We start from the raw sequence: 55,216 nt of genomic DNA, 5'->3' as shown, positions 1-55,216 counted from the left end.
TGGGGGGGGCGGCCCGGCCGTTCGGGGTTGACGGGGTCCGGGGGTCAGACCCAGGAGTCGAAGTTGCGGCCCTCGGCCTCGACCGTGGTGGACGGGCCGCGGTCCGGGAGGATGCGGGTGTCCGGCGGCAGGGAGAGCAGGTTCTCGCCGATGGAGGCGAGCTGGGTGGTGTAGTCGATGTAGGTGTTGCCGACCATGCCGGGCTCGCCCTTGCGGAGGGTGTCACCGCTGAACACGGCCCCGAGCTCGCTCACGTAGAAGCCGACGGTGCCGTTGGTGGTGCCGGGCAGGGCCAGGACGTCGATGTGCAGGTCGCCGATGTCCAGGGCGCCCTCGCCCTCGACGTCGATCTCCGGGCGGTGCTCCGCTCCGTGGATGCGGCGCCAGGCACGCATCTCGCGGGGGTGCAGCGCGATGTCGGCCTCGGTCTCCTCCGCGATGGCCAGGGCCGACTCGATGTGGGGGCTGTAGCCGTTGGTGCAGGCCACCAGGTAGACCTCGCGGTCGCCGACGGCCTTCATGATCGCCTCGGCGTCGTGGGCGGGGTCGATGATCACGACGCCGTCCTTGTCGGCCTCGATGATCCAGGTGTTGCTGATGATCTCGTACTTCTCGCCGTCGAACTCGAAGGTCCCGGCGGTGCGGACGCGGATGACTCCGTCCGAGTCGGGGCCGGTGACACCGACCTCCTCCACCTCGTCGTCCTCGTCGACGGACGCGGTGGCGACCTTGGTGTCGTCCTCGGCCTTGGTGTCGGACTCGATGTCGTCCTCGGCCTCGGTGTCGGCCTCATCGTCGGACTCGGCCCTGGGCTCGTCCTTGGCGTCCTTGGCGTCCTCGTCGGACTCGTCGGCCTCGGTGGAGTCGGCGTCGGACCCGTCAGCCTTGGCCTCGGTGTCCTCGGTGTCCTCGGCGTCAGCCTCGTTCCCGGACCCGGTGTCCTCGGTCTTGTCCTTGGTCTCCTTGGTGTCGACCGCGTCGTCCTCGGTCTCCTCGGTGACGTCCTCCGCGACCTCCGCAGCGGAATCGGTGGCCTCCTGGCCGTCCTGCTTCTTCGGCTTCCGCTTCCAGAACACGGCTCCAGACCTCTCATCCAGGGGTAAGTGCTAAATCGCTGCGACCATTCTCGCGTCCCCGCGCAGTGGTCCGTACCGTACCGAACGTCCGGCTCCGGCGGCAGGTCACCCCACGATCAGCGGTACACCGGTCGCGGGGGCTGTGAGCTCCTCGAAGGCCTCCGGAGCCGTGGTGCGACAACCCAGCCGGTGCCCGGTGAGGGCGCCGTGGTCGTCGCTGGAACCGGTCACCACCACGCCCAGGTCTGCGGCCACACCCCGCCAGAACTTGCGCTGCGGCCGGTTGTGCGAGGGGTGGTCGGCCTCGATCCCGCCCAGGCCGGCAGCGGCCATGCGCTCGGCCAGCTCCACGGGGACGGCGCCGTTGGTGGCGCCCTCGGCCCGCCCCGGGTGCGCCAGCGAGCAGACCCCGCCCGCCTCCCGGACCAGTTCGACAGCGCGAACCGGGTCGATCGCGTACCGGGAGGCGTAGGCCGGGCCACCCGATCCGATCCACTTGTCGAAGGCGTCCTGCACGTCCCGGGCAGCGCCCGCCTCCACCACCGCCCTGGCCAGGTGCGGGCGGCCGATGGTGTTGGCGTCGGCGTACTGCGCCTCGCCCGCCCCGGCGATCTCCAGGACCCGCTCCCAGGTCACGTCCACACCGTGTTCCTGGAGCTTGCGCACCATCTCCTCGGCGCGCGAGGCCCGGTCCGAGCGCACACGGCGCAGCTCGGCGGCCAGCCCCGAGGAGCCGGGGTCGAACAGGTAGGAGACCAGGTGGACGCTGGAGCCCTCATAGGCGCAGGACAGCTCCATGCCCGGGACCAGGGTGAACCCGGAGGGCAGATGCGCCGCCGCCTCCTCGATCCCGCCGACCGTGTCGTGGTCGGTCAGGGCCAGTACGTCGAGTCCGGCGGCGACCGCGTACGCGATGACCTCGGCTGGGGCGTCGGTCCCGTCGGAGACCGAGCTGTGGGAGTGCAGGTCGATACGTGTCACCGGGCGATTGTACGTAAGCGGGGGCGTTCCCGCTCGGTGCGGGACGGAGGGCGGGCTCAGTCCTGCTCGCCCTCGACCACCAGGATGCGGCTGAGGAAGGGGCTGGGCGCCCCGAACGGCGGTTCCTGGGCGACACCGCCGTCTCGAAGGTCGCGCAGGTCCCGAAGGGAGCTGACCTCGCACATCAGCAGGCCGGTGTCGGCGGACGCGAAGACCAGCCACAGCCAGTGGGAGAGAGCCTCACCGGCGTAGGCGGCGCGCTCGCGCCCCACATCGAGGTTCCACAGCGCCACCTCGTGCCCGTCGAAACGCACCTTGGCGTCGGGCGGACCGGAGTCGAACCCGTGGCCGGGGTCCGGGCCCTCCAGGCCCGCGATGCGGGCGCCGAGGCCGATCCCCGGGTCCTCCGCGACGATGACGGCCTCACCGACGCCGCCGAGGGGGTTGGGACCGGACAGGGCCACGGCCACCGCCAGGGCACCGCTGCGCTCGTCACCCACCTCCGCGAACCCGGTGACCACCCAGCCGGTCGGCAGCGGCCACGGAATCCACACGGGGACCCCTGCCTGTGAGAGGAGGGAGTCGAGTGCGGCGGGCCCCGGTGCCCGCACTCCCTGGAGGGGTGCCACCGCCCCATGGGCGTCACACCTCCACGCGCTGGTCCACAACCCCGGGGGTTGCACGGCGCGTCCGCAACGTGGACACGAGGGCTGGGCTTTCATGTTCTACGTGTTTACCCGAGTGGTGTCCTGTGAAAACGCAGAGCGGGCGGGGCGCGATCGCAACCCGCCCGCTCCGGGCGACGGCGGACCCGAAGGGCCGCCGTTCACCGCCTACTGCTGCTGACGCTTCCGGTTCGCCGTGATCCGGCCGCGCTCCTTCTGGTCGAGGATGACCTTGCGGATGCGGACGTTCTCCGGCGTCACCTCGACGCACTCGTCCTCGCGGCAGAACTCCAGGGCCTGCTCCAGGGAGAGCCTGCGCGGCGGCACCAGGCGGACGAGCTCGTCGCCGGTCGCCGAGCGCATGTTGGTGAGCTTCTTCTCCTTGGTGATGTTGACGTCCATGTCGTCGGAGCGCGAGTTCTCGCCGACGATCATGCCCTCGTACACCTCGGTGGTGGGCTCGACGAACAGCGTGCCGCGCTCCTGGAGGTTGAACATCGCGAACGCGACGGCCACACCGGCGCGGTCGGCGACCAGGGAGCCGTTCGGACGGGAGCGGATGTCACCGAACCAGGGCTCGAACTTCTCGAAGACGTGGTTGGCGATACCGGTGCCGCGCGTCTCGGTGAGGAACTCGGTGCGGAAGCCGATGAGGCCGCGGGACGGGACCAGCCAGTCCATGCGGACCCAGCCGGTGCCGTGGTTGACCATGTTCTCCATGCGGCCCTTGCGGACGCTCAGGAGCTGGGTGATGGCGCCCATGTACTCCTCGGGCGCGTCCACTGTGAGGCGCTCGACCGGCTCGTGCACCTTGCCGTCGATGTTCTTGGTGACCACCTGCGGCTTGCCGACGGTCAGCTCGTAGCCCTCACGGCGCATCTGCTCGACCAGGATGGCCAGCGCCAGCTCGCCGCGGCCCTGCACCTCCCAGGTGTCGGGACGCTCGGTCGGGAGCACGCGCAGGGAGACGTTGCCGACGAGCTCCTTCTCCAGGCGGTCCTTGACCAGACGGGCCGTGACCTTGGCACCCTTGACCTTGCCGACCAGCGGCGAGTTGTTGGTACCGATGGTCATGGAGATGGCGGGCTCGTCCACCTTGATGAGCGGCAGCGCCACGGGGTTCTCGGGGTCGGCGAGGGTCTCGCCGATCATGATCTCCTCGATACCGGCGATGGCCGCGATGTCACCGGGGCCGGCCTTCTCGGCGGGCTTGCGCTCCAGACCCTCGGTCATGAGCAGCTCGGTGATCTTGACCTGTTGGGTGGTGCCGTCCGTGCGGATCCACGCGACCTGCTGACCCTTGCGGAGCTCTCCCTGCTGGACCCGGACCAGGGCCAGACGGCCGAGGAAGGGGGAGGCGTCCAGGTTGGTGACGTGGGCCTGGAGGGGCGCGTCCGGGACGTACTCGGGGGCCGGGATGGTGCCCAGGATGGTGGAGAACAGCGGGACGAGGTTGTCGTTGTCGGGCACGGTGCCGTTGGCGGGGCGCTCCAGGGAGGCCTTGCCGTCACGGGCGCACGTGTAGACGATCGGGAACTCGATCTGCGACTCGTCGGCGTCCAGGTCCATGAACAGCTCGTAGGTGTCGTCCACGACCTCGGCGATCCGGCTGTCGGGCCGGTCGACCTTGTTGATCACGAGGATGACGGGGAGCTTGGCCTGGAGGGCCTTGCGGAGCACGAAGCGGGTCTGCGGGAGCGGGCCCTCGCTGGCGTCGACGAGCAGAACGACGCCGTCCACCATGGACAGGCCGCGCTCGACCTCGCCACCGAAGTCGGCGTGACCGGGGGTGTCGATGATGTTGATGACCACGTCCTCGCCCTCGGGCGTGGTGTAGTGCACCGCCGTGTTCTTCGCGAGAATGGTGATGCCCTTCTCGCGCTCCAGGTCGTTGGAGTCCATCACACGGTCGTCGACATCCTGGTTCTCCCGGAAGACTCCGGACTGCCAGAGCATGGCGTCAACGAGGGTCGTCTTGCCGTGGTCGACGTGAGCCACGATGGCGACGTTGCGCAGGTCACTGCGGCGGGCGGAGCCCTCGACGGGCGTAGCGCTGGACATGCTTAAGTCTCGATCTCCTGTACTGGGTAGAGACCGCAGAGTGCCACGGCCCGTAGCCAGTTTATGCGGTCATAGCGGGCTGGTTGGGAAACGTACAGGTCACCCCGGTTAGTTTCGTCACCCCGAAGGGGGTTGCGCCGGGGGGTGTCCGACCGTGCGTCATCCCTGTCATGAAGGGCTTTCGTGCGTCTGGAGGAGCGGGGTGAGCTCCGCCAGGAAGGGGATGTCGGCGGGCATCCAGTCGAGGTCACGGAGCCCCTCGGCGGGCACCCAGCGCACCTCCCGGTGCTCCAGCGCCCGGGGCTCTCCGGTGAGGAGTTCGGCCCCCAGCAGGCGCAGGACGGCGGGGCGGGTGTGCCCGTCGGAGGGGGCTGGAAAGGGCACGTCGGCGCCGATCTGTTCCCCGGCCCGGACGGTGACGCCCAGTTCCTCCCGGCACTCACGGACCAGCGCCTGGGCGGGGGTCTCCCCCGGTTCGGTCTTGCCTCCGGGGAACTCCCACAGCCCGCGCAGGCGCTCGGGTTCGGCGCGCTGCGCGGCCAGGACGTGTCCGTCCCGGATGATGGCCGCGCCCACCACGATCAGTGTCTGTCGCACGAACAACCACCCTAGGCCCTCCCGGTGGAGGCGGCCGACACCCGGGTTGGCCGGGACCGGCCGTTACCGGGCCGGCCGCAGCGAGGCCCCGGCGGTCCCCGGCCCGAACCGGGAACCGGCGCTAGGACTCCGCCGAAGGGTCGTCGAGCAGGCCGGGGATCCGCGACAGCCTGCCGTCGCGGGTGCTGACGTAGACCGAGCCGTCGCCGTGGTCCAGCCCCACACCGCAGACCGCACCGAGTCCGTCGGCCACGGCTCGTTGGAGGCCCTTGCTCACACCGTCGGTCAGGACGACCTCGTGCAACCTGCCGCCCGCCGGATCGCAGACGTGGGCGTTGGCCGCGCCGTCCGACGCCACGCGGACGCTGTGCCCCAGACCGCTCGCCACCTTGAGCGGGGAGGCGTCCTCCACTGACAGGTCGACCTCGTACAGTTCGCCGCTGTCGAACTGCCCGACGTAGGCCCGGTCCCCGTGCAGCGCCACCCCCGCGGCCCTGGGCACGGTCCAGGAGCGCCGCTCCCGCGCGGAATCGCCGTCCAGCTCGTACTCGATCAGCTTCCCCGCTGCGAAGTCGCTCACGTAGGCCCTGTCGTCGCCCGGTGCCAGCGCGACGCCGTAGGCGTGGACACCCTGGACGACCGCGGTGGGTGTGGCGGAGGGGTCGGAGAGGCTCACCGCGAGCAGGCGCCGGTTGCCGTAGTCGGCCACGTAGGCCCGGTCTCCGGCCGGGTCCAGCGCCACGTCGTTGGTGTCTCCCAGGTTCTCCGCGACGCGTTCCGTCACACCGGTGTCGAGGTCGACCCTGTGGAGCCTGCCGCCGCTGCCGCGTTCGACGACGTACGCCCGGCGGTTGGCGGTGTCCAGGGCGAGGCCCTCGGCCCTGCCCAATCCGGTGGCGATCTCGTCGGGGGCCCTCTTCGGGATCTCGACGCCGTCGTCCTTGTGGAGGGGGTGGTGCCTCTCCTCGAAGACGAGGTTCTCAAGTTCGAAGACCTCGTGCTCTCCGGCCAGGGTGGAGACGAGCTCGGCCTCTCCCCTCTGCATGAAGGGCCTGCCGTCGTCGGTGAGGTCGAAGGCGTCCTGGTCCGTCCCGGTCTCGCCGAGCTTCCACGCGAGCACCCTGGAGTGCTTCGGGTTCCTGGCCTGGGGACCGTCCGGCCGCACCTCCCTGACCTCGACCGGCTCGGGGTAGTACAGGGCGACCCAGCCGCCGAAGGTGATGGGGAACTCGTAGTCGAACCTGCGCACCTGTCGCCGTTGCGTGGCGAGGACGTCCACCCTGCTGCCGACCTCACCGCTGAGGGTGGAGGAGGTCTTGAAGCCGGTGGTCAGCGAACCGCTCACCGAAGCGGTGATCCCCAGCATCAGCTGGGCCGACAGCTCCCCGGTGCCCGTCGCGGTGCCCGTGGCCGTGGTCGTGCTCGTCGTCTGCGACTGGGACTCCGTGTCGACGCCCTGGTTGTCCTTGCTGTTCTTCAGGGTGGTCTTCTGGGAGTTGTTCAGCGCCATGCTCTTCTGTAGCTGCTGTTGCAGGGAGGCGGTGGCCTTGGCCCCGAAGGTGAGTTGCACCTGGCCCTGGAGCGACCAGCTGATCGTGTTGGAGATCGAGAACTCGACCGTGTGCGACCAGGTCGTCGGGGTGGGGTCGGTCCGGTTGACGTACGTCTGCTTGGAGACCACGTCGGGCGGCGGCTGGGTGATGTCGCCCCGCTCCTCGACCAGGGGCACACCGACCGTCATGTAGGCGCGCCACCCGCGTTGGTGCGCCGCCTCCTCCCTTTCGGGAAAATCGCCGAAGCGACCCTTGTTCAGGGAGAAGCCGGTGGGGTACACGTACCGGTCCCTGCCGTCGGGGGTCTTCTTCTCCGCCTTCCTCCTGAGTTTCTCCCTGTCCCGTTCCAGGATGACGGGCGCCTTGGCGGCGATGTCGAGTTCCCTGAGGTTCCTCCCCGTCATCGGGTGGCGGATGAACCGTTCTCCGAGACGAGTCGTACTCACGTTGTTCCTGGTGGGGCCGCCCATGTCCTTCGTCCTCCTCGAATGGTCGAATGCGTCTTCCGGGCGTCCTTGGAAGTCGCCTGCCAACCGGCGTGAAAGGGACACCCGATCGGAGCGAACGTCCGGCCCGGATTCAGTCCGTGGTCGGCTTTCGGTCGAAACCCCTGACGTTCTCCGTCGACCGCTCGTTGTCCTTCCTCAGTTCCTCCCGGTCCTGGTCACTGATGCTCGGCTGGTCCTCCTCCTCGACTTCCACCGTCACCTTCCCGGACGCCTCGTCCCTGGTGGAGGAGGCCATGTCGGTCGTCGAACCGGGGTCCTCGCTGGCGGCCCGCTGCTCGGTGGCGGCGGCCCGGGTGTTCCCGAACAGGGGGGCGACGAAGCCGCCAAGGATCTTCAGCGCCTCAGGAGAGGTCTCGCGCACGAGTTTCGGATCCCGTTCGACCTCGGGGATCCCGTCGAAGAGTTCCGGATCGACGCCCTCCCATTCGGGGCGCGCGCCGGGGATCCTGCCGTGGACGTCCCTGGCCGACTCCTCGGCGGCACCGGCCTCCTTTCCCCCGTTGCCGAATATGTTCTTGAAGGTCATGGCGTCTCCCATCGCTGTTGTCGGTTGTCATGGCTTCGCGGGCACGACGCACAACCGCCCGGAATTCGGTGGTCGAAACGTGATCCACATCGGAGGAAGGGGCGTCCGGGAGCCGTCCTCGGAAAGGGCACTGGGGGGCCGGATTCCGAGGGCTCATCGCGTCAGGGGGGCCGGGCGGCTCCGCGTCCTTCCATACCCCCATGATGAACCATTTACCCGGATCGGTCATGCGGTTTCCGGACAGATTCACGTTCGTCTTGGAAGTCGCCTGGAAAGTCGCGAATAGGAAACTCGCGAAAAAGAGATCCCCATGTCGGAAATTGGGGGACGAAAAGTGCGCGAGTCAGTCGGAGGACACGGCGAGCGGTCTGCGCAGGCGGTGCGCGAGGGAGGTGTACCGGCGTCCCGAGGAGGCGTTGGCCACCGCGCGGGCCAGGGCGCGGCGGGAGCCCACCAGCACGACCAGCTTCCTGGCCCTGGTGATCCCGGTGTAGAGCAGGTTGCGTTGCAGCATCATCCACGCCGAGGTGGTGACGGGGATGACCACCGCCGGGTACTCGCTGCCCTGGGACCGGTGCACCGTGACGGCGTAGGCGTGGGCGAGTTCGTCCAGCTCGGCGAAGTCGTAGGCGATCTCCTCGTCCTCGTCCGTGCGCACGGTCAGCTCCTGGCCCACCTGGTCGATGCCGGTGACCACCCCCAGGGTCCCGTTGAACACCCCGTTCGCGCCCTTGTCGTAGTTGTTGCGCACCTGGGTGACCTTGTCCCCCACGCGGTAGACCCGGCCGCCCAGCCTGCGCTCGGGGACGTGGTCTCCGGGCGGTGTCAGCGCGGTCTGGAGCGCCGCGTTGAGGTTGACCGACCCGGCCGGGCCGCCCTTCATCGGGGTGAGGACCTGTACGTCCCTGCGGGGGTCGAGGGCGAAGCGTCGGGGGATGCGCCGCGCCACGACGTCCACGACCGTCTCGGCGGTCTCCTCGGCCTCGTCGCAGGCGAAGAGAAAGAAGTCGGACATGCCCTGGAACTCGGGGGGTTCCCCCTGGTTGATCCGGTGCGCGTTGGTGACCACACCGGACTGCTGGGCCTGGCGGAACACGTGGGTCAGGCGCACGTGCGGTACAGGGGAGCCCTCCTCCAACAGGTCCCGCAGAACCTGCCCGGCGCCCACGGACGGCAGCTGGTCCACGTCGCCGACGAACACCAGGTGGGCCCCGGGCGGGACCGCCTTGACCAGTTTGTTGGCCAGGACGAGGTCGAGCATGGAAGCCTCGTCCACCACGAGGAGGTCGCAGTCCAGGGGGTTGTCGCGGTCGTGCGCCGCCTCCCCGCCGGGGCGCAGTTCGAGGAGCCGGTGGACGGTGGAGGCCTCGTGGCCTGTGAGTTCGGTGAGGCGTTTGGCGGCCCGTCCGGTGGGCGCGGCCAGGATGATCCTCGCGTCCTTCACCGACGCCATGGTGACGATGGAGGCCACCGTGTAGGACTTGCCGCAGCCCGGCCCGCCGGTGAGGACGCAGACCCTGCTGGTCAACGTCTCGCGGACCGCGTCCCGCTGGGCCTCGGCGAGGGTGGACTCCGAACGCCTGTCGAGCCAGTCGAAGGCCCTGGGCCAGTCGACGTCGGTGAAGGCGGGCAGACGCTCCAGTGGAGTCTCCAGCAGGGAGCGCAGACCGGCGGCCAGGCCGATCTCGGCCCGGTGGAAGGGCAGGAGGTAGACCGCGCGGACCGGTTCGTCGTCGGGGCCGGGCACGGTCTCGCGGGCCACACCCTCGGCGGCGACCAGCTCGGCCAGGCACTCGATGACCAGCCCCGTCTCCACCTGGAGGATTTTCACCGCGGCGGAGATGAGCCGTTCCTCCGGCAGGAAGCAGTGCCCGTCGCCGCCGGACTCCGAGAGGGTGAACTGGATGCCCGCCATCACCCGCTGGGGGCTGTCGTGCGGGACGCCGACCGCCTGGGCGATGGTGTCGGCGGTCCTGAACCCGATCCCCCACACCTCCGAGGCCAGTCGGTAGGGCTCCTCCTGGACCACCCGGATGGAGTCGTCGCCGTACCTCTTGTAGACGCGCACGGCCAACGAGGTGCTGACCTGCACCCCCTGGAGGAAGACCATCACCTCCTTGATGGCCTTCTGTTCCTCCCAGGCGTCGGTGATGAGTCCGGTGCGCTTGGGCCCCAGTCCGGGGACCTCGATCAGGCGGGCGGGCTCCTCCTCGATGACGTCGAGGGCCTCGGTACCGAAGTGGTCAACGATCCGCTCGGCCATACGCGGCCCGATCCCCTTGATCAACCCGGAGCCGAGGTAGCGACGGATGCCCTGCACCGTGGCGGGCAGCACCGTGGTGAAGTCGTCCACGTGGAACTGGCGGCCGTACTGGGGGTGCGACCCCCAGCGGCCGTACATGCGCAGGGACTCGCCGGGCTGGGCGCCCGGCAGCGAGCCGACCACGGTGAGCAGGTCGTGGCCGCCACGGCCGGTGTCGACCTTGGCGACGGTGTAGCCGTTCTCCTCGTTGGCGAAGGTGACGCGCTCCAGGACGCCCTGGACCACCGCCCGCGAGTGCGTGGACATGGAACCACCCTCCTCTCAGCGGTCGTCCGTGCCGGGCAGCGGCGGGGCTTCGTCCCCCAGGACCGCCAGCACGCGGTCCCGGTCCGCACGGCGCAGCCCCGCAGCCACCTGGGTGTACGAGTGCACCAGCATCTCCACCAGTTCGTCGTCGGGGACGGAGCCGTCCAACCGCACGGAGTTCCAGTGCCGCTTGTTCATGTGCCAGCCGGGGGTGACGGCCGGGAACCGCCCGCGCAGGTCCAGGGCGAGTTCGGGGTCGCACTTGAGGTTGACCGTGACGGCCTCCTCGGCGGAACCCCCGGTGAGGAGGGCGAACATCCTCTGGTCGGCCACCTTGTAGACGAGCGGCCCCGGACCGAAGGGCTCACTCTCCCGGGCCTCGGGAAACCACAGCGCCGCGTCGATGAACTGTTCTGGTGTCATGCCCTCTCCCCCACGCCCGGTGTTCGACCGGTGTCCGGTTCGAGCCTGCCAGAGCGCACCGACCTTCGGGGCCCCTCCCCCAGCCTGTGGACAACTCTCCCGACGCCGCGGAGACGGGCCCGAGGAGGGGACTCACGGATATGATCCGCTCGAACCTCCCCCACTGCCGGTTGGAGTGCCCATGAAGGCGCGCGGTGTACGCAGGCTGGCCCCGCTCGAACCGGGGGACCCCGTGGAGGTCGCGGGGCACCGGGTACGCGGCCGGGTCGGCTCGGGGGGCATGGGCACCGTGTACGCCGCCGAGTCCCCGGGCGCCCACGGCTACCTGGCCGTCAAGGTGGCCCACCCGGGACTCGCGCGCGACCAGCGGATCCGGGAGCGCTTCACCCACGAGGCCCGTCTGCTCGCCAAGGTGGACAGCCCGTGCGTGGCGCGGTTCGTGCGCGCGGACGTGGAGGCCCTGCCGCCGTGGATGATCACCGAGTACGTCCCGGGGCCGACCCTGCGCCACCACGTGGAGCGGTTCGGACGGCTGCGCGGCGGCATGCTTCTCGGGCTGGCGGCGGGCGTGGCCGAGGCGCTGCGCGCCGTGCACGCGGCGGGGGTGGTGCACCGCGACCTCAAGCCCGGCAACGTGGTGCTGTCCGGCCGGGGGCCCAAGCTCCTGGACTTCGGTATCGCGCACGCCGCGGAGGACCCCGACCCCACCAAGTGGCGGCGGCTGCGCCGGATGCGCCGGGCCTACCGGACGCTCGGGCTGCCCTCCCCGGAGACCCTGGCGGACCAGCGCACCGCCCGGATGCTCGACCGTCGGGGCACCCCGGGGTGGATCAGCCCGGAGCAGTACCGGCGTCAGCCCACCACGCACGCGTCGGACGTGTTCCTGTGGGGCGCGACGGTGGCCTTCGCGTCCGTGGGGCACGACCCGTTCGGCACCGCGCCGCCCAGGGAGATGGCCCGGAGGGTGACCATGGAGGAGCCCGACCTGCGGTACCTGCCTGTGGGGCTGGAGAAGCTGGTGGTGGCGGCGCTCAGCAAGGACCCCGACGAGCGCCCGCGCTCCGGGGAGCTGCTGCGCGCGGTCCTGGACCTGGAGGGAACGGAGGGCGGGGTCCGGGCCCGGGCCGGCGTGGGAGACGGGGGTGTGCGCGGACTTCTGGAGCGCCACTGGACCCGGGTCGCGGTGCGATCGCCCCTGCCGCCCCGCGAGGGCCGGTTCTTCGGCCGCCCGCCCGGCTAGGGCACGCCCGGCAAGAGTGCGGGAAGCACGACGCCCCCTGCGGGGGTCGGCAGGGGGCGCGGAGCGAGCGGAGTGGGATCAGAGCAGGCCGAAGTAGGCCCGGCTCTCCTTGGACCACATGAAGGCCAGCATCGCGGCCGCGAAGCCCAGCGGGACGATCGCGAGGAGTTCGCCCCCGAGCAGGGACCACAGCAGGATGCCCGCGGCGGCCCCCTGGAACAGCAGAGTGCTCCAGAAGACGCCGACCGTGCGACGGCGGAGTCTGCTGGCGATGAGCAGGGACAGCGACCCGTAGATCCCCGTCACCACGGCCATGAGGCTCATCTGCGCGCGCATCATCTCGGCGTCGAAGGCCAGTGCCACACCCTGCTCGGCGGCGAGCGCCGCCTGCTCTTCCAGCGCCTCGTCCATCATCTCGGCGGGCGCGGACAGCCCCATGAGGAAGAGCAGCAGGAGCAGGAGTCCGCTTACACCGCCGACGAACATCAGCGTGCGGACGGTCACGACCCTGCGGGGCATGGGGGCGTCGGGACGCAGGGCCTCCAGGTGGGGCGCGTCGAAGTCGGGCATCCCCCGTTGCGAGGGCACCCCGCTCCGTCCCGAGTCGGGGTCGTACGGGTCCTGGCCAGAGGGAAACACGGACGTCCTCCGAGGGAATCGAGCCGACTGTCCCCTCCATGGTAGGGGCGCGGCGTCGTGGGAGCGCGAGTCCCGGGGGCCGCTCCGACGCGGGTTGGTCCGAAACCAACTACGGAACGCGACCGCAATACCCCCGACGTGACCCTGGGCTATCGTCTCAGTGCGCGAACCTGCACGCACACGGGAGGTTCTGCAAATCGTAACCCCCGGGCCCGTGCCCGAACACCCGTCCCCATCTAGGGTGAAAAAACTCCGCCCCCTCCGGCCCCCGGGGCGGAATCCCCGCACAGTCCCCCAAAGGAGTCACAGCAGACATGTCCAGACTCGTGCGCGCGACCGGCGCACTGATCCTGACGGGCGCGCTGATGGTGCCCCTGGCCCCGGCGGCCAGCGCGTACGCACCCACGGACACCCCTGACGGAGACGCGGCCTTCACCCTCACGCTCCTGCACGGCAACGACCCCGAGTCCGCCCTCCTGCACTCCTCCGCCGACCCCGACTTCGGCGGCGCCGCGCGCTACGCCAGCCTGCTCCACCAGCTGCGCGACAGCGAGAACGCGGGCACCGGCGCCGGCTCGGGCGAGTCCGCCAACCGCGGCGTGGTCGCCGTCAACTCCGGCGACCTGTACCTGCCCGGCCCGGAGTTCGCCGCCTCCCAGGAGGAGGGCGCACCCTTCTACGACGCGATCGCCACCTCCCACATGGGCTACGACGCGATCTCCATGGGCAACCACGAGTTCGACTTCGGTCCGGACGTGTACGCCGACTTCATCGGTGTCCTGCCCGAGAGCACCCCCGTGGTCGCCGCCAACGTGGACGTGTCCGGTGAGGCCTCGCTGGCCGCTCTGGAGGCCGAGGGACGGATCGCCCCCAGCACCGTCGCCGAGGTCGAGGGCGAGAAGGTCGGTATCGTCGGCGCGCTCTACCCGCCGTTGGCCACCATCACCAGCCCGCGCGACGTCGTGGTCGACGAGGTCGTCGGCCCGGTCCAGGCCGAGGTCGACCGCCTCTCCGCGGAGGGCGTCGACAAGATCATCCTCATCTCGCACCTCCAGAACATCACCTACGAGGAGCGGGTCGCCAAGGAACTGACGGGTGTGGACGCCATGGTGGCCGGTGGCGGCCACGAGGTGATGGCCAACCCCGACGACGCCCTGGTCCCCGGTGACGAGGTCACCGTCCACCCCGGCACCGGCGAGCCGCTGTCCTACCCGCTGCTGGCGGACAACGCGGACGGCGAGGAGGTGCCCATCGTCACGGCGGGCTCCGACTACAAGTACGTGGGCCGCTTGGTCCTCAACTTCGACGCCGCCGGGGACCTCCTCTCCGTGGGCGACCGCTCCGGCCCGGTCCGGGTCTCCGGAACCGGCGAGGACGCCGTGGAACCGCACCCCGAGGTGGAGGCGGAGGTGACCAAGCCGGTCACCGACTACGTCGCCGAGCTCGCGGAGACCGAGGTGGCCCGTAGCGAGGTCGCTCTGGACGGCACGCAGAACCCGGGTGTACGCACGCAGGAGACCAACCTCGGCAGCCTCATGGCCGACGCCCTGCTGGACACCGGTGAGCGCAACGCCGAGGAGTACGGCGTCCCCAAGCCGCAGATCGGCATCCAGAACGGCGGCGGCATCCGCAACGCCTCGGTGATCCCGGCCGGTCCGCTGACGGTGCTGGACACCTACTCGATCGCGCCGTTCGCCAACCAGGTGGCCGTGGTCCCCGAGATCCCCCGCGGTCAGATCAAGGAGCTGCTGGAGCGCGGCGTGGCCTCCGCGCCCTCCGCCGACGGCGGGTTCATGCAGGTCGCAGGAGTCAACTTCGCCTACGACCCCGAGCGCACCGCGCAGGTCGTGGACGAGGACGGCGAGGTGCTCACCCAGGGCGAGCGGGTGCGCAACGCGATCCTGCACGACGGCACGGTCATCGTCGAGGACGGCGAGGTCGTGGACGGCGCGGCCATCACGGTGGTCACCAACGACTTCTCGGCGGGCGGCGGCGACATGTACCCGTTCCGCGGGGCCGACTACACCGTGGTGGGCTCCACCTACCAGGGCGCGCTGGAGCGCTTCCTCAGCGGGACCCTCGACGGCGGGATCAGCGCCGAGGACTACCCCGAGGGCGGCGCAGGCCGCATCGTGGTCGGGGAGAAGGCCACGGTGCCCCCCGGCGGTGACGACGACGGTGACGACACCGATCCGCCCGCGTCGCCGAGTCCCAGCCCGAGCCCCAGCCCCAGTCCGAGCGAGAGCCCGACGAGCGGGCCCACCGACGGTCCGGGCGACCAGAAGCCCGGCGTCCCCGACGACAAGAAGGGCGGCACCCTTCCGGTGACCGGTGGGGCCCTGACCGGCCTGGTCATCGCCGCCCTGGTCGCCATCGGCGCCGGTGGCGCGGCCCTCTACCTGAGTCGTGGGCGCAGGTCGGCGGGCACCGGGGAGATCGAGGGCTGATCCCGACCGGACCCCGTCGTCGACGCGGGTCGGACAGCGAACGCGGGCCCGTCCGAGTGGAGACTCGGACGGGCCCGCGCGTCATGTGGGGCCGGTCCCAGGGGTGCGGGAGCAGTCAGCAGCGGGGCAGCCCCTCGATCGGCTTCCATGGCTCACTGTCGCGGAAGGCGGTGGCGCTGACGAAGACGTCGCGGTTGCCGGTGTCGTCGTCGGTCAGAGCCCACCAGGTGGAGTAGCCGTCCTCGCCGTCGGAGTGCGGTTCGCCCTCCACCTGGCAGAAGAAGTAGTGGCGCCCGGCCCAGAGCCAGCCGCCCGTGGGGTAGCGGCTCTCCTGGGACCAGTAGGTCCGGGCGTCGCGCCAGGTGGAGTAGTAGTGCCGGTGGGAGAACGCGGTGGCCTCGGGTTGATGGGCCGCCTCGTCCGAGGAGGGGGCCACCGGGGTCTCCACGCGTACGGCCTCCGCGACGGTGTGCCCGGCGGCCGGAGCCGCGAGCGCGGTCGGTAGGACGACGGCGAGGGCGAGGGTCAGCGCGGCCGGCGCCCCGAGGGGTGTCCCCGTCCCCCGCCACTCCCCCCATCCCCTTGGTCTGGTCGGGCCCTTCGGGCCACCCGGTCGGCTTCCGGCCTTGTCGTTGCGCCGCACCATCCACACTCCTCACGTGCCCCGGACCGGGATCGGGGTCCGAGATGGGTGACGGGCCCGGTGGGGTGCGGCCCCGGAGGACCGCCAACCACCACCAACACCACCATTGCCACCCCTATCATCACTCAGAGTGTTCAATTGGGCGCGTTACGACGCGGACTGGTGGCCAGCGGGTCAGCAACCGGTGAAGTTCCTGGCGTCGCTGGTCATGTCGTCACGCTCGGACTGGTCCATGCCGCTGCCCTCGAACCAGATGAACACGATGTGGCAGGCGTTCTGTGCGTCGACCACGTCGTTGTCGTCCTCCTCGATCTGGGCTCGCAGCCCCGCGATGACAATCGAGGCGGAGAAGATGTCCTCGAAGGCGATGATGCGGGCCAGGTTGGTGTCCATCGCGCCCGTGCAGGCGAAGGCCTCCTCGTCGTCACAGATCTCGTCGGTCTTGTCCACGCCCGCCTCGAGACCGTGGTCTCCGCTGAGCTCGGAGATGATGTCCTCGACGGTCGCCAAATCCTCGGGCTCCTGCGTGGGGACGGTGCTGGGCTCCTCGGTGGGCTCGGGGCTGGGGAAGGGGTCCTCGGTGGGGCTCGGGGACTCCTCGGGTGTGGGCGAGGGGGACGGTGAGGGAGCGGGTTCGGGCTCCCGCTCCGCCGCGATCCGACCGGTCACGACGCCGCCCAGGGCGAGTCCGCTGCCGAGGAAGGAGGCCCCGGCCAGGATCGCGATGACGGCGAGCACCGCGACGAGGCCGGTTCCGTACCGACCCCTGGGAGGCGGCGGCGTCGGGTGGGGCGGGCCCTGCGGAGGAAAGCCGAATTCGTTACCGCCCGGGGGCGGCGGATGGGGATTCACGTCCTGGCTCCTCTGCTGTCAGGTGGGTTCTGGCGGAGGGCACTCCTACACCCCGCGTTCCAGCTTCCCAGTTTCACCAAGAACGTGCAAAGAAAGGGCTGCTGATAGCCATTTGCACTATTTGACCGGTATGTGATTCGCGTATTTTCGGCCAACCTTGGGCCATCCGGCGCGCATAATAGGGAAATGCGCCACCCTGGACCTACGATCGGCTCCATGACCTGCGTTTTGCTGGCCGAAGACGATGTCTCGATCTCCGAGCCTCTCGCGCGCGCACTCCGACGCGAGGGCTACACGGTAGACGTGACCGTCAACGGCATTGAGACACTCGACCGCGCCCGTGCGGGAGACATCGACCTCATGGTCCTGGATCTCGGGCTCCCCGAAATGGATGGCCTCGAGGTGGCACGTCGGCTCCGCGCCGAGGGTCACGGAACGCCGATCCTGATCCTGACCGCCCGAGCGGACGAGGTCGACACAGTCGTCGGCCTCGACGCCGGTGCCGACGACTACGTGACCAAACCGTTCAGGCTCGCCGAACTCCTGGCCCGCGTCCGCGCCCTGCTGCGGCGTGGCGGGGCCGAGGTACCGGTGGTCCACGGTGTCCGAATCGACAACGACTCTCGGCGTGCCTGGCTGGGCGACCGCGAGCTCCAACTGACCACCAAGGAGTTCGACCTGCTGCGCGTCCTCGTACGCGACGCGGGCAAGGTGGTCACCCGAGAACAGATCATGCGGGAGGTGTGGGACACCAACTGGTGGGGGTCGACCAAGACCCTGGACATGCACATCTCCTGGTTGCGCCGCAAGCTCGGCGACGACGCCAACCAGCCTTCCTACATCACGACCGTCCGGGGCGTGGGTTTCCGGTTCGAACGAGACTGACACGACCTTGGGTTCGACGCGCTTGCCAGTCGACCGCCCAGGGGGTCGGACGGACGTGAGGTGACATGCGCAGGCGGATGGTTTTCTCCACCCTGGTGGTGACCGTCATCGCCGTCATGCTGCTCGGGCTGCCCCTGGGTGCGCTCACCTACAAACTGGTGCACGACGAGGCCAGTCGGCAGCTTGAGGGCGAGGCCGAACTGATCGGCGCCGAGAGCGACAACATGTTGCAGCTCCACGGCGAGCTGGACCTGGCGGAGTTCGACCGGGAACACCCGAACAGGTTCGTCCGCATCACGCCCGCGGGCGAACCGACCGCCGTGACGGCCGGCGATCCCGCGTTGAACCCCGAGGCCGTGGACTCACCGCGCCTGCTCAGGGCCACCGTCACCACCGGCCGCGACACCAGGGTCGAAGTGTGGAGCGACGGCGAGGACGTGCAGGAGAGCGTGGTCCGCGCCTGGCTGGGGATCGCCTCACTGTCCCTGCTGGCCATCGGGGTCGCCGTGGGCCTGTCCATGTTCCAGGCCCGCCGCCTCACCCTGCCCCTGGTCGACCTCGCCGCCACCGCCGAACGCCTCGGCTCCGGGGTCACCACACCGTGGGGGCACCGCTACGGCATCCCGGAGGCCGACCGCGTCGCCGAGGTGCTGGACCGCAGCGCCGAGCGCATCGCCGGGCTCATCGCCACCGAGCGCCACTTCGCCACCGACGCCTCACACCAGCTCCGCACACCGCTGACCGCGCTCACCATGCGGTTGGAGGAGATCATCGCCGAGTCCGGCAACGCGCAGGTGGTCAGGGAGGAGGGCGAGGCCGCCCTCGCCCAGACCGAACGCCTCGTGGAGACCGTGGAGAGCCTGCTCGGCCGCGCCCGCAAGAGCCAGAACCCCGAGGTGGAACCGGTGGAGCTCGACCCGGTGCTCAACCACCTCCAAGCCGAGTGGTCTCCCGTCTTCCAACAGGAGAAACGCCGACTGCTCGTCACCGGAGACCCCGGGCTGACCGCCATGACCGTCCCCACCGACCTCGCCCAGATCCTGGCGACCCTGGTGGAGAACGCCTACAAGCACGGTGCGGGGACGGTGACCATCCGCCGCCTCGACACCGGTCAGTCCGTGCGCATAGAGGTCAGCGACGAGGGCGAGGGCGTTCCCGAGCACCTGTCCGGGCGGATCTTCGAACGCGAGGTCAGCGGGGGCGGCGGCACCGGTCTCGGGCTCGCCCTGGCCCGCCACATCGCCGAGTCCGAGGGCGCGAGGGTGGAACTGGTGCAGACCAGACCGACCACCTTCGCGCTGTTCCTGCCCGCCGGGGCGGGGGGGCTGTCCAAGATGACGGGCCCCGTCTGACCTGTGTCTCCTTGGGCCTCCGCTTCGCTTCGGCCCGTGTTCGGGCGCCAGGAAGGGCAGGAACCTTCGGCACCTACGGTGTGCTGGCTCGTTCCTCGCAATCCCACCTCCGGCACCTCCAGAACCCTGTCGGCGCCCGAACGGGCACCCCCCGGTTGCCAAGGCCACAGAGGGGCTTGCCCGTTCGAGCGCCGGAGAGTCCGGGTTTCAGCAGGCACTGTGCAAGACGAGTCAGGCCGCCAGCGAGGAACGAGCCAGGCGTAGACGAGGATGAAGAACAGCTCCGCAAAGGCGCCGAACACGCATCGAAGCGAAGCGGAGATGCAAAACAAACACGGCTAGTTGGCGCTGGCGTGGGCGGTGGACCCCTGAGCGGCGGGGGTCTGGCCCCGGACCACCAGATCGCTCCACATCCCCCGGACCCGCCCAAGGCCGTAGACGGAGGTCACCTCCGCGCGGGCCCGCTCGCTCTCGTCGACGAACCGGCCCTCGGAGACCGTCGTGTGGATGGCCTCGGCCATGGCCACCGCGTCGTCGTGGATCCAGTGCGGGTCGTAGATGGTGTCCGAACCCGGCCACGCGAGCAGGGCGGGGACCCCACCGGAGGCCGCGCACTCGGCGGGGGCCAGGTGGAACGACTCGTCGTCGCTGGTGGAGATGACGAACCCCACCCGGCGCAGCCAGGTGGCCACGTCCGGCCCGAAGCCGTCGAAGACCACCCCGGATGCCAGGTTCTCGTCACGCTGGATGCGCCGGTACACCCGCTCGAAGTAGGAGCGCTCCTCCGGCCGGTTCCAGATCCACCAGTACTCCCACGGCTGCTTGGTCTTCACCGACAGCGTGTAGCGCGGGTCCATCCGGCGCAGCTCGGAGAGCACGTCCAGCCCCCGATCCAGGCGCTTGCGGGACGGCGCGATCCCGATCATGCCGAGCGAGAACTCGGCCCCGGCGAGCTTCGGGCGGTCCAGCTGACGGTCGTCCACCCAGTTGGGCAGCACCACGACCTTCTCGGCGGGCCAGCCGGTGAGCTCGCGGGTGAGGTCGGCGTAGTGCGGGCTCACGCAGACGACCGCGTCGACCTTGGCGATGTCCAGGCGGCGCGGCCACTCCGCGTACAGCTCGAAGCGGTGCAGGCGCACGATCAGCCGCTGGTCCGGGCGCTTCCACTTGGCGTAGAAGAGCGCGTTGGGCCCGCACCACTCGCAGATGACCACATCGGCCCAGGAGGCGAGCTCCCGGGACCGGTACTGGTCGTGGGTGCTCAGCCCCTCCCACTCGTCGATGCGCACGTCCAGGCCGGGCAGGGAGTCCAGGTACTCGGCCAGGCGGGTGAAGAACTTGAGGTCGTGCCCGGCGATAACCACCTTGAGCGGGCGCTCGGGGTCGGTGCCCTCGGGGGCCGCGGGAATGGCCTCGGCCAGGTATCCGCGCAGGCGCTCGGCGGCGCGTTCCAGGGTGTGGTTCGCGGCGGCCCTGCGGCAGCGTTCGGCGGCCTCGGTGTACACGGAGCGGTCGTGGTAGGCGCGGGCGACCACCGCGGCCACCGAGGCGGTGTCCTCACCGGCGAACAGCGGGTAGTCGGCGCCGAGCAGGGCCTCGTGCATGGGCGTGCGGTTGAGGACCACCGGCAGGCCGAGCGCGCCGAGTTCCAGCACCTTGGTGGACAGCTCCAGGCTGGCGTCCATCTCGGGGTCGCGCCAGGACAGTCCGAAGTCGCACTCGGCGGACTGGCGGAGCGCGTCGGCCCTGGCCATGCCGCCGCGCCAGTCCACATGCGGGGTGCTCTCCAGAGCCCTGCGCATCCGCTTGGCCCAGTCGGCGGGCTCGGCGTGGATCTTGTCGCCGATCATCACCAGTTCGGAGTCCACCCCGAGCCGGGCCAGCTCCTCGGGCAGGCCGGTCATCTCCAGGGTGTTCCAGCGGGGCGCGAACTTGCCGGTGTAGGCCAGGCGGGTGCGCGCGTGCGTCTGGCCCTCGGCCGCGATCCCCTCGGGCACCACCGCGACCGGCGGGAACAGAACGGACCGGCCGCAGGCGGCGGGGACCGTGGACTCCAGGAAGGCCCGCAGCTCCTCCGTCTGGCAGAGCACGAACCGGGAGGCCAGCGCGATGTCGGTGAGCTCGGCGGTGGCGGTCGCGGTCAGTTCGCCGACGCTGTGCGGGAAGTCCGTGAGGTAGGTCCACAGCCTCCCGGCCAGGCTCTCCTCCTGGGCCGCCAGCCCGGCGAGTCGGCGGCCCCGGACGACGACCAGGTCGAAGGGCCTGCGCGAGTGCAGACCGCCCATGATCTCCACGGCCTGCTCGGGCGTGAGACCGCGCGGGCCGAGGTCGGACAGCAGTCTGTCCTCGTAGGGACGGACCAGGTGGACCCCGGGGTTCGCGGTGAGCGGCGCGGTGAGCCGGTCGGTGCGGACCTGGGCCTTGAGCAGCAGGGTGACCTCGCAACCCGCCGCCGCCAGGGCCTGCGCCATCGACTGCGCCCAGATCGCCGAGCCGTCGATGATGTTCAGGTCCACGTCCCCGTACAAGAGTGCGCGCGGAGGAGCTGTGCTCACGTTCTTCCCTTCGGATGCTGATGGGTGGCCCGAGTTTTGCGTACTACCGCGCCGCGCGCGCCCGTCGGGGGCGCCTCGGGCGTGGCGGTGGTCAACCGACCGCACCCGTCGAGGCGTCGGCGTGGGTCGGTCCCTCGTTGTCGCCGTCGGTGCCGGACCCGTGGTCCGGCCCGAGGGCCAGGAGCCGGGTGCCGCGCCGGTTCCACTCCGCCGGGAGCCAGCCCCGGCGCAGCAGGTCGGTCCGGGCCAGTTCCGGGGTGACCGAGGTGACGAACACGTACTGTCTGCCCCCGGTGTCACGGTCGAAGAAGCCCCGTTCCCCCAGGCCCGGGGTCCTCTGGTCGCCGGTGTCGGGGGTGCCGACGGCGTCGGCGCCCGAGCACTCGGCGGCGCAGGCGAGGTCGGCCAGGCGGTGACGGCCGACCGGGGCGGTCCACAGGTGCGCCCACGGTGAGGCGGCGCGTTCGGCCAGGGCCGCCCAGTGCTCCGGTTCGAACCCGCCGACCTGGGACCGGGTGCCCTCCCGGGTGAGTTCCTCGGGAGTGTCGGGGGCGGTGGTGCGGACCGCGCGCACCGTCAGGCCCTCAGCACGCAGGCGCTGGACGCCCGGCATCCGCGCGGCGGTGTCGGGGACGACCACCTCGGCTGGGCGCAGGCGGGAGCCGAGGAGGTCGTCGGCGAGGCGGTCGGCCTCGGGTTCGGAGGCCGGGTCGGCCAGAACCGCGACCCCTCGGCCGCTCAGCGGGAGTTCGGTGCCGGGGGTGCCCGACGGGAAGTCGAGGCCCTCCAGGAGGGTGACCAGCCGGACGGGCGCCGCCTCGTCGAGGAACACCTGGCGCAGCATGGCCCGCACCTCACGGGGTGTGGGCGGCTCCGCGCGCAGTCGGGGCACGGTGACCGCGAGGTCCTCCGCGTCGGGAACGGGCACGGCCGGGTGGGAGACCACCCGGGTGCCACAGGCCCACGCGCGGCGGCGCAGACGCAGGTCGCCGTGGCCGGACTCGGGAATCACCGCGACGTTGGCCGCGCGCAGGGCGTCGGGCAGTTCGGGCGAGTCGGCGTCCACCACGCCCACGCCGAGGTCCACCAGGACGTCGGGGACCGGTTGCTCCGGGGAGGTGCGGACGAAGACCGCCTCCGGGCCGGAGACGAGTTCGGCGGCCACGGGGTTGAACAGGTGCAGCGGCACACCGGCGTCGCCCTTGTGCACGCGGTCGAAGCCGAGCTGGCGCAGGGCGGGCGGGGACGGGGCGTCGTCGAGCAGGACCGTGGGGATGCCGCGGGCCGCCGCCGACTCCAGCACCCAGTGCAGGGCGCGGGTGCGGTCGACGGCCGCTGGGTCGCCCACGTGGGCCCAGGGAGAGCCGGGAGCGGCCGCCGAGGAGGACACCAGGAGCAGGTCGACGTCGACGGCGTCCATGACGATCTGGGCGTCGTGCGGGCGCAGCGGCACCGAGCGCAGGTAGGGGTCGACCGCCTTCTGGACGGCCGGGCCGAGGACGGTGGCGACCACCAACAGGTCCTCGCGGCCTCCGCTCAGCCCGGTGAGGAGGCGGGCCTCCTGCCGGTCGGCGTCGAAGGAGCGGACGGGCTCGACACCTCGGCGCTCGGCGTGGTTGGTGCTGCCGCTGCGCCGCCACAGCCGGTAGAGGTCGCGCGGGAGCCTGACCAGGGAGCGGCCGGGGCGTTTGGCGGCGGCGGTGAGCGCGCGGCCCACCTGGAGGGAGGTCGATCCCTCGAGCGAGGCCAGGCGGGCCTGCGCCTCCTGGAGCTGGGCCTCGCGCTCGACCAGGGCTTGCCGAAGCTGTTCGGTCTGGCTCTGTTCACGCCGTTTCACGGTCTGCCACCTTGTGCTCGGTTCGGGAAACCTCGGGTCGGGACACCGGGGTGTCCGTGGTGCGGTCCGGGTGCCGGGGGGCGCCCGCGCGGATGGGGAACACGGCCGGTCACCGTGACCACTGGGTGAGGACGGAGGCGATGCGCTCGCCCGCGTGACCGTCCCACAGCGGCGGCACGTCACCGATCCGCTCCACGGCCCGGCCGTCCAGGACCTTGCCCAGTGCCTGGAGGAGATCGGCCTCGGTGACCAGCTGGTTGGTGCCGTGGGTGATGGTGATCGGGCGTTCGGTGTTGGGGCGCAGGGTCAGGCAGGGCACGCCGAGGATCGTCGTCTCCTCCTGGACCCCGCCGGAGTCGGTGACCACGGCGGCGGCGCCCCGGGTGAGCGCGACGAAGTCGAGGTAGCCGAGCGGTTCGAGCAGGCGCACGCGCGGGTGGTCGCCCAGCCCGGCGCGGTCGAAGGCGGCCTTGCCGCGCGGGTGCACCGGCATGACCACGTCGGTGAGGTCGGCGATCTCGTGAAGGCGCTCGGTGAGGAGGGCGACGTTGGCGGGGTCGTCGACGTTGGCGGGCCGGTGCAGGGTGGCGGCCACGTACCGCTCGGGCAGGTCGAGGCGGGCGCGTAGGGCGTCGGCGTCGAATCGGTCGATGTTGCCCAGGAGCGTGTCGATCATCGGGTTGCCGACGAGGTGGACGCGGTCCGGGGAGATCCCCTCGGTGGCCAGGTGGCCGATCGCCTCGGGGCTGGTCGCGAAGAGGAGGTCGCTGAGCTGGTCGGTGACCCGCCGGTTGATCTCCTCGGGCATGGTGTTGTCGAAGGAGCGCAGGCCCGCCTCGACGTGCGCGACGGGGACGCCGAGCTTGGCGGCGACCAGGGCGGCGGCCACGGTGGAGTTCACGTCGCCGTAGACCACGACCATCCCGGGGGTGTTCGCGGTGAACTCGCGTTCCAGTCCGACCATGAGCGCGGCGGTCTGAGCGGCGTGCGAACCGGAGCCGACACCGAGGTCGACGTCCGGGGTGGGCAGGCCGAGGTCCCGGAAGAAGACGGCGGACATGCGGTCGTCGTAGTGCTGACCGGTGTGCAGGACCGTCTGGTGCGCGCCCCGCCCGCGCAGGGCGGAGACGACCGGAGCGGCCTTCACGAAGTTGGGGCGGGCCCCGACCACGTGCACGATCCCGGTGTCCTGGCTGCCAAGAGGCGCACTCGTTGCCACGGCTGTTTCCTTCTGCTTCTGGTGGGGGTGACTGCTGTGCTGGTGTGGGCCGGGGTCCCGGCCGGGCGGTTCGCGGCGCGCGCGGTTCGGGTGACGGAGTTCTTTGCCCCAGCCGTCCCGTCCGTGTCGCCGTGTTGTCACCATCCGGCCACGTCCACGTGGTTGTGTGACTGACCGTGCATGACTCCCAGAATCCCGAACCCCGTGTTCCGCGTTCGCGCGTCCTCTGGCCGAGGGCGGTGACCTTCACCGCGACCCTGGCCTGGCACCACCTGCGTTCCGACCCGGCCCGCCTGCCGCTGCTGGCGCTGCGGCTGATGCCCGGCCCCGTGCGGACCTCGGCGCGTGCCGTGTCCGCCCGTTCGGGCGCGCTGCCGCGCGCCTACTCCCTGTGGGACCAGGGGCGGCGCGAGGAAGCACGCGAGGTGCTGCTGTCCGCCGCGACGAACTCCCCGCCCCGCAGGGTGGGGCGCCTGGTCTCGGCGGCTCTTGCCGCCGGAGACGCCGACACCGCCCGTGAGCTGGTCGAACGTATTCCCCCGGGGCCGCACAGGACCTCGGCGGAGTACCGGACGGCACTGGCCACGGGACGTGCCGTCCCCGCGTCCCCGTCCGTTTCGCCTGACCGTCACGGGTTCACGTTAACCCGCGGTGCGCCAACGCGGCCTGACGACACGGTGAACGCTCAGCGACCGGCCACGGGCTCGGATGACGACGAGGGTTGGCGCGTGGCCGCGGACCCGGGGCGGCCCGGAGCGGGGGTGCGGGTGCTGCACCTGGTGACCAACGCCCTCCCGCACACCAACGCGGGCTACACGCAGCGCACGCACCGGATCGCGGTCGCGCAGCGGGAGGCCGGGATGGACGTCCACGTGGCGACCCGTGCCGGGTATCCGCTGACCAAGGGGGTGCCGGACCCGCGCACGCTGGTGCGGGTGGACGGGATCCCCTACCACCGGTTGCTGCCGTGGACGGCGCCCGGTGGCCACGCCGACGAGCTGGCGGCGGGCCTGCGGATGGCGTCGGAGCTGGTGGAGGTGGTGCGTCCGGACGTGCTGCACGCGGCCAGCAACCACCACAACGCGCGGCTGGCCCTGGAACTGGGTCGCCGGTTCGGGCTGCCGGTGGTCTACGAGGTGCGGGGGTTCCTGGAGGAGTCCTGGCTGTCCCGGGATCCCTCCCGCAGCGTGGACGATGCCTTCTACCAGGCCGAACGCGCCAGCGAGACCGAGTGCATGCTCGCCGCCGACCTGGTGGTGACGCTCGGGGAGACCATGCGCGCCGACATCGAGGCGCGCGGCGTGCCCCGGGAACGGCTGTTGGTGGTTCCCAACGCGGTGGACGAGTCCTTCCTCGATCCGCTGCCCTCGGGGGACGAGGTCCGCAAGGGGCTGGGTATCGGACCGGAGGAGTTCGTGGTGGGCACCACCACGAGCTGCTTCGGCTACGAGGGCCTGGACGTGCTCCTTGACGCTGTGGCGGCCATGCGGGAACGGGGGGAGCCCGCCCACGCCCTGGTGGTCGGTGACGGCCCGGAACTGGCCACGCTGCGTGACCGCGCCCAGCGGCTGGGACTGACCGGTGCGGCGCACTTCCCCGGGCGGGTCCCGGCCGACCGGGTCCGCCACCACCACGCCGCGCTGGACGTCTTCGCCGTGCCACGACTTGATGAACGCGTGTGCCGCATGGTGACGCCGTTGAAGCCGGTGGAAGCCATGGCTGGTGGGCTTCCTGTTGTCGCGAGTGACCTTCCGGCGCTGCGAGAGATCGTGGAACCGGGGGTGTCCGGCGAGTTAATTCCGGCGGGCGAATCGGCACGTCTAGCTGATGTCCTCACAAATCTCGCCTACAGTCATCAAAAGCGGACGTCCTACGGTCAAGCTGGTCAGGAGCGTGTCGGAGCCAACCGAACGTGGACCGAGGCCGCATACCGCTACAGCCAGGCGTATCGGGTTCTTATTCGAAAAATGTCCGAACCAGGCCAGAACCCGTAACCGAGGACAACGTCTACCTACACTCGGACGTCCTGCACTCCGAATGGTGGACCCATGGCAGTCCTCGACTATTTGCGCCCGTTCACGAAATGAATGCGAGTGTGACCGCGAAGTGGATGCCGCAGCCTCCAATCCAGCCACTGTCCCCGAGCAGAGCTCCGGTTCGGCCAGCGACCTCGTCGTCCTCGGCCTCGGTTACGTCGGTCTACCGCTGGCGGCGGAAGCCGTCTCAGCGGGACTGAGGGTGACCGGATTCGACGTCAGCACGCGAGTGGTCGAAGGTCTCAACAAGTCCGAGTCGCACATCGACGACCTGTCGACGGACGACGTCGCCTCGATGCTGTCCCACGGGTTCAGCGCGACCACCGACCCGGCGTGCCTCGCGACGGCGCGCACCATCGTCATCTGCGTGCCCACGCCGCTCTCCCCGGAGGGCGGCCCGGACCTGGGCGCGGTCACCTCGGCCGCCAGGGCCATCGCCGGGCACCTGTCACCGGGCACCCTGGTGATCCTGGAGTCGACCACCTACCCGGGCACCACCGAGGAGGTCGTCCGGCCGCTGCTGGAGGAGTCCGGCCTGGTCGCCGGTGCCGACTTCCACCTGGCCTTCTCGCCCGAGCGCATCGACCCGGGCAACCCGACCTTCGGCGTGGCCAACACCCCGAAGGTGGTCGGCGGTCTCACGGAGGAGTGCGGCGAGGCAGCCGCCACGTTCTACGAGAACTTCGTGAACACCGTGGTGCGGGCGCGCGGCACCCGGGAGGCCGAGATGGCCAAGCTGCTGGAGAACACCTACCGGCACGTGAACATCGCGCTGGTGAACGAGATGGCCGTCTTCTGCCAGGAGCTCGGCATCGACCTGTGGGACTCGATCGCGGCGGCCGCCACCAAGCCGTTCGGCTTCCAGGCGTTCTACCCGGGCCCGGGCGTGGGCGGTCACTGCATCCCCATCGACCCGAACTACCTCTCCTACAAGGTCAAGACGCTCGGCTACCCGTTCCGGTTCGTCGAGCTGGCCCAGGAGATCAACGGCCGGATGCCCGGCTACGTGGCGCAGCGCGCACAGGAGCTGCTCAACGAGTCCGGGCTGGCGCTCTCCAGATCCAAGGTCCTGCTGCTGGGCGTCACCTACAAGGCCGACATCGCCGACCAGCGTGAGTCGCCCGCGCGCCCGGTGGCCCGCAAGCTGGCCGCGAAGGGCGCCACGCTGACCTACCACGACCCGCACGTGGACTCCTGGGACGTGGACGGGACGGACGTGCCGCGCTCCACCGACCTGGAGCGGGCGATGGCCGAGGCCGACCTGACCATCCTGCTCACCGACCACGCCGACTACCGGCCCAAGCTGCTCACCGAGTTCGCCCGGCTGCTGCTGGACACCCGCGGTGTCCTGCGCCGCTCGGACCCGGAGGCCGACGCCGTGGCCGACGTTCCCTCGCAGGCGCGCCGCCACGTGCAGCGCGAGGGTGTCCAGATCCTCTGACCAGCCGCTGGATCCGGTACCACCGAGGCACGCCGCTTCGAACGCCACCGCGCGTTCGACGGCGTGCCTTCGTGCGTTCACGGTGACCCAACGAAGGGTTCACCGGAATCACCCCACGCGTCCACTCAGCTTTCCTCGGCGTGTTTCCGCTGGTGAATACCGTGTCGTTCAGCTGATTCCGCACCCTCGGGGCGGATCATCGAATACGGACGAGTCGTACAAACGGTGACATAAGTAGGTGAACCCGATGCACGCGCTTGTGGCCACGATTGTGCACCACCCCGAGGACGCCCGGATCCTGCACCGACAGATCCGCGCCCTCGTCGACGCAGGACACACCGTGACGTACGTGGCGCCGTTCCGGGAGTGCGGGGTGACGCCCTGGGACCAGGTGCGTTCCGTGGACGTCCCCCGCGCCTCGGGCCGGGACCGGCTGTCCTCGCTGAGGGCCGCCCGGACCGTGCTGGCACGGCTGGCCCCTGAGGCCGACCTCCTCCTCTTCCACGACCCCGAACTGCTGCTGGCCCTTCCGACCAGACGCCCCGTGACGGTGTGGGACGTCCACGAGGACACGCCCGCCGCGCTGCTCACCAAGGCCTGGATCCCCGAACGGCTCCGCAAGCCGCTCGGCTCCGTGGTGCGCAGGTTCGAGCGGCGCGCGGAGCGGAGAATGCGCCTGCTGCTGGCCGAGGAGGGGTACCGACCCCGCTTCCAGGGCGCGCACCCCGTGGTCCCCAACACCACCGAGGTTCCCGACACCCCGCTCCGCCCGCCCGGCGACGACCGTGTCGTGTACCTGGGCCAGCTCTCCAGGGCCCGGGGCGCCCACGACCTGATCGAGATGGGCCGCCAGCTGCGCGACCACGGGGTGCGCCTGGAGGTCATCGGCGGCGCCGACCACGAGATCCGGCCGCTGCTGCGCGACGCCCACCAGGAGAACGCCCTGCACTGGTACGGCTTCGTGCCCAACGACCGGGCCCTGCGCATGGCGGCGGGAGCCCTGGCCGGGATCAGCCTGCTGCACGACACCGACAACTACCGGCACTCCCTGCCCACCAAGGTCGTGGAGTACATGGCCCACGGACTCCCGGTGGTCACCTCGCCGAACCCGATGGCCCAGGCCCTGGTGACCGAACGGCCGGAGGGCGCGGCGGGCGTCATCGTGCCGTTCCAGGACCCGGCCGCCGCCGTCCGCGCCGTGCTCGAACTCAGGGACGACCAGGCGCAGCGCGAGGAGTACGCCCGCACGGGGCACCGGATCGCGCGGACCTCGTTCCACTGGCCGGTGCAGGCGCGCCTGTTCGTGAAACAGCTGGAGGAGTGGGTCGCCGAGGCGAACGGCCCGAGGCCGTCCATACCGCGTCCGCGCACGCCCCGGCCCGGCAGTCGCCGCCCCGTCGGTCGTCGCCCGGCACGAGTGAGAGAGTGATCTCACCGACAGTTCTCTGTTGAAATAACTTCCCGGGAAACCATGTTGTGCTCGGTTGTCGGCCCCCAGCGGCACGCCATGAACCGCAAAAGCACAGCTGAGGTTTCCCTATGAGTGACGCCCTCGTCCTGTCCAAGGAGGCGCAGGACCTGTTGTTCCGCAGCGCCCGCACCGCCAACTCCTTCACCGACGAACCGGTGACCGACGAGCAACTGCGCGCCATCTACGACCTGGTCAAGTTCGGCCCCACGGCGATGAACAACCAGCCGCTCCGTGTGACGGCGGTCCGCTCCCCCGAGGCCCGCGAGCGCCTCGTCAGGCACATGGGCGGGAACAACGCGCCCAAGACCGCCAAGGCCCCGCTGGCCCTGGTGCTTTCGGCGGACAGCTCCTTCCACGAGCACTTCCCCACGACCTTCCCCGTCCTGCCGGACGCCCGCGAGAACTTCTCCGGCATGCCAGTCGAGGCCCGCGAGGACATGGCCCTGCGGAACGCCTTCCTCCAGGTCGCCTACCTGATCGTCGGTGTGCGCGCCGCCGGTCTGGCCGCCGGACCCATGACCGGTTTCGACGCCGAGGGCCTGCGCGAGGAGCTCTTCGGCACGGACTCCACCCAGACCCCGGTGGTCGTGATGAACATCGGCCGCCCCGGCCCCGACGCCTGGTTCGACCGTCTCCCCCGCCTGGACTACGAAGCGGCCGTCACCGAGATCTGATCCCACCGCGAGCGAGGGGCGGGGTGCCCACACGGCGCCCCGCCCCTTCGTCATGCCGGGTGCGGCACCGGCCCGAGCACCAGCATGCAGACGTCGTCGTCGTAGGCGTGCCCGCGAAGCGCCGAGGCCAGCAGCAGGTCCGCGGACTCCTCGGACCCTTGGGACCGCCGGGCGGCGTCGCTGAAACTCGCGGTCAGCCGCTCGATCCCGGCGTCGATGGGCTCGCCCCGGCGCTCGACCAGACCGTCGGTGTACAGCAGCAGGGCACCGCCCGGCGGGATCTCCACGCGGTTGTCCGTGTAGGTGAGGTCGATCGGAAGGCCCAGCATCCCGCCGGAGACAGGCTCGAGCGCGGCCGCCTCCCCCGGTCCCGTGCGCAGCAGCGGAGGCGGGTGCCCCGCCGACGCCAGGGTCACCTCGGGGTCGCCCGGGCGGAAGCGGACGATGACGGCCGTGGCGAACAGGTCCGGTTCCAGCCGGTCGAGCAACCGGTGCAGGAGTCCCAGGAGCGCCGCCGGGCTGCGCTCGTCCACGGAGTAGGCGCGCAGGGCGGTCCTCAGCTGGCCCATGGTGACCGCCGCGTGGATGCCGTGCCCGGTGACGTCTCCGACCACGCCGATGTACTCGCCGTTCTCCAGTGGGAAGACGTCGTACCAGTCGCCTCCCACGTTCATGCCGTCCTCGGCCGGCAGGTAGCGCGCGGCCAGCTCCAGGCCCGGGACCTGGGGCAGACGGGTCAGCATGGCCCGTTGGAGGGCCGCCGCGGTGTCGCGCTCGTGTTCGAAGCGCTGGGCGTTGTCCATGGCCGTGGCGACCCGCCGCGCCAGCTCCCCCAGCATGACGTCGTCGTCGGCGGCCCCGGCCTCGCGGTGGAGGACCATCGCGCCCAGCGAACGGGGGGCCAGGAGGAGGGGGAAGGCCGTGCCCACCACGCCCCCGCGCGAGGCCTCGCCGTGCACCGGGCGTCGTTCCGCCACCGCTCGGACGGCCGTGTCCGGGGGCTCCCGCCCCTCGGAGTCATCCATCGGGACCAGTGCGCCGTCCTCGACCACCCACAGGTCGACCGCGGACGCGTACGACGGGATGAGCAGCTTCTCCAGGCGTCCGCGGATCTCCGAACGCTGGAGGGTGGCCATGAGCTGGGCGCTCGCGGCGGACAGGAAGGTCAGCCGGTTGCGCGCGGTCTCGGCCTCGTCCCGGGCGGCCCGCTCCGCGCCCAGCAGTCTCCGCTGCTCGTCACTGGCCTGCGCGAGTTCGGCGTGCAGGGCCAGCACGCCCAGGTTGGTCTCCTCCAGCTCCCGTTGGTGGGAGGCGAGTTCCCGGGCCCGCTCCGTGGCCAGCCCGGCCAGCCTCCTCCGCTGCCGGTCGTCGGCCAGCTGTTGGGCGGCCAGCAGTTCGACCTCCGAGGCGGGCGCCTCCAGAGCCGCGTCCGGGAGGGGACCGTCCAGGACCAGGGAACGGGACCAGGCCCCGTCCGGGTCACCGCCGTCCTCGAGCACGTTCGCCCGCAACTCGCGCAGGTCGTCCGACGCCTCCAGCCGCAGCACCGCGCCACCGGCCTCAACCCCGTTCAGGGCGCGCTCAGTGGTGGCGGAGAGGAACTCCGCGTCCTCGTCGGTGGTGCGCTCACCCACGCGGAGGACGTGTCCGACGCGGGCACGCACCAGCGCCACGTCCACGGGCGAGTGGACGCGCTCGTTCAGCAGGAGGTGCCTCATTCCCTCTCCCAGTCGAAGCGTCCTGTGTGCAGGACGACGGCGACCGCCGTGTCGTCCCGCATGGGGCGGGCGGCACTGCCCGAGTCCCGGAACACCCGCCCCGCGATCAGCGCGGCGTCCCTGTCCGCCAGGCGTTCGATCCCGTCCGGGGACCACCGGCTGGGCAGCCCGTCGGTGCACAGCACCAGGACGTCGCCCGGGTGCCACTCCCTGCGGACCGGTACCGGGGTACGTAGCCCGAAGGCGCCGACGATGCCGGGCCGGGAGAGGAGTGTCTCCCATTGACCGCCGCTGTACAGCCGGGCGCCGATGTTGCCCACGCCGCAGAAGTTCAGTCGGTGCGCCGACTCGTCGATGTCGGCCACCGCCAGTGCCGCCCCGCGAGTGGACCGCAGCTCCGTGTGCAGGAGCCGCAGCAGGTCCTCGGGCCTTCCACCCGCCCTGCTCCGCACCATGCGGGCGGCGGCGTCACTGGCCGCGGCCGCTTCCGGACCGTGCCCGAGGCCGTCCGCCAGCATGACGGTCCGGTGCCCCGAGGCGCTGCGGAAGGCGAGCCCGTCACCCGACTCGGGCGCACCTCCCAACGGCAGGTGCAGGCCCCCAGTGACGGCGGGCTCGGCGAAGGGTCCGCGGGACCCGGCCGGGGCCAGCCTGGCCAGGGCGAGGGTCCCCTGACCGAGCACGCTGTCCACGGCGAAGTAGTCGCAGGCCCGGACACAGGCCCCCAGTCCGGTGCCGAGGGAGCTCCCCGTGGTGAAGCCGTCGGTCATGGCCCGGTCGACATCGCGCATACCGGGCCCGTGGTCCAGGGCGAGGATCTGGAGGGCCCGGGCGTTGCCCCACGGGTCACGGGCGACCTCGGCGACGATCCTGCCACCACCCGCGTACTTGACCGCGTTGGTGGCCAGTTCCGTCGCCACCAGGGCCGCGTCACCGGCACGGACCCGGTCCAGCCCCGCGGCCTCGGCGGCATCCTCGGCCGCTTCCCGGGCCCGGCGGACCAGTGTGGAGTCGCTGACCGACACGTCCCAGACCCTGGTCATCGGAGTCCGTGGGGTTGGGGTCCCGACCACAGGGTGATGGTGACGGCGGTGCCCTCCCCGGGAGCGGTCCGTACGGAGAAGTCGTCGACGAGGCGTTTGGAACCGCTCAGCCCCATACCGAGCCCACCGGCCGTGGAATAGCCGTCGTCCAGGGCACGGTCGACGTCGGCGATGCCGGGGCCCTGGTCAGTGAAGACCAGGGTGACCCCGTCCCCGCCGCCGCCGTCGGTGACGGCCTCCACGGTGACGTACCCGCCACCTCCGTGGACGAGGGTGTTGCGGGCCAGCTCGCTGGCGGCGGTCACCAGCTTGGTCTGCTGGACCAGCCCGAACCCGAGGTCCTGGGCCAAGCCACGAACGCGCTGGCGCACCGTCATGAGGTCGGCGTCGTTGCGGACCGGCAGGCTCAGGTCGGTGCGCTCGTCCGCGCTCACGACTGGTCCCAGTCGGTGTCCCTGGCGGCGAGCCGCGTCCCGGTCTCCCGGATCTCCACTCCGAAGCGCGACGCCGCCTCGGAGAGCGTCCGGGCGGTGTCGAGCCCCGGCAGTGTGAGACCGAGTTCGACCAGGGTGATGGCGACGCTCGGCCTCATGCCCACCAGCACCGCCTGGGCCGCCAGGAGCCGGGCGCTGGCGGCCAGCTCCGCCAGGACCCTGGCGAGGAAGGAGTCGACCATGTCGAGTCCGCTGATGTCGATGATCACGCCGCGGGCCCCCGTGGAGGACACGGCGAGGGTCACGTCCGTCCGTAGGTCGACGGCCGCGTGGTCGGGGAGTTCTCCCTGGATACTGACGAGCAGGATGCCACCCAGGTCCAGGACGGGGACGGGGGATGCTCCAGGCTGCACAGGCGGGTCCGATCGGTGAGTCAGTCGCGGGGGGTGAGCCCCTGGGCCTTCGCGTTCTGCCTCTCCAACGCTAGTTCGAGCGCGTCGGCGAGGGTGGCTCGGGTGGTGACCGGGCCGAGGTCGAGTCCGAGCTGGACCATGGTCTGCGCGATCGCGGGCCGGATGCCGGAGATGACGCAGTCGGCGCCCATGAGGCGCGCGGAGGCGACCGTCTTCATCAGGTGCTGGGCGACGAGGGAGTCGACCGTGGGCACCCCGGTGATGTCGAGGATCGCCATCGTCGCGTTGTGCTCGACGATGGCCTCCAGGAGGTTCTCCATCACCACCTGACTGCGTGCGCTGTCGAGCATGCCGATCAGCGGCACGGCCACCAGCCGGTCCCAGAGCTTGATGACCGGCGTGGCCATCTCCATCAGCTGCTGGCGCTGGCGGTCCACGATCTCCCGGTTCTCGTGGAGCGTCGTCTCGATGACGACGACCCGCAGGGTGGACAGGAGTTCGGTCCACAGCAACCGGGCCCGGAGCACGTCGCCGTCGGCCGCGTCACCGGACTCGCGCTCCAGTATCTCCACCGGCGCGGTGCCGAGGGCCCCGACCTCGCGGTCGATCTGCCCGATGGACAGACCCGATCGGGTACGGGAGGCGCTCATCGAGGCCAACTGTTGCCGGATCGTTCCGAACCCGGGGGCCTCGATGTCGCTCACGCGCCCGCTCTCCGCCACCTGGGCCAGGGACTCCAGTACGGCGTGGCAGGCCTCCACCGCCTCGTCCCGGGTGACGGTGAAGACCGCCTGGAAGAGTGGCAGGTCCGCCCAGCGCTGGGCGATCTGCTCGTTTCTCTCCCTCAGGATCCGAGCCACGGTCCGTGGCGCGTTCCCGGCAGTGGGGCCTTCGGTCATGTGGTTCCCATCGTTGCTAGCTTGTCGCCCGACAACTGTCTACCAGAATGTCCGGCCCGGGGTCGGTTCCCTACTGTGGTTCCCCCTGTGTGGGGCTCACACCTTGCCCCTCCAGTCAAGGCACACGACCAGCGCGTCGTCCTCGCTCCGCTCCCCATGACGGTAGCCGCTCAGATTGCGCAGGATCTCCTGGGGGACCGAGGCGGCGGGCAGCAGGCGGGTCGCGAGGATCGAGCGCTCGAGCGCGCGCTGCCCGAAGGTGTCGGCGCCGGGGCCCGAGGCCTCGAACACCCCGTCGCTGACGAACACCAGCCGGTCCCCCGGTTGGACGGTGAAGCGCTGCGTCGTGTAGACGGTGTCCTCCGCCATCCCCAGCGGCATCTGCGCCTCGAAGGGGAAGTGCGCCACCGCGTCGTCCCTCAGGAGGTACAGACGGGGCGAACCGGCGTCCACCACCTCGACCTCACCGGTGGTCTGGTCGAAGGAGAGCAACAGGACGTCGAGGTAGAGCCCTCCCTGGTGCTGGGCGTAGACCGCCTGGTCGGCGAGGGCGACCTGGTCGGCGAGCGGGACGCCCGCCCTGCGGGCGTTGCGCAGCGCGTTCACCGCCAGGCTGGTGAGCAGCGAGGCCTCGATGCCCTCGCCCATGCCGTTGGTGACGCTGAGGACGAGGCGGTCGCCCCCGGCGGACCAGTCGAAGTTGTCGCCGTGGATGGCGTAGGCAGGCTCCAGTTGGGCTCCCAGACCGTACTCCGGGCACTCGTAGGCTCGGCCGGCCAGGAGGTCCCACTGGATCTCGGCGGCCAGGGTGAGCCGGTCGCGGCGCCGGACCGTCCGGTAGAGGTCCGTGTCCCGTTCGGCGACGAGCAGTTCGTGGCCCAGGGCCCGCGCGATCCGCTCCAGGTCCCCGAGCACGCGCTGATCCGGTGCGACGACGGGCAGTTCGACGACGAGTACCCCCATCCGGTCACCCCGCACGCTCACCGGAAGGCGCGCCACCGAGCGTCCCGCGCCCGGGAACCCCTCCACCAGTCGTTCCTGGGAACCGAACACCCTCCCGTCCGGGCTGTTGAACAGGGAGTGCAGACGCGGCTCCTCCCCGGGCTCGGTGACGTGGCACAGGGACGTCATCCCGTAGTCGGCCAGCAGCAGGTCCACCGCCAGCGCCTCGAAGTACTCGGTCAGAGCTCCGCGTAAAGCGGTCAGCAGTCCGTCGGGCCTGGCCTGCTGGAGGGCCCGTACGACTGCCTCGTAACCGTTCAAAGTCGTCAACCTGTGTTTTCTGTCAGGGGGAGTAGACGTACCCCCCGGATCTCCGGGAGGGTACGGGCGGCGGGCACGGAACCGGGCGTTCCGTTATGGTCTTGGAGATACCCGGCCGCCGTCCAAGGCGCGGGTCCCACTCACAACCGCGATGTGGTGAGGCTGGAAAGTGAGCGCTGAATCGCAGGAGAAGGCACATGACGCCACCCGGGTCGCCTCCGAGGCGACCGAGCTGATGGAGGTGTTGTGGGGCCGGGGGCGCGAGCTCGCGACAGCACCGGTCTCGGCGTCCCAGCTCAAGGTACTGTTCATCCTCGATGACGAGGACGGCGTGAACCTGCGGACCGTCACCGATCGTCTGGGCTCCACCCCTCCGTCTGTCAGCAGACTGTGTGACCGCCTGGAGGCGGTCGGCTTCGTACACAGGACCTCCAGCCCCAGCAGCCGTCGCGAGCTGAGGGTCTGGCTGACCGAGAGCGGGCGCTCCTTCATGCGGGACCTCCGCGCCCGGCGGGAGCGTGAGCTCCACGCCGTGATCGCCCGTATGCCCCCGAGGAAACGGGCGATGCTGCTGGAGGGCCTCGCTGCCTTCCGTGAGGCGGCGAACCGTGTCGACGGTGACACCGCGGAGGCCGGACACGAGCGGCTGGGATTCCGCACGGCGTGAACCTCCGCCGTCCGGTACCCCTCCCACTCGAGAACAATGCCCACATCGTCAACTATTGTCAAGAAGCAACAGTCTGGTCGGCTTCCCGAGGGGTCAGGCGCACCCGGACCCCACGCACGAGCGCTCCCCAGGAGCCGGTCCGAAAGCGTCGGTCCGGCTCCTGGGGAGCGATCCACGGGGCGCGCACCGTTGGTGCCGACGCCCCGATCCTGTCTTCGTCTGTCTCCCGCCCGAACGGGGAGCAGCCCGCGCGCGGCGGGCCGGTGGTCCGTCAGATGACCGGGGGTCGACCGGCCCGGGTCATCCGCCAGGCGGTCCGCCAGCTGATCGGCGTGCGGCGGCCCGCGTCCTCGCGCCAGCCCTCACGGAACCCGGCGAACCACGACTTCAGGGCGGCGCCGTCGCGCTCGCGCAGGACGGTCAGCCCCACCCAGGTGCCCAGGTAGGCGAAGGCCAGGAGCCACGGCAGGTTGCGGCGGGCCAGCCACACCCGGTTGCGGGCGTTGAGCCGGTAGAAGTTCTCGTGCCGGGTCGGCGCCACCGCGGGGTGGTACATCACGGCCTCGGCGTCGTACTCGATCGTGTACCCGGCGTCCATGATCCGCCAGGCGAGGTCGGTCTCCTCGTGGGCGTAGAAGAACTCGCCCGGCAGGCCCCCGCCCTCGTCGAAGGCGGTGCGGCGCACGGCGCTGGCCCCGCCGAGGAAGGTGGTGACCACGCTCGACTTGCGGGAGTCCCCCACGCGCAGCCGGGGCACGTGACGGCGCTGGTCCGGTCCGCCGTCCGGGTCGGCGATCCGGAACGACAGCGCACCCAGCGTGAGGTCGGCGGCGAAACGGTCGCGCACGTGCCGGGCCAGGTCCATGGACCGGTACCAGCCGTCGTCGTCCAGGAACAGGATGACGTCTCCGCTGGTCGCCCGCACGCCCTCGTTACGGCCGGCGGGGATGCCCACGTTCTCCGGCAGGCGCACCGTGGTGACGCCCTCGGGCAGCTCGGGCAGGTCCGCGCCGTTGCCGACGACGACCACCTCGACGTCAGCACCCTGCTGCTCGAACACGCTCGTGATCGCACGCCGCAGCTCGGCCGGACGGTTGCCCATGGTGAGCAGGACACAGGACAGTGTGGGCTTTCCTGGCACCTCGGAGCTGCTCCGTTCGGCTCTGGGCGCACGGTTGTCGTGCGCCGTCGGCGCGCCGGAGCCTTGCGATGGAGGGATCACGGGTGTGGCCATGGTTGCGACCGTTCAGTGGACGACGTGCGGCTGACAGGTGGACACATGTCAACGTTCGCAGGAACAGACTAACGAAAGAATAAAAGCGACGTGTACGGAGCCACGGACGGGGTAACGTCCGCGGCTCCGTCAATGACGTCACGCGTCGGCGCGCCGCTACTCCAGGCGACGGGAGGCGAGCACGCTCACGAAGTGCGCGAAACTCATCAGCACCGCGACGGCGGCACAGGCCACGACCAGCACGCGGGTGGCCAGCAGGTCCCCGAGGAGGAGGTCGGCCACGGCAGCCACCACCACGATCAGGGACAGCTCCACCGCCTGGATCAGGCGGTGCACCTTCAGCGCCGAGGCGAGGCGGCGGGCCAGGCTCAGTCCCGAGGACTTCGGCCGCATGGCCTCCTCGGTGATCTTCTCCGGCAGCCCGGCCTTGGCCCTGGCCACCACCACGTTGTCGGTCTCGGCCTTGATGAGGACGACACCGAGCGCGGCGGCCATGCCCAGGATCACCCAGCCGCCCGCCTCGAACTCACCCTGGGCGCGGATGCCCAGGCCGACGAGCAGGGCGACCTCGGACACGTAGTGCCCGATGCGGTCCAGGTAGATCCCGGCGACACTCGTGCGTCCGGTGTACCGGGCCACCTCACCGTCGGAGCAGTCCAGCAGGAGGTAGATCTGCACGAACACCGCAGCGAGGATCGCCGACCACAGACCGCCGAAGGCCACGATCACCCCGGCGAGCACACCGAACACCATCATCAGGTACGTGATGGGGTTCGGCGGCACGCGCAGGCGCACGAAGAGCGTCGACAGGTACGGGGAGATGTCCCTCATGTAGAGACGACCCGCCCAGTGCTCCTCGTTGACGCGCTCCTTGATCCCCGCGGGCTGGCCGCCCGCGCGGACCTCAGCGACCGACGGCTTCGACATAGTCCGCGACACTCCGCCCGATCTCGTCCTCGGAGAGGTTCAGGTGTTCAAGGATGGTGAACCGGCCCGGGCGGGTACCCGGGGCGTGGGCCACCGCGCGCGCGAACGACGCCTCGTCGAGACCGACGTCGGAGGGCACGATCGGCAGCTGGTGGCGGATGAGGCAGTTCCTGATCTCCTCCAGCCGCGCCTGGGGCCAGTCCAGGTGCCTGACTCGCAGGTAGGACGCGAACAGCGCGCCCAGACCCGCGAGCTCACCGTGGTTGCTGGTGCCCGGGTAGAGCTGGGTGACGGCGTGCAGGATCTCGTGGCAGGCGCCACTGGCCGGACGGCTGGACCCGGCGACCGACATGGCCATGCCGGACAACACCAGCCCCTCGGCCAGCACCTTGAGGAACCCGTCGGAGTCGATGGAGTCCGGGCGGTGCAGGACCGCCTCGGCCGCCACGCGCGCGAAGGTGACCGCCATGCCGTCGACCGGCTCGCCGTTCACCCTCCCGGCCAGTTCCCAGTCCTCGATGGCCGAGATGTTGCTGACCACGTCGCCGACGCCGGACCGGACCAGGTGCGGGGGTGCCGCCTGGACGTAGTCGACGTCGATGACGACCGCGATGGGCATGGTGACGCCGATCGACGGCTTGCCGCCCTCGTGCTCAAGAGAGCTGACGGGGGAGGCGATGCCGTCGTGGGCCAGGTTGGTGGCCACGGCCACCATGGGGATGCCCGCCATGGTCGCGGCGAACTTGGTGACGTCGATGGTCTTGCCGCCACCGATACCGGCCACGGCCTCGTAGGCGCCGGAGCGCAGCTTCTTGCCGAGTTCGGTCGCGGCGTCGACGGTGCCTTCCTCGACCTGGAAGACCTCGCACTGCGGCAGGTCCAGGTCAGCGGCGATCTGCGCGCCCTGGCCCGGGCCCACCGCGACGGCGATGCGCCCCTCGGTGGCGATGCGGCGGTCGGCCAGCACCGTCCCGAGCGAGGCGATGGCTCCCCGGCGAACGTCGATCGCCAGCGGGGAGGGGAGCATTCGGGCTAGTAGTGGCACGCGATCTCCCTCGCCTTGGCCAGGTCGTCGTGGTTGTCGACCTCGACCCAGTCGACCTTGCCGATGGGGGCCACGGAGATCTTCTCGCCGCGACGGACCAGCTCCTGGTAGCCGTCCTCGTAGTACAGCTGCGGGTCGCGCTCCCAGGTGGCCTTCAGGGCGTCGGCCAGGCGCGGGGCCAGCGAACCCTCGATGAGGGTGGCGCCGATGTACTCACCGGCGGCAGTCGCGGGGTCCATGAGCTTGGTGATGGTGCTGAGGTGACCCTCCTCGTCGAGGGTCACCTTCATCTCCTCGTCGGCCAGGTTTTTCACGTTGTCCACCGCGAGGAGCAGTTCCGGCCCCCTGGCGGCGAGTAGCGTTTCCTCGACACTGACGGGATGGACGGTGTCACCGTTCACGAGGAGGACGCCCTCGGAGAAGAACTCACGCGCGGTCCACAGGGAGTAGGCGTTGTTCCACTCCTCGGCCTTGTCGTTGTAGCTGAGGGTGAGCTTGACGCCGTGGCGCTCCTCCAGCGCCGCCTTGCGCTCCTCCACGGCCTCGGCACGGTAACCGACCACGACGACGACGTCGGTGAGCCCGGCGGCGGCCAGGTTGCGCAGCGAGATGTCCATGATGGTCGTCTCGCCGTCGACGGGCACCAGGGCCTTGGGCAGGGTGTCGGTGTAGGGGCGCAGACGGCGCCCCGCGCCTGCGGCGAGAACCATTCCGAGCATGAGGGCGTGTTCCTCCTTAGTTCGAGGAGGCTCTCACGCCTCCCCGTTCGTTCCGGCGGCCGGTTGGCCCCCGTCTCCCTGGCGGGTGATCGGGTGATCCCCCAGGACGTCGGCGCCGTCGCCGCCTTCCTTCGCGGTGTTGACGCGGACGTCGGACACCGGTGTGGCGCTCCAGGTGCGCACGGCCTCGCGAACGAGCAGTATCGCCAGGTATGCGGCGAGTATGCCGTAGGCGGCGGTGAGGGCGGACAACGCGCCCCCGACCGCGATGGCGATCATGCGGCCGTCCCAGCCGAGCGCGGCGCACCGCACCCACGCCGGTCGGCTCACACCGACCGCGGGACGTGCGACGTCGTCGCGGTGGTGGCAGACGACCGTCCCCAAGAGTACGAACACCAGGAGACCGGGCACACCGGACGCGAGCCCGACCACCGTCAGGTAGCTGTACTCGGTGACGCGCAGGAGCGGGGGTACGAGCCAGTCGTACCGCCCGTCGTGGGGGTGGCCCGAGGCCAGACCGGACAGTAGCAGGGCAGCGACCGGTGCGAACAGGGTAATGCCTGTCGGCCGTCCCCCGTCCGCCGCGATCAGCACGAGGACGACGACGGCCCCGGTGACCGTGGTGAGCAGCGGTGGGGCCAGGCCCGGCACCAGCCTCCCCAGCAGCAGGCCCATGTGACTGTCATCACGGAGGAGGCGGAGGTCGGGGACGGTCGGACCGAGCCCCTCACGCGGGCTTCCCGTGGCCCGGTCGACTCTCGGAGCCGGCTCCGGCGCGCTCACGGACGGGACTCCCGCGAGGAGGTGCCGACCAGCTCACCGGTGATCGCGACAACACAGCCGACGACGAGGCTGAGGAAGGCGATCCGCGCGTCGAAGGCGACGGTGGCGACGGCGATGACGAGGAAGCGGGTGGGCTGGTCGAAGGCCATCGCCAGGCGGGCCAGGCCGACCAGGGAGAGATCCGCGACCGGCCCGGCGGGCCCGACGGCCTCGGCGCCGTCCGCCACCGGCCGGGCCCTGGTGGCGGTCTCGGTCGCGGCCTCCCCTGCGGCCCCGGACGGTTTCCGGGGCCGGGGCACGCGGGGCTCGGGGAGCCGGAGGCCCTCAGGGCGACGCTGTGAGGGCAGGGCGAGGGGTTTCGGGTTCGAGGGCGCCGGAGGGGCCGAGCGGGCCACCAGAAGCGCGTCACGCAGGGCCAGGGCGATCAGCGCCCCGGCCGCCCACCCCCAGGCGCTGGAGAATCCGGCGGCGGCCGCCCCGAACGCCAGTCCGACGTAGACGACGTACTCGCGTAGCTGGGCGACCATGGACACCGTCCAGAGGGTGAGCGCGTCCCGCCGGTGGGCGCGCATCCGATCGCGGACGACGTCAAGGCACAGGATCAGTCCGAGCAGGGCCGACCCGGCCACGGCGCCGACGGGATCCGCCCGGCTGAACCAGACCGCCGCGCCGACCGCCGCCACGAGGCTGATCCGGGTCACCCCCGATCGGGTGACGTGCCTGCGCTCCAATATGCGCGCGGTCACCCGCGCCAACGTGCCAGTCATGTCCGTGCCCTCCCAGTTTCAACTGAGAGTCACCGTCACTCACGCTCTGTGCGCAATCAACCACTGACACGCGTATGAGGGCGGTCGTCCGTCCTGCGAACCCCTGAGGGAATTACGGACAGTTCCAGACACGAAAGAGCGCACCTCCGGAACTGTCCGGGATGCGCTCTTTGTGGGCTTGTCGGGGGGTTAGGCGGCCTGTCCGCCGTCCTTGCCCTCGTCGCCGTCCTTGGGCTGCTCCGGAGCGGCGTCGCCCGGGGCGGGATCGGTGGTCTTCTCCTCGACCTCGATCTTCTTCTCCGCCGCCTCGGCGCGCTTCTTCTTCGCGGCGTCCTTCTTCTTGCGCTCGTCGATCTCCGCCTTGGTGTCCTCGTTGTAGGCGGCCAACGCGGAGTCGATGTCGGTGTCCAGGGCGAGCGCGCCGCCCTTGATGTACAGACCCCGGTTGCAGAAGCGGCGCAGGTCCTTCTCGTTGTGCGAGACCAGCACCATGGTGCGCTCGTTGGCGAGCATGCGGTCGATGGCCTCGTAGCACTTGCGCTTGAAGGCCTTGTCGCCGACCGCGAGGACCTCGTCCACCAGCATGATCGGGTGCTCCAGCTGCGAGATGAGCGCGAAGCCCAACCGCACCTTCATGCCGCTGGAGTAGTGCCGCACCGGGGTGTCGATGAACTTCGGCTTGACCTCGGCGAAGTCGACGATGTCGTCGAAACGCTCGTCGATCTCCTTCTCGCTCATACCGTGCAGCGAGCCGACCAGGTACACGTTCTCGCGTCCGGTCAGGTTGTCGTTGAACCCGGCGCGCAGCTCCAGCAGCGGCGCCACCTTGCCGTGCACGCTGACCTTGCCCTCGTCGGGCAGGAGCACCCCGGCGATCATCTTGAGCAGGGTCGACTTGCCGGTGCCGTTCTTGCCGACGATGCCCACGCAGTCGCCCTTGGCGATCTCGAAGGAGACGTCCCGCAGCGGCCAGAACTCGTTGCCCTCGGCGTTGGGGTCGCGCTTGTTGCCGTGGATGAACATCTCACGGAGGCTGCGCTTGCGTCGGCGGTTCACGGCGAACTTCACACCGAGGCCCTCGGCCTCGATGACCGGACCGCTGGCGACCGCGGCCTCGTAGGTGGACGCCATCACAACTCCTTCAGAACGGACATCTCCAGGCGCCGGAACGTCCAGTACCCGATGACGAGCATCAGGATCGAACCGACCACCGCAGAGGTCAACGCGAGAGGACTGGGCGTGAGTTCCTCAAATCCGGCGAACCACACCGTACGGTGCATCTGGAAGATACCCATCAACGGGTTGAGCTCGTAGAGGGTCTTCGCCCAGCCGGGCGCACCCGAGCTCAGGACCATCGTGGCCGGGAACAGGATCGCCGACCCGTAGAACAGGATCCGGGTCAGGATACGTGTGAGTCGTTCCACGTCACGGAGCAACACGTTGACCGCGGACAGGAACAGGGTCACGCCGAGGCCGAACATGAAGGTCAGCACGATCGCCAGCGGCAACCAGAAGAGCATGCCCTCCCAGCTGAAGCGGCCGCCCAGGGCGAACACGAAGATCAGCAGGACCGGCCAGGTCAGCAGGTACTCGACGAACTTGGTGCCGACGGTGGCCATGGGGAAGATCTCACGGGGGACCTTCATGGTGGTGATCAGCTTCGAGTGCGTGATCATCGCTCGCGGGGCCTCACTGAGGATCGCCCCGAAGGTGGTCCACGGGAGGATGCCCGCGACGAGGAAGAGGATGTAACCACCCTGCGCCTTGGCATCCTCGGGTATGCCGCGGTCGGCCTGGAGCACATAACCGAAGATGAAGAAGTACACCAACGTCAGCGCGAGGGGTTCCAACATCGTCCAGGCGTACCCCAGCACGGACTGCTGGTACTTGACCTTCAGGTCGCGCCGGACCAGGAGGCCGACGACCTTCCGGTTCTCCCAGACGGCCAGCGTCCTTGACGCCACCGCCACCTCCAAGGTTTGAGATCGTCCGGATCACGATGTGCCGGACTGTCGCGTCTACGAACTCGCCTGCGCGCACCGACCGTCTACGCGGTCGCGCGGTCGGTTCCTCACCGGACCGGAAGAGGGGGCATCCGGGCGACCGGGGGAAGTCGCGCACCGCGCCCGTCTCCACTACCGAATCAGAGGAGGTAGGGACCGGGCACGCCCAACAGGCGTCCATAGGTTACCTCTGCATGGGACAGACCGTGCCAACCCCGTGCCGTGCTCGCCGCATTCGTGTGGTGAGCGACCGGGTCCGGGGCCGACGGGATCGCCGGTCACGCGCCCGCCGGGGCCGTCCGCCACACGGCTGGCCGGTTCGACTAGGGTCAGCGTTTCCACGCACCTTTGCCCAGCCGTTCCCCGTGCGTGTCCGCCACGGCCGTGGGGCCGACCGGACAGCTCAGCCGCGAGGAGGACCTGTCCACCTCGACTCGTGCGGGACGAGTCAAGCCGCCAGCGAGGAACGAGCCAGGCGTGGGCGAGGATGCTGTGTTGCCTGAACCCCAGATCCCTCCGCGACGGCGCCGAACACGGGCCGAAGCGGAGCGGAGGCCCAAAGAGAAAGGGAAACCCATGTCCACACGGGTGATCGCGGCGGTCCTGGCAGGAGGCGTCGGCTCCCGGATGGGCGCACCCTCCCCCAAGCAACTGCTGCCGTTGGACGGTCGGCCCATCATCGAGCGGTCGATCGCGGCCTTCGAGGCGACTCCCGAGGTGGACGAGATCGTGGTGCTGATGGTCGAGGAGTACGTGGGCCGGGTCGAGGAGATCGTGGCGGACGCCGGTTTCACCAAGGTGACCCGCGTGCTGCCGGGCGGGGAGACCCGGACCGACACCTCCTTCGCGGCGCTCTCGGCGATGGCGGGGGCGGCCGACACCGACCTGGTCCTCCTCCACGACGCGGCGCGTCCCCTGGTGCGGCCGGAGACGATCGCGGCCTGTGTCCGCGCGCTCGGTTCGGCCGGAGCCGTGGGGGTGGCGGTACCCAGCGGGGACACCGTGGTCGAGGTGGGTCCGGGGCGCGACGGCGGCGAGGCGATCGCGCGGACCCCCGACCGTTCGCGGCTGCGCCGGATGCAGACGCCACAGGGGTTCCGGCTGGGGGTGGTCCGGCGAGCCTACGAACTGGCGATGGCCGACCCCGAACTGGTGGCCACCGACGACTGCGGCGTGGTGCTGCGGTACCTGCCGGACGAGGAGGTCCGGATCGTGCACGGAGACGAGAGCAACATCAAGGTGACCAACCCGGGTGACGTGGAGGTGGCCGAGACACTGCTGCGCCGGTCCCGCGAGGGCGCCGGGCTGGGAGCGGCGTCGTGAGCGGGGTGTTCGAGGCGACCGAGGTGATCGGGCACCGGGGCGCGGGCCGGGGCGTGGTCGACGGGGCGACGGAGAACACGCCCGCCTCGTTCGAGCTGGCGGCGCGGTCCGGCGCGGACTGGATCGAGATCGACGTGCGCCGCACCGCCGACGACCGCCTGGTGCTCTTCCACAACGCCGCACTGGACGACGGCCGGGCGATCGTGGACCTCACCGAGGCGGAGTGCCGCGCGCGGGGGCTGGTCGGCCTAGAGGAGGGGTTGGCCGCGATCCCGCCCGAGCTGGGGCTGGACGTGGACGTGAAGACGGTGATGGAGGACGGGGTGGACGCTCCGTCGCGACGGACCCTCTCCCTGGTCCTGCCGATCCTGCGGCGTGAGGCCGGGCGCCGGAGGATGTTCGTGTGCTCCTTCGACCCCGGACTGCTGTTGGGGGTGCGCGAGGGGGCGCCCGGGGTGGCCACGGCGTGGATGCCGTACGTGCGCAACCCGGCGGACAGCGCGATCCCGGGCGCGGTGGGCATGGGCTGCCCGATCGTGGCGGTGGACGCCCGGGCCCTGGGTCTGGCGGAGGACGGGCCCCGGCCGGGCCGCCGCGCGCTGGAGTACACCGTGGAGACGGCGCACCGGGCCGGACTGGAGTTGATCTCCTGGTGCCCGGAACCGGTGGACGCGGCCCGCTTCGCGGCGGCCGGGATGGACGCCGTGGTCGTGGACGACGTGCCGGGAGCGGTGTCGGCGATCGGTGCCTGGGGCGCACTCGACGCGGACTAGGCCCCCGTCCCGGGCACCCGGCGGCCCGGGGCCGACTCCTCAGATCCGGTCGAGGAGTTCGGCCTTCTTCTGGCCGAACTCCTCGTCGGTGAGCAGGCCCTTGGCGTGCAGGTCGCCGAGGCGTTCGATCTGCTCGAAGATCCACGCCGTGTCCGCGCCCGCCGCCCCTGTGGCCGCGCCTTCCGGGGCCGGGGCCGGACCGACCCCTGCCGGGGCCTCCGGCTCGTCGTCGACCCGGGGGTTGCCTCCCCCGGGGAGGTTCAAGGTGAGGCGGGGCGCGCGCACGGTCTCCATGGCGCTGCGGGCCGCGTGCTTCCACCACTCCGGGTCGTCGGGACCGGGCCGGGCGTCCTCCTCGGTGACGTCGCCCGGGCCGAGGGCGAGCCCGGCTGCGGCGCCGCGCGCCCAGCGGTGCGCCGTGACGGTGGCGGCGAGCAGGAAGACCTGGTGGATCTCGTTGCCCTCCTCGCCCGCCCGGAGGATGTTGAGGTCATTCTTGGGTTTGCCCGAGGCCTCCTGCCCGCTCCCGTCCGTGACGAACCGGACGAAGCCCCAGCCCCAGTCGTCGAGCGGCGCCCATTCCACACCGTTGATGTCGGCGAGGGAGTACTCGCGGCGCTGTTTCTTCTTCTTGTAGCCGCTCGCGTAGGTGCCCGCCCAGACCAGGGTGAGCCGGTCGCCCTCCAGGCGCGCGGTGCCCTCGCAGGTCATGACGTGCAGCGGGAGGCCGGGGACCAGACGGGTGGGGGTCGAGGGGGCGGGTTCCTCCGCCTGGCTCGCGGCGAACCGGAGCTGGTCGGCCAGGTACTCGGCGACCAGCTCGGTCTTGGCCGGACCGGTGAGCCGGAAGGGCTGGGCCCTCTCGTCGAGCATCGCGCCCACGGCCGCGTAGGGGTCCATGCGCTCGTGCAGCCGCAGGTTCATCACCCAGCCGTTCCTGCGACCGGCTCCGGGACGGAAGTCGACGTCCCGGACCGCGGCGACCGGTACCTCCAGGTTGCCGAGGAGCTTGAGCAGCGGGCTCCTGAACCAGCCCTTCGTCTCGTACCTGATGGAGACCGACTCACCGTCGAACCCCCAGGCGGCCTGGTCACCACGCAACTCGTCCATTGGCACCATCTCCAGTTCTCCGCTGCCCCGATGAACCCTGCCTAGCAGAACGTCCGCCCTCGATCGAGGGCGGACGTCGTCCACTTGTGGCCGACGCGCTCGTACGGCGGTCCGGGACCGCCGCACGCGGCCGGGGCGGGGTCAGGCGTTGCCGGACCCGCTCGCGGAGCCGCTGCTGGTGCGGGCGGTGCGGGAGTCGGCGCCGAGCCCGGACGGGCTGCTGATGAAGCCGATGCCCCACGACATGTGCATGGCGGCCAGCGCGACCGGGATGAGCGGCCACGAGGAGGCGGGCAGGCCGCGGGTGAGCGGCGCCGACGCGACGGTGATCAGGGCGAGGTAGGCGGCGGGCACCAGCCAGAGCGGCCAGAAGAACGCGCCGCCGACCAGACCGGTCACGACCCCCGCCACCGCCACCGGCGGGGCCAGGTAGCGCAGGTTGATGGTGCCCTTGTGCTGGCGGGCGACCACGCGCCGCCAGCGGCCGTAGTGGAAGTACTGCTTCGCGAGCAGCCTGACGTTGCGGCGCGGGCGGTAGGAGACCCGCATCCGGGGCTGGAACCAGACGGTCCCGCCGGTGGTGCGGATGCGGTGGTTCATCTCCCAGTCCTGCGCCCGCAGGAACGCCTCGTCGTAACCGCCGACCCGCTCCAGGGCCGAACGGCGGAAGACACCGAGGTAGACGGTGTCGGCGGGGCCGCCCTCACCGCCGGTGTGGAAGCGGGCGTTGCCCACCCCCACCTTGGAGGTCATGGCGGCGGCGACGGCGCGCTCCCAGGGGGTGGTCCCCTCGGCCGCCATGATGCCGCCGACGTTGTCCGCCCCGGTCTCCTCCAGGGTCTCAACGGCCACCCGGAGGTAGTCCGAGGGCATCATCGCGTGACCGTCGATCCGGGCGACGACGTCGTGCGAGGAGGCACCGATGGCGGCGTTCAGCCCGGCCGGGGTCCTGCCCGTGGGGTTGTCCACCACCTTCACGCGCGGGTCGGCCGCGGCGAGGTCGTCGGCGACCTCACGTGTGCGGTCCGAGGAGGGGCCCACGCCCAGAACGACCTCCAGCTCGCCCGGGTACTCCTGGGCGAGGACGTGCTCCACCGCTGCGGCGAGGTGGCGCTCTTCGTTCAGTACGGGCATGACGACGGAGACAGGCGGCCAGGACACGGGCACTTCCCAAGGTCAAGACTGTCGGGACTGCGTGACACCGTGAGGGCTCCAGGGGCGCGGGGCCCCGGGCTCGCTCGACGGTGGCGCGGGCTCAACGGTACTGCACGCGGACCCACCGAACGGCCGGGTCGCCCGGGTGTGTGGGGGATCGCCGAGGGCGAACGTGAGACGAGACGATCGGGTCCCGGAGAACTCTTCCGCTGATCAAGGCGTCTCACCCAAAGGGGAGAACAACACGCCGAGGGTTGACATCCCGCACCCTTCGGCCGATCGGGTGACAACCTAGATACCCAGGTACCTATACCTAGGACACCGTTGAACGGGTGGGACGGGGACGCCGATGAGCGACGAGGACGCCGGACGGCAGAGGAACACGGGCGAGTTCCGACGTGAGCGCTCGCAGCCTCAGCCACCCGGTCGGCGGCGCTCGTCCCGGTCCGGCAGGTTCACCGTGCCCGAGCCGCGTGTGCGCCGCCACCGCAACGGACTGGTCCTGATGAGCGTGCTCTCGGTGCTGGTCCTGCTCGCCTCCGGCACCTCGTGGGCGATCACCGGGTGGATGTCCGGTTCCCTGAACCGGTTCGACGTGTTCGGCGGGCTCGCCGAGGGCGACCGCCCGGAGGACACCGGCGGGCTGACCTTCCTCGTCATCGGCTCCGACAGCCGGGACGAGATGAGCAAGGAGGACCAGAACGCGCTCAGCGTGGGCTCCACCCCCGGGCAGCGTTCCGACAGCATGATGCTGGTCCGCCTGAACCACGAGCGCGACCACCTCACCGTGGTGGGTCTCCCCCGCGACCTGTGGGTGGACATCCCCGGCGAGGGCGACGACAAGATCAACGCCGCCTACGCCTACGGCGGCCCACAGCTCGCCGTGCAGACGGTGGAGTCCGTCACCGACGTGCGGGTCGACCACTACGTCGAGGTGGACTTCAACGGGTTCGTCGAGGTGGTCGACGCCCTGGAGGGCATCGACGTGTGCCTGCCCGAGGCGATCAACGACCCCAAGGCGCAACTGGACATGCAGGCCGGGACGCACCGGGTGGACGGCTCGGAGGCGCTGGGCTTCGCCCGCACCCGGGCCACCGCCCGCGGCGACCTGGACCGGATCGACCGGCAGCAGCAGGTGCTGTCGGCCATGCTCGACCGGGCCATGAGCACCGAGACCCTCTCCGACCCGCGCAAGCTGACCGCGTTCCTGGACAGCGCGCTGTCGTCGGTGACCGTCGACGAGGGGCTGGACACCGGCACCATCAACGACCTCGCGTACCAGATGCGCCACCTCGACCTGGAGAACGTCACCTTCGCGCAGGTGCCCATCGCCGACATGGAGCACTGGACGCCGCGCGGCGACGTCGCCCTGCTGTGGGACGAGCCCGCGGCCCGGGAGATGTTCGCGGCGATCAACGCCGACCGCCCGCTGTCGGAGCCCGAGGACGAGCCGGAGGAGGCCGACGAGGGCGACGACGAACCGGCCCCGTCCGACGTCAGCCTGCGGGTGTTCAACGGCACGGCCACTCCGGGGCTGGGCGCCCAGATGGACGACCAGCTGACCACGGCCGGGTTCGACGTCACGGACGGGGCCGAGAACTGGAGCAGCCGGGACGTGGCCACCACGGAGATCAGGTTCGGCCCGGGCCAGGAGCAAGCCGCCGAGTACCTGGCGGGGACCCTCCCGGGTTCACAGACCGTCGAGGACCGGACCCTGGACGACGACCTCCAGGTCGTGATCGGATTCAACTACACGACGTTCGAGGCACCCCGGGTCGAGGCGACCGAGGCGGCGCCGGAGGAGGAGCCCTCCACCGGTGCCGAACCGGCCACCACGACCGCGAAGGACAACATCTGCGGCTAGCCCCGCGAAGGAAGGGACACGTGCTCCGCCACCTGGTCGGCCTGCTCGCCGGAATCGCCCTCGCCCCCGTGCTGTGGGCGGGTGTCGCCTGGTCCGCCGACCTCCTGCCAGAGATCACCCGGGGCGACGTGAGTGTCGCGGCGGTGTTCTCCGTGGTGGTGCTGTGCCTGGTGGGGATCGTCTGCGCCTATCTGGTGGCGTCCAGGTTCTCCCCGCTCGCGGCGGGCGCCTCCGGGCTGCTCCTCGTCGCGCTGTGCCTGTGGCCGGTGGTCGCGCTGGACTCGGTGGGACCAGCCCTGTACTGGCTCAACAAGGAGAGCTTCCTCTACCCCGACGGCGCGGGGATCGGTGTCGCGCTCCCTCTGGGCGTGCTGCTGCTGGTCTCCTCGACGACGCCGACCCGGTGGCGGGCGGCCAACGACGCCGGTCCGCTGGGCGGCGCCCCCTCACGGGAGCGGGTGGTGGCCAGCCACAGCCGCGAGGAGTTCCGGCGCGAGGCCGCCCCCGAGCCCGACGGGGAGTCGGTCAGGTTGGTCACCCCGGAACGGGCCTGGACCGACGGCGGGCCCGTGGGCGACACCGTTCCCGACGTGCCCCCGCCCGCCTCACCCGTGCGGCGGTATGACGATCCAAACAAGACCACGACACCGTTTCGTCGCGGCGAGACCGGCGCCGTGTGGACCCCCGTGGACGAGGAGCCCGGTCACACCCGGTCGTTCGACGACGGAAGGTACTAGTCGGCACAGGGTGTGCATTGCCACACGAAGCCTGACAGTCCTCCCCCGGTGCGGAACGCCCTCCGCCCGCCGGTAATCTGACCGCCTGACTGTTCACGTGTAGTTCGATCGAGCGCCAGACCCCGACGCGTAGGGTGATGCACCGTCCCCCCGGACAACCCGTCGGCCGAACCATGTCCGTTTTCTGCCCTCATGCGGGATGTGAGTCGCCACCAGCGGGCACACCAGCAGTTGAGGCGCGTGCGGAAGCAAGGAAGGAACACCAGTGGTCGAAGCGGAACGTATGCGGGTCTCCGTCATCGGAACCGGCTACCTGGGCGCCACCACGGCCGCCTGCCTGGCCGAGATGGGCCTGGAGGTCATCGGCCTCGACGTCGACGAGGCCAAGATCAGCATGCTCCGCTCCGGCAGGGTCCCCTTCTACGAGCCCGGGCTCGACGAGCTGCTGACCGCCAACCTCCAGACGGGCCGGCTGCGCTTCACCACGGACTTCGCGGAGGTCGCCGAGTTCGCCGACCTGCACCTGATCTGTGTGGGCACGCCGCAGCGGGACGACTCCGGCGCCGCTGACCTGCGGTACGTCAACTCCGCGGTGGACCAGCTCGCGCCGCACCTGACCCGGCCGACCGTGGTGGTGGGCCGCTCCACCGTGCCGGTGGGCACCGCCGCCACCCTGGCCGCCCGCCTGGCCTCGCTCGCCCCGGTCGGCGAGGAGGCCGAGCTCGGGTGGAGCCCCGAGTTCCTCCGCGAGGGCTTCGGGGTGGAGGACACCCTGCGGCCCAACCGGATCGTGATCGGCACCGACTCCCCCCGAGTGGAGAAGGCGGTCCGCGCGCTCTGGCAGCAGCAGGTGGACGAGGGCACGCCGTTCCTGGTCACCGACCTCCAGACCGCCGAGCTGGTCAAGGTGTCCGCCAACGCGTTCCTGGCCACCAAGATCTCCTTCATCAACGCGATGGCCGAGGTGTCCGAGGTCGCGGGCGCCGACGTCATCCAGCTGGCCGAGGCCCTCTCCTACGACGACCGCATCGGCGGTAAGTTCCTCGGACCGGGCCTGGGCTTCGGCGGTGGCTGCCTGCCCAAGGACATCCGGGCGTTCATGGCCCGCGCCGACGAGCTCGGGGTGGAACCCGCCCTGTCGTTCCTGCGCGAGGTGGACGCGATCAACCAGCGCCGCCGGGCGCGCACGATCGACATCGCCCGCCAGCTGATCGGCGGCAACTTCGCCGGGCGCACCGTGACGGTCCTGGGCGCGGCCTTCAAGCCGAACTCGGACGACATCCGCGACTCGCCCGCCCTGGACGTGGCGTCCACCATCGCGTCCCTGGGGGCGCACGTGACCGTGTACGACCCGGCCGCCCTGGAGCGGGCGCGCGAGGCGCACCCGGAGCTGAACTACGCGGAGTCCACCCTGGAGGCGGCGCGCGGGGCCGACGTGGTCCTGCTGCTCACCGAGTGGGCGGAGTTCCGCGAGGCCAACCCGGAGGAGCTGGCCACGGTGGTGGCGCAGAAGAGGATCGTGGACGGGCGCAACGCGCTCGACCCGACCTACTGGCGCGCCTCCGGCTGGACCTACCGGGCGCTGGGCCGCCAGTAACGACAGTACCGAACGGCCGTCCCTGCGGGGGCGGCCGTTCGTCGTGTGCGCCGCACCCGTGATTGACTTCGCTCCGTACTCAATTCATGACCCTCGGTGTTATCCGGGGCAGTCGAACGGAGCCCGATGTCGAAGTTCCCCCTGCTGGCCGGAGCCGCCCTCGCCCTGCTGGTGGCCGCTGCCACGCCCGCCCACGCCCAGTCCTCGGACTGCTCGGTACCCTCCTCCCAGCGTGACGCCCCCCGACCGGGACCGTCCGAGATCACCCGCGTGGACAGCCCGGACACGGAGTACGAGCTCCTTGACGAACTGTCCCCCGTGGAGTGCCTGGACCGCTCGTGGACCATCAAGGGCACCTGGAACCACCGGGACCAGGGGTTCGTGGTCGCCGACGGCCAGCCGCTGAAGGACCTTCAGAAACTGCCCCCGGGCTGGATGCTGGACCGCTTCGCGTTCCTGTAGGGCTCGTTCCTCGACGCAGGGCGGTACGAACAGACCACGCGGGACTTTCCGTCGGTTTCCTCGGCACACCCACTCCCACGCGCTGCGGCGCGGAGCGGACGGAGGGCCCGCAACCCGATCAGTCCTCCCCTGCTGCGGCGTCGACCTTGTGATTCCTGTCGAGCAATTTCTCGGTAGGGCCGCTTCCGTGTCGGACGCCAACAGCGCCTGCGCTCTCATAGTGCAGTTCGACCACACCATGGAGGACTGTACTGCAGTTCAACAGAAAGGGCAGTCGATTCTTGGCCTATCCCCCCTCATCAATTCTCGCAAGACCCTCTTCGGACAAATCCGCTAGTGGAGGAATCTTGGCATACTTCTCCCTGGTACTCCGAGGCAACGAAAGTCCGTCGATCTCTATAAAACCTGCGGACGTATAGTTGATCGTGTCCCCTCTCTCGTATGCCAACATCAGAGGGTCAAAGGGTCCCGGCAGATCCACATTTGCCCCACCGGCGTCCTTGAGATGAGCAAAATGAAGAGCCCATTCGACGGTGTAGAGGACATAGTAGGTGGCAACGCCGGAAATCGAACTCCGAGTCTCATCGACGATGGACTGTGGCGCTCGAACTTCAGGATCGACTATTTTGGCAACATCGTAGAACGGCCATCCAGTCGGACCAAAGCGTTCAGCCCAAAGCGCGGACCTCCTAAGGTACTCTCGTACCAGCCTCACCTGAGATGCCCGCCGAAGAGGCCTCTCGTTCCAATCGATATTCTGAATGCGCACTGCAAGCTCTTCGCAACTACTCATTTTTATGCAACCTCTCGAAAATTTCCCGGGCGATTTCTTCGGAGTTCGACAGATCCCCCTTCAAATCACCTTCAGGCTTCCCCCACTCCGGAAGATAATGGCCAAATGGGGCTAACATTCCCTCGGATGGAGCTAGGTTATGCGCTCCATACTGACCCTCCGTTGGGACAGATGAATACTCGTCCAAATCTGGATCCCAGGAAAAAGCAGAAGAGTCCGATGAAAGATATGGCATCCCCCACTCCATCAGCTTACTCTCGACCGATTCGTGGGCAAGCCACTTTCGAAACGAAGGCTTCTCGTCATTCGGAATGCGATCCCTCTGCACACCCTCCCACCATTTCGCGATATGCTCCGCCGGGGTAAACTTACCCACCCTCACATCATTGGGCCCTACCGCTACCTCATGGGACTTGTTGAAGATATGATCCTTGATCCTATTGATCACACCTCTGTCTATGCCCGTGACTTCTGCAATTAGATCGACGTCACCTGTCGCCTCTCTGATGCGGTCATAGGCTTGCGCATGGCTGACATAGTCAGGTTTGTCAATATGCGCAACCCCATTGCCGTCAAACCATCTACCCGAGGCATCCGTATTGCCAAAGTCGACGTAGTCATCCCACTTGTTCCTTGATTGTGAAGTCTCGGCCGTGTGAGAATCCAGGGCCTGGACAGAAGGTTGGCCTCCACCGGTTGGATTTACACCCTCCCCTCCGGACTCTACCTTCCCGTCTCCTGTAGGGAAATTGTCCACCGGTGTAGGCGATGAGTAGCTGTCGCCTTGGTCGACGCTATTGCCACGTTCCCTGTCGGGCTGCCCGATGCGGTCCACCCCGATATCTCTAGTAGCGCTGGTGTCCTGACCGCTTGAGGAGGATTCCCCTTGCTTGTTGGTGAATGAAGGTTCCTGTGCTCTAGTGTCACGGCTGGAGAAGTTCTCTGTAGCAGGGCCGCTACCAGGAAGACTTCTCCGGCCATCTGAGTCGAGGTTGGCATTGGCGATCTCGTTGCCTGAGCGGTTGCCGGAACCTGGGGCGTCGATGTCGGTGGCGTTGCCTCGAACTGGGGCAGGGGCGGGGGTCTTCTTGGACTCGGTGAGGACGTCACCGTCGTTCCTGCTCGGAACCAGGGCCGGTTCGGGCTCGGACCCGGAACGGTTCGGTTTGATGTCGACCGAGTCACCGGAGTCGCTCGTCCAGTTGGGGGGCTTCTCCGTGTCGTTCTTTCTCGAAC

Annotated in this window: 48 protein-coding genes; 15 read left to right on the top strand and 33 right to left on the bottom strand. The window is 70.3% G+C overall.

The window, feature by feature from the left end:
• Nucleotides 1–44: 44 nt before the first annotated feature.
• The 9 genes from KBX21_RS23090 to KBX21_RS23050 form a co-directional block, all read right to left on the bottom strand.
• Nucleotides 45–1,076 (bottom strand): MBL fold metallo-hydrolase, encoded by a 1,032-nt coding sequence (locus KBX21_RS23090; RefSeq protein WP_210843652.1) that lies wholly within the window; start codon nucleotides 1,074–1,076, stop codon nucleotides 45–47.
• 105 nt (nucleotides 1,077–1,181) lie between these two features.
• Nucleotides 1,182–2,057 carry a PHP domain-containing protein gene (locus tag KBX21_RS23085; protein ID WP_049569868.1) on the bottom strand — a complete coding sequence of 292 codons (876 nt, stop codon included), beginning with the start codon at nucleotides 2,055–2,057 and terminating at the stop codon, nucleotides 1,182–1,184.
• A 56-nt stretch (nucleotides 2,058–2,113) separates the two neighbouring features.
• On the bottom strand, nucleotides 2,114–2,779 hold the full coding sequence (locus KBX21_RS23080) for a DUF6758 family protein (protein WP_049569871.1): 666 nt from the start codon (nucleotides 2,777–2,779) through the stop codon (nucleotides 2,114–2,116).
• 111 nt (nucleotides 2,780–2,890) lie between these two features.
• Entirely contained in the window at nucleotides 2,891–4,783 is a 1,893-nt protein-coding gene (gene typA / locus KBX21_RS23075) for a translational GTPase TypA (RefSeq protein ID WP_049569874.1), read from the bottom strand.
• 168 nt (nucleotides 4,784–4,951) lie between these two features.
• On the bottom strand, nucleotides 4,952–5,380 hold the full coding sequence (locus KBX21_RS23070; RefSeq protein WP_210843650.1) for a (deoxy)nucleoside triphosphate pyrophosphohydrolase: 429 nt from the start codon (nucleotides 5,378–5,380) through the stop codon (nucleotides 4,952–4,954).
• 121 nt (nucleotides 5,381–5,501) lie between these two features.
• A complete protein-coding gene (locus KBX21_RS23065) occupies nucleotides 5,502–7,403 on the bottom strand; it encodes a YncE family protein (RefSeq protein ID WP_210843648.1) in 1,902 nt (633 codons plus the stop codon).
• Between the two features lie 109 nt (nucleotides 7,404–7,512).
• A complete protein-coding gene (locus KBX21_RS23060; RefSeq protein WP_210843646.1) occupies nucleotides 7,513–7,968 on the bottom strand; it encodes a hypothetical protein in 456 nt (151 codons plus the stop codon).
• Between the two features lie 343 nt (nucleotides 7,969–8,311).
• Nucleotides 8,312–10,537 (bottom strand): ATP-dependent RecD-like DNA helicase, encoded by a 2,226-nt coding sequence (locus KBX21_RS23055; RefSeq protein ID WP_210843644.1) that lies wholly within the window; start codon nucleotides 10,535–10,537, stop codon nucleotides 8,312–8,314.
• A 15-nt stretch (nucleotides 10,538–10,552) separates the two neighbouring features.
• The gene (locus KBX21_RS23050; protein ID WP_210843642.1) at nucleotides 10,553–10,960 is read right to left on the bottom strand and encodes an MmcQ/YjbR family DNA-binding protein; all 408 of its coding nucleotides are present in this window, start codon (nucleotides 10,958–10,960) and stop codon (nucleotides 10,553–10,555) included.
• Between the two features lie 181 nt (nucleotides 10,961–11,141).
• Here KBX21_RS23050 and KBX21_RS23045 point away from each other — a divergent pair, with 181 nt between their 5' ends.
• Nucleotides 11,142–12,200, top strand: a complete 1,059-nt coding sequence (locus KBX21_RS23045; RefSeq protein ID WP_049569888.1) for a serine/threonine-protein kinase — start codon at nucleotides 11,142–11,144, stop codon at nucleotides 12,198–12,200.
• Nucleotides 12,201–12,278: 78 nt separating this feature from the next.
• On the opposite strand, the gene KBX21_RS23040 is transcribed toward KBX21_RS23045, so the two are convergent.
• Entirely contained in the window at nucleotides 12,279–12,770 is a 492-nt protein-coding gene (locus KBX21_RS23040) for a hypothetical protein (protein ID WP_199776510.1), read from the bottom strand.
• 383 nt (nucleotides 12,771–13,153) lie between these two features.
• Between KBX21_RS23040 and KBX21_RS23035 the strand changes: the two genes are divergently transcribed.
• A complete protein-coding gene (locus KBX21_RS23035; protein WP_210843640.1) occupies nucleotides 13,154–15,286 on the top strand; it encodes a bifunctional UDP-sugar hydrolase/5'-nucleotidase in 2,133 nt (710 codons plus the stop codon).
• 115 nt (nucleotides 15,287–15,401) lie between these two features.
• On the opposite strand, the gene KBX21_RS23030 is transcribed toward KBX21_RS23035, so the two are convergent.
• Nucleotides 15,402–15,932: a hypothetical protein gene (locus KBX21_RS23030; protein WP_049569897.1), complete on the bottom strand. Its 531-nt coding sequence runs from the start codon at nucleotides 15,930–15,932 to the stop codon at nucleotides 15,402–15,404.
• A gap of 171 nt (nucleotides 15,933–16,103) precedes the next feature.
• Nucleotides 16,104–16,667, bottom strand: coding sequence for a hypothetical protein (locus tag KBX21_RS23025; RefSeq protein WP_049569900.1), 564 nt, complete (start codon nucleotides 16,665–16,667; stop codon nucleotides 16,104–16,106).
• 330 nt (nucleotides 16,668–16,997) lie between these two features.
• Between KBX21_RS23025 and KBX21_RS23020 the strand changes: the two genes are divergently transcribed.
• Both KBX21_RS23020 and KBX21_RS23015 read left to right on the top strand, forming a co-directional pair.
• Nucleotides 16,998–17,666 (top strand): response regulator transcription factor, encoded by a 669-nt coding sequence (locus tag KBX21_RS23020; RefSeq protein ID WP_026128827.1) that lies wholly within the window; start codon nucleotides 16,998–17,000, stop codon nucleotides 17,664–17,666.
• A gap of 65 nt (nucleotides 17,667–17,731) precedes the next feature.
• Nucleotides 17,732–19,018 carry a HAMP domain-containing sensor histidine kinase gene (locus KBX21_RS23015; protein WP_210843638.1) on the top strand — a complete coding sequence of 429 codons (1,287 nt, stop codon included), beginning with the start codon at nucleotides 17,732–17,734 and terminating at the stop codon, nucleotides 19,016–19,018.
• 338 nt (nucleotides 19,019–19,356) lie between these two features.
• Here KBX21_RS23015 and KBX21_RS23010 read toward each other — a convergent pair whose 3' ends face one another.
• The 3 genes from KBX21_RS23010 to wecB all read right to left on the bottom strand — a co-directional run bounded on the left by KBX21_RS23010 (nucleotide 19,357) and on the right by wecB (nucleotide 24,629).
• Nucleotides 19,357–21,546, bottom strand: a complete 2,190-nt coding sequence (locus tag KBX21_RS23010) for a glycosyltransferase (RefSeq protein WP_049569906.1) — start codon at nucleotides 21,544–21,546, stop codon at nucleotides 19,357–19,359.
• 118 nt (nucleotides 21,547–21,664) lie between these two features.
• Nucleotides 21,665–23,410, bottom strand: a complete 1,746-nt coding sequence (locus tag KBX21_RS23005; RefSeq protein WP_210843636.1) for a hypothetical protein — start codon at nucleotides 23,408–23,410, stop codon at nucleotides 21,665–21,667.
• Nucleotides 23,411–23,519: 109 nt separating this feature from the next.
• Nucleotides 23,520–24,629 carry a non-hydrolyzing UDP-N-acetylglucosamine 2-epimerase gene (gene wecB, locus KBX21_RS23000; RefSeq protein ID WP_049569914.1) on the bottom strand — a complete coding sequence of 370 codons (1,110 nt, stop codon included), beginning with the start codon at nucleotides 24,627–24,629 and terminating at the stop codon, nucleotides 23,520–23,522.
• A 176-nt stretch (nucleotides 24,630–24,805) separates the two neighbouring features.
• Between wecB and KBX21_RS22995 the strand changes: the two genes are divergently transcribed.
• The 4 genes from KBX21_RS22995 (at nucleotide 24,806) to KBX21_RS22980 (ending at nucleotide 30,251) form a co-directional block, all read left to right on the top strand.
• A complete protein-coding gene (locus tag KBX21_RS22995; RefSeq protein ID WP_307869256.1) occupies nucleotides 24,806–26,623 on the top strand; it encodes a glycosyltransferase family 4 protein in 1,818 nt (605 codons plus the stop codon).
• 112 nt (nucleotides 26,624–26,735) lie between these two features.
• Nucleotides 26,736–28,106 carry a nucleotide sugar dehydrogenase gene (locus KBX21_RS22990; RefSeq protein WP_210843634.1) on the top strand — a complete coding sequence of 457 codons (1,371 nt, stop codon included), beginning with the start codon at nucleotides 26,736–26,738 and terminating at the stop codon, nucleotides 28,104–28,106.
• Between the two features lie 247 nt (nucleotides 28,107–28,353).
• Nucleotides 28,354–29,535: a glycosyltransferase family 4 protein gene (locus KBX21_RS22985; RefSeq protein ID WP_210843625.1), complete on the top strand. Its 1,182-nt coding sequence runs from the start codon at nucleotides 28,354–28,356 to the stop codon at nucleotides 29,533–29,535.
• A 110-nt stretch (nucleotides 29,536–29,645) separates the two neighbouring features.
• Nucleotides 29,646–30,251 (top strand): malonic semialdehyde reductase, encoded by a 606-nt coding sequence (locus KBX21_RS22980; protein ID WP_210843623.1) that lies wholly within the window; start codon nucleotides 29,646–29,648, stop codon nucleotides 30,249–30,251.
• A 50-nt stretch (nucleotides 30,252–30,301) separates the two neighbouring features.
• Here KBX21_RS22980 and KBX21_RS22975 read toward each other — a convergent pair whose 3' ends face one another.
• From KBX21_RS22975 to KBX21_RS22950, 6 genes are all read right to left on the bottom strand, one after another.
• Nucleotides 30,302–31,969 (bottom strand): PP2C family protein-serine/threonine phosphatase, encoded by a 1,668-nt coding sequence (locus tag KBX21_RS22975; RefSeq protein ID WP_210843620.1) that lies wholly within the window; start codon nucleotides 31,967–31,969, stop codon nucleotides 30,302–30,304.
• Nucleotides 31,966–33,012, bottom strand: coding sequence for a SpoIIE family protein phosphatase (locus tag KBX21_RS22970; RefSeq protein WP_049569937.1), 1,047 nt, complete (start codon nucleotides 33,010–33,012; stop codon nucleotides 31,966–31,968). Before KBX21_RS22970 ends, KBX21_RS22975 begins: the two co-directional genes overlap by 4 nt.
• On the bottom strand, nucleotides 33,009–33,446 hold the full coding sequence (locus KBX21_RS22965; RefSeq protein ID WP_234003869.1) for an anti-sigma regulatory factor: 438 nt from the start codon (nucleotides 33,444–33,446) through the stop codon (nucleotides 33,009–33,011). The genes KBX21_RS22970 and KBX21_RS22965 overlap by 4 nt, the downstream gene beginning before the upstream one ends.
• Nucleotides 33,443–33,859: an STAS domain-containing protein gene (locus tag KBX21_RS22960; protein ID WP_049569941.1), complete on the bottom strand. Its 417-nt coding sequence runs from the start codon at nucleotides 33,857–33,859 to the stop codon at nucleotides 33,443–33,445. Before KBX21_RS22960 ends, KBX21_RS22965 begins: the two co-directional genes overlap by 4 nt.
• Before the next feature lie 20 nt (nucleotides 33,860–33,879).
• Entirely contained in the window at nucleotides 33,880–34,758 is an 879-nt protein-coding gene (locus KBX21_RS22955) for an STAS domain-containing protein (RefSeq protein WP_210843618.1), read from the bottom strand.
• 96 nt (nucleotides 34,759–34,854) lie between these two features.
• Nucleotides 34,855–36,021 carry a PP2C family protein-serine/threonine phosphatase gene (locus tag KBX21_RS22950; RefSeq protein ID WP_049569949.1) on the bottom strand — a complete coding sequence of 389 codons (1,167 nt, stop codon included), beginning with the start codon at nucleotides 36,019–36,021 and terminating at the stop codon, nucleotides 34,855–34,857.
• A 169-nt stretch (nucleotides 36,022–36,190) separates the two neighbouring features.
• On the opposite strand from KBX21_RS22950, the gene KBX21_RS22945 reads away from it, so the two are divergent.
• Nucleotides 36,191–36,688, top strand: a complete 498-nt coding sequence (locus tag KBX21_RS22945; protein WP_199776511.1) for a MarR family winged helix-turn-helix transcriptional regulator — start codon at nucleotides 36,191–36,193, stop codon at nucleotides 36,686–36,688.
• Nucleotides 36,689–36,959: 271 nt separating this feature from the next.
• On the opposite strand, the gene KBX21_RS22940 is transcribed toward KBX21_RS22945, so the two are convergent.
• The 8 genes from KBX21_RS22940 to KBX21_RS22905 all read right to left on the bottom strand — a co-directional run bounded on the left by KBX21_RS22940 (nucleotide 36,960) and on the right by KBX21_RS22905 (nucleotide 44,139).
• Nucleotides 36,960–37,790: a glycosyltransferase gene (locus KBX21_RS22940; protein ID WP_199776512.1), complete on the bottom strand. Its 831-nt coding sequence runs from the start codon at nucleotides 37,788–37,790 to the stop codon at nucleotides 36,960–36,962.
• A gap of 288 nt (nucleotides 37,791–38,078) precedes the next feature.
• Nucleotides 38,079–38,849, bottom strand: a complete 771-nt coding sequence (locus KBX21_RS22935) for a CDP-alcohol phosphatidyltransferase family protein (RefSeq protein ID WP_210843616.1) — start codon at nucleotides 38,847–38,849, stop codon at nucleotides 38,079–38,081.
• A complete protein-coding gene (locus KBX21_RS22930) occupies nucleotides 38,827–39,876 on the bottom strand; it encodes an iron-containing alcohol dehydrogenase family protein (protein ID WP_017542149.1) in 1,050 nt (349 codons plus the stop codon). Before KBX21_RS22930 ends, KBX21_RS22935 begins: the two co-directional genes overlap by 23 nt.
• A 5-nt stretch (nucleotides 39,877–39,881) precedes the next feature.
• The gene (locus KBX21_RS22925) at nucleotides 39,882–40,613 is read right to left on the bottom strand and encodes a sugar phosphate nucleotidyltransferase (RefSeq protein ID WP_049569964.1); all 732 of its coding nucleotides are present in this window, start codon (nucleotides 40,611–40,613) and stop codon (nucleotides 39,882–39,884) included.
• A gap of 33 nt (nucleotides 40,614–40,646) precedes the next feature.
• Entirely contained in the window at nucleotides 40,647–41,288 is a 642-nt protein-coding gene (locus KBX21_RS22920; protein WP_247666196.1) for a DUF5941 domain-containing protein, read from the bottom strand.
• A gap of 104 nt (nucleotides 41,289–41,392) precedes the next feature.
• On the bottom strand, nucleotides 41,393–42,163 hold the full coding sequence (locus KBX21_RS22915) for a hypothetical protein (RefSeq protein WP_247666195.1): 771 nt from the start codon (nucleotides 42,161–42,163) through the stop codon (nucleotides 41,393–41,395).
• A 189-nt stretch (nucleotides 42,164–42,352) separates the two neighbouring features.
• Nucleotides 42,353–43,294: an ABC transporter ATP-binding protein gene (locus KBX21_RS22910; protein WP_049569975.1), complete on the bottom strand. Its 942-nt coding sequence runs from the start codon at nucleotides 43,292–43,294 to the stop codon at nucleotides 42,353–42,355.
• Nucleotides 43,294–44,139, bottom strand: a complete 846-nt coding sequence (locus KBX21_RS22905; RefSeq protein ID WP_017542154.1) for an ABC transporter permease — start codon at nucleotides 44,137–44,139, stop codon at nucleotides 43,294–43,296. The genes KBX21_RS22910 and KBX21_RS22905 overlap by 1 nt, the downstream gene beginning before the upstream one ends.
• 603 nt (nucleotides 44,140–44,742) lie before the next feature.
• On the opposite strand from KBX21_RS22905, the gene KBX21_RS22900 reads away from it, so the two are divergent.
• Nucleotides 44,743–45,489, top strand: coding sequence for a 2-C-methyl-D-erythritol 4-phosphate cytidylyltransferase (locus tag KBX21_RS22900; RefSeq protein WP_210843613.1), 747 nt, complete (start codon nucleotides 44,743–44,745; stop codon nucleotides 45,487–45,489).
• On the top strand, nucleotides 45,486–46,262 hold the full coding sequence (locus KBX21_RS22895) for a glycerophosphodiester phosphodiesterase (protein ID WP_210843612.1): 777 nt from the start codon (nucleotides 45,486–45,488) through the stop codon (nucleotides 46,260–46,262). The genes KBX21_RS22900 and KBX21_RS22895 overlap by 4 nt, the downstream gene beginning before the upstream one ends.
• Before the next feature lie 39 nt (nucleotides 46,263–46,301).
• Here the strand turns inward: KBX21_RS22895 and KBX21_RS22890 are convergent, their stop codons facing one another.
• Both KBX21_RS22890 and KBX21_RS22885 read right to left on the bottom strand, forming a co-directional pair.
• The gene (locus KBX21_RS22890) at nucleotides 46,302–47,372 is read right to left on the bottom strand and encodes a DUF4429 domain-containing protein (protein WP_210843611.1); all 1,071 of its coding nucleotides are present in this window, start codon (nucleotides 47,370–47,372) and stop codon (nucleotides 46,302–46,304) included.
• Between the two features lie 141 nt (nucleotides 47,373–47,513).
• Entirely contained in the window at nucleotides 47,514–48,533 is a 1,020-nt protein-coding gene (locus tag KBX21_RS22885) for a glycosyltransferase family 2 protein (protein ID WP_210843610.1), read from the bottom strand.
• 343 nt (nucleotides 48,534–48,876) lie between these two features.
• Here KBX21_RS22885 and KBX21_RS22880 point away from each other — a divergent pair, with 343 nt between their 5' ends.
• From KBX21_RS22880 to KBX21_RS22865, 4 genes are all read left to right on the top strand, one after another.
• The gene (locus KBX21_RS22880) at nucleotides 48,877–50,391 is read left to right on the top strand and encodes an LCP family protein (protein ID WP_049569991.1); all 1,515 of its coding nucleotides are present in this window, start codon (nucleotides 48,877–48,879) and stop codon (nucleotides 50,389–50,391) included.
• A gap of 20 nt (nucleotides 50,392–50,411) precedes the next feature.
• Complete coding sequence (locus tag KBX21_RS22875; RefSeq protein WP_049569994.1) at nucleotides 50,412–51,128, top strand: hypothetical protein; 717 nt, start codon at nucleotides 50,412–50,414, stop codon at nucleotides 51,126–51,128.
• Between the two features lie 265 nt (nucleotides 51,129–51,393).
• The gene (locus KBX21_RS22870; protein ID WP_210843609.1) at nucleotides 51,394–52,725 is read left to right on the top strand and encodes a UDP-glucose/GDP-mannose dehydrogenase family protein; all 1,332 of its coding nucleotides are present in this window, start codon (nucleotides 51,394–51,396) and stop codon (nucleotides 52,723–52,725) included.
• A gap of 126 nt (nucleotides 52,726–52,851) precedes the next feature.
• A complete protein-coding gene (locus KBX21_RS22865) occupies nucleotides 52,852–53,187 on the top strand; it encodes a hypothetical protein (protein WP_210843603.1) in 336 nt (111 codons plus the stop codon).
• A gap of 286 nt (nucleotides 53,188–53,473) precedes the next feature.
• On the opposite strand, the gene KBX21_RS22860 is transcribed toward KBX21_RS22865, so the two are convergent.
• Both KBX21_RS22860 and KBX21_RS22855 read right to left on the bottom strand, forming a co-directional pair.
• On the bottom strand, nucleotides 53,474–53,980 hold the full coding sequence (locus tag KBX21_RS22860) for a hypothetical protein (protein ID WP_210843601.1): 507 nt from the start codon (nucleotides 53,978–53,980) through the stop codon (nucleotides 53,474–53,476).
• On the bottom strand, nucleotides 53,973–55,216 hold a 1,244-nt coding region (locus KBX21_RS22855), incomplete at its 5' end, for a hypothetical protein (RefSeq protein WP_210843598.1). The genes KBX21_RS22855 and KBX21_RS22860, both read right to left, overlap by 8 nt.

This window comes from Nocardiopsis sp. B62, assembly GCF_018070675.1.
GTDB lineage: Bacteria > Actinomycetota > Actinomycetes > Streptosporangiales > Streptosporangiaceae > Nocardiopsis > Nocardiopsis prasina.
The sequence above is the reverse complement of the archived record's forward strand: the minus strand, read 5'-3'. Positions and strand labels throughout refer to the sequence as shown.

What these genes read in the sequence shown, in the direction of transcription:
- KBX21_RS22925 (WP_049569964.1), bottom strand. Translation starts at nt 40,613, where the DNA reads ATGCTCGGAATGGTTCTCGCCGCAGGCGCGGGGCGCCGTCTGCGCCCC.
- KBX21_RS22900 (WP_210843613.1), top strand. Translation starts at nt 44,743, where the DNA reads ATGTCCACACGGGTGATCGCGGCGGTCCTGGCAGGAGGCGTCGGCTCC.
- KBX21_RS23055 (WP_210843644.1), bottom strand. Translation starts at nt 10,537, where the DNA reads ATGTCCACGCACTCGCGGGCGGTGGTCCAGGGCGTCCTGGAGCGCGTC.
- KBX21_RS22860 (WP_210843601.1), bottom strand. Translation starts at nt 53,980, where the DNA reads ATGAGTAGTTGCGAAGAGCTTGCAGTGCGCATTCAGAATATCGATTGG.
- KBX21_RS22930 (WP_017542149.1), bottom strand. Translation starts at nt 39,876, where the DNA reads ATGCTCCCCTCCCCGCTGGCGATCGACGTTCGCCGGGGAGCCATCGCC.
- KBX21_RS23030 (WP_049569897.1), bottom strand. Translation starts at nt 15,932, where the DNA reads ATGGTGCGGCGCAACGACAAGGCCGGAAGCCGACCGGGTGGCCCGAAG.
- KBX21_RS22975 (WP_210843620.1), bottom strand. Translation starts at nt 31,969, where the DNA reads ATGAGGCACCTCCTGCTGAACGAGCGCGTCCACTCGCCCGTGGACGTG.
- KBX21_RS22915 (WP_247666195.1), bottom strand. Translation starts at nt 42,163, where the DNA reads ATGACTGGCACGTTGGCGCGGGTGACCGCGCGCATATTGGAGCGCAGG.
- KBX21_RS22970 (WP_049569937.1), bottom strand. Translation starts at nt 33,012, where the DNA reads ATGACCAGGGTCTGGGACGTGTCGGTCAGCGACTCCACACTGGTCCGC.
- KBX21_RS23015 (WP_210843638.1), top strand. Translation starts at nt 17,732, where the DNA reads ATGCGCAGGCGGATGGTTTTCTCCACCCTGGTGGTGACCGTCATCGCC.
- KBX21_RS22985 (WP_210843625.1), top strand. Translation starts at nt 28,354, where the DNA reads ATGCACGCGCTTGTGGCCACGATTGTGCACCACCCCGAGGACGCCCGG.
- KBX21_RS23050 (WP_210843642.1), bottom strand. Translation starts at nt 10,960, where the DNA reads ATGACACCAGAACAGTTCATCGACGCGGCGCTGTGGTTTCCCGAGGCC.
- KBX21_RS22935 (WP_210843616.1), bottom strand. Translation starts at nt 38,849, where the DNA reads ATGTCGAAGCCGTCGGTCGCTGAGGTCCGCGCGGGCGGCCAGCCCGCG.
- KBX21_RS23060 (WP_210843646.1), bottom strand. Translation starts at nt 7,968, where the DNA reads ATGACCTTCAAGAACATATTCGGCAACGGGGGAAAGGAGGCCGGTGCC.
- KBX21_RS22910 (WP_049569975.1), bottom strand. Translation starts at nt 43,294, where the DNA reads ATGGCGTCCACCTACGAGGCCGCGGTCGCCAGCGGTCCGGTCATCGAG.
- KBX21_RS23035 (WP_210843640.1), top strand. Translation starts at nt 13,154, where the DNA reads ATGTCCAGACTCGTGCGCGCGACCGGCGCACTGATCCTGACGGGCGCG.
- KBX21_RS23045 (WP_049569888.1), top strand. Translation starts at nt 11,142, where the DNA reads ATGAAGGCGCGCGGTGTACGCAGGCTGGCCCCGCTCGAACCGGGGGAC.
- KBX21_RS22890 (WP_210843611.1), bottom strand. Translation starts at nt 47,372, where the DNA reads ATGGACGAGTTGCGTGGTGACCAGGCCGCCTGGGGGTTCGACGGTGAG.
- KBX21_RS22940 (WP_199776512.1), bottom strand. Translation starts at nt 37,790, where the DNA reads ATGGGCAACCGTCCGGCCGAGCTGCGGCGTGCGATCACGAGCGTGTTC.
- KBX21_RS23065 (WP_210843648.1), bottom strand. Translation starts at nt 7,403, where the DNA reads ATGGGCGGCCCCACCAGGAACAACGTGAGTACGACTCGTCTCGGAGAA.
- KBX21_RS23080 (WP_049569871.1), bottom strand. Translation starts at nt 2,779, where the DNA reads ATGAAAGCCCAGCCCTCGTGTCCACGTTGCGGACGCGCCGTGCAACCC.
- KBX21_RS22880 (WP_049569991.1), top strand. Translation starts at nt 48,877, where the DNA reads ATGAGCGACGAGGACGCCGGACGGCAGAGGAACACGGGCGAGTTCCGA.
- typA (WP_049569874.1), bottom strand. Translation starts at nt 4,783, where the DNA reads ATGTCCAGCGCTACGCCCGTCGAGGGCTCCGCCCGCCGCAGTGACCTG.
- KBX21_RS23040 (WP_199776510.1), bottom strand. Translation starts at nt 12,770, where the DNA reads ATGCCCGACTTCGACGCGCCCCACCTGGAGGCCCTGCGTCCCGACGCC.
- KBX21_RS22955 (WP_210843618.1), bottom strand. Translation starts at nt 34,758, where the DNA reads ATGACCGAAGGCCCCACTGCCGGGAACGCGCCACGGACCGTGGCTCGG.
- KBX21_RS22920 (WP_247666196.1), bottom strand. Translation starts at nt 41,288, where the DNA reads ATGGGCCTGCTGCTGGGGAGGCTGGTGCCGGGCCTGGCCCCACCGCTG.
- KBX21_RS23020 (WP_026128827.1), top strand. Translation starts at nt 16,998, where the DNA reads ATGACCTGCGTTTTGCTGGCCGAAGACGATGTCTCGATCTCCGAGCCT.
- KBX21_RS22865 (WP_210843603.1), top strand. Translation starts at nt 52,852, where the DNA reads ATGTCGAAGTTCCCCCTGCTGGCCGGAGCCGCCCTCGCCCTGCTGGTG.
- KBX21_RS22980 (WP_210843623.1), top strand. Translation starts at nt 29,646, where the DNA reads ATGAGTGACGCCCTCGTCCTGTCCAAGGAGGCGCAGGACCTGTTGTTC.